This is a genomic window from Pseudoalteromonas sp. N1230-9 (genome assembly GCF_032716425.1).
Classification (GTDB): domain Bacteria; phylum Pseudomonadota; class Gammaproteobacteria; order Enterobacterales; family Alteromonadaceae; genus Pseudoalteromonas.
Window position 1 is genome coordinate 538,701 of record NZ_CP090419.1, and the last position, 43,800, is coordinate 582,500.

Here is a 43,800-nt window from a genome sequence, read left to right on the forward strand (position 1 = left end):
AAAGTTGTTGATGGCATCATGATCCACTCTGCATTCACAGAAAGATGACTTCTCTAGTGCCTCAATGATAAAGGCAGCACTAGGTGGTGAGTGTTCATGAACATCCAATAAGATGTTTCCGTTATGAGCCAGCTTAAACACGTGGAGATCCTTTTATACTACGATAGCTAAAGGTATATATTTCTGATTAAAACTAGAGTTATTAACACAGATTGCTAGAGAATTGCTTTTGAGTCAAGAGTTTCGGCTGAGAGATATGGGGATTTTTATAATAAAGTGCCAGCTATAAAAATAGCTGGCACGACAGATCAAAAGTGGCGATTAGTTTGTAGAAGGTAGCTCCATAATGCCATCAATCTCGACTTGTACACCTTTTGGTAATGCACGAACACCAATTGCTGCACGTGCTGGGTAAGGTTGTTTGAAGTATTGGCTCATCACGTCGTTAACAATCGCGAAATTAGATAGGTCAGTTAAGAAGATATTAACCTTAACCATGTCTTGAATTTGGCCGCCGGCAGCTTGACATACAGCCGTTAAATTTTTAAATACTTGATGAGTTTGCTCAGTAAAGTCTTCTGAAATCACTTCCATTGTTTCTGGTACAAGTGGAATTTGGCCTGATAAATAAACGGCCGTGCCTACTTTAACAGCTTGGCTGTAAGTGCCAATTGCAGCAGGTGCATTATCAGTAGAAATAAAAGATTTGTTCATGATTATCCTTGTTACTTTTTACGATAGACTCGCTGTACATCAGGCATCACACGAATGCGACGCATGATATTGGCAACGTGAACACGATTTTTCACTGTAATGCCTAAGTCTATCATGTATAAATTACTTTCTTTTTCGTCGGTTGCTATCTCGACAATGTTTGCTTGGGTTGAAGCCACAACATTGGTAAGTTTAGCGAGTGCACCCTGATGATTAATTATCTCAATCCGAAGGGCTGCAATGTATTCTTTTTCTGGGTTGTCATCCCATTTCACAACCAAGTATTTAGAGCGTTCTTTCTCCCAACCGCGAATGTTTTTACATTCTTGGCGGTGAACGGTAAGGCCCTTACCTTGACTGATATGAGCAGTGATAGCATCTCCTGGTACAGGGCGACAGCATTTAGAGTAGTTAACTAACATGCCTTCGGTACCGATGATGGTTGCTTTGGCTTTCTTAGCGATATCGTTTAAGTCGTCGGTTTCTTCTTGTACTAGACGTTTTGCGATAAGTACACTCATTAGATTGCCAGAACCAATTTCAACAAGTAACTCTAGAACAGTATTTAGCTCATGCTCTGTTAGGACGCGTTGAATGTTCTCGTCTGGAATATCATCCAGTTTATGTTCGCCAAGGGCTGAATCCAGTAATCGACGGCCAAGTAACATTGCTTCTTCGTGTTGCTGGCTCTTCAGGTAATTACGAATACCAAGGCGCGCTTTTCCAGTGACGACAAAGTTTAGCCATGTCGCATTAGGATGTGCGCCTGAGCTGGTTATCACTTCCACGGTTTGACCCGTATCAAGCGCTTTGCTCAGTGGGTGAGGCTTACGGTTTACGCGAGCTCCAACACAAGTATTACCAACATCAGTATGAACCGCATAGGCAAAGTCAACAGCCGTTGCGCCCATAGGCAGCTCTACAATTCGGCCATCAGGGGTAAATACATAAATTTCTTCAGGGAATAGCTCTGTTTTAACGTTTTCAACAAACTCAAAAGACGAGCCTGCACTTTGCTGAAGCTCCAGTAAGCTTTGCATCCATTGGCGTGCACGTTGCTGTGCGGTATGGCCTGCGCTATCACCGGCTTTTTTATACATCCAATGAGCGGCAACCCCTTTGTCGGCCATATGATCCATGTCGTGGGTACGAATTTGAATCTCAACAGGAATACCATGTGGGCCAACTAATGAAGTATGAAGTGATTGATAACCATTGGTTTTTGGCACCGCAATGTAATCTTTAAAGCGGGTTTCGATTGGCTTGTAAAGGTTATGAGCAACACCTAACACGCGATAACAGGTATCCATGCTATCTACGTTAATGCGAAACGCATAAATATCCATCACTTCATTAAACGACAGCTCTTTATTAAGCATCTTTTTGTAAATGCTGTAGAGGTGTTTTTCGCGACCTGAAATAGTGGCGTCGATACCTGCTTCTTCTAAGCGTGCTTCAATTTCACTTTTAATGTTACTGATGACTTCTTTTCGATTACCGCGAGCTTTTACCACTTCAGATTTTAAAGCACGATGACGCATTGGGTAGAGTGCCTGAAAGCCTAAATCTTCCAGTTCATTTTTAATATCATGAATACCTAAACGGTTAGCGATTGGCGCATAAATTTCGAGTGTTTCGCGGGCAATACGACGGCGTTTGTCGGGACGAAGTGCGCCTAAAGTGCGCATATTATGTGTTCGGTCAGCAAGCTTGATCAAGATAACACGAATATCTTGAGTCATGGCCATAATCATTTTGCGATAATTTTCAGCTTGGAATTCTTTTTTATCTTTAAAGCTGAGCTTATCGAGCTTACTTACCCCTTCTACTAGTTCGGCGACAGTATCACCAAATATTTCGGCTAAATCTTGTTGACTAAAATCGGTATCTTCAATCACATCATGCATCAGGGCTGCCATGAGTGTTTCGTGATCTAAATGCATACCAGCAAGAATTTGTGTCACTTCGACGGGGTGGGTAATGTAGGGCTCGCCGCTTGAGCGAGTTTGCCCTTCGTGGGCTTCACGAGCTACCACGTAGGCTTTTTGTACCAGCTCTATATCAGCAGGCGACAAATATTCGGAAATTTTCTTTTTCAGACCTTCAAAAAGATACAAAGTCACACTCCAATGCGCTAATGAAGTAAATCGGTAACGGTATGAATAGAATATACGATGAAAAGAAGGGCTTGCCAACGGCTAGTGCAGAAATACTAGCCGTATAGCGAAATCAAAGCGGGGAGCTTGATTATTGGTTACCACCAACGATAGCAGCAACAGCAGCCATTTCAGCGGCTTCTTGGTGTTGTTGTTCTTCACGGTCAATTAAGTCCATTGAAGAGCTGTCAACTAACCCTTTTTCAATTTCACGTAAAGCAATGACTGTCGGTTTGTCATTTTCAGCATCAACAAGTGGATCTTTACCACCTACTGCGATTTGGCGGGCACGACGAGCCGCAACTAAAATTAAGTCAAAACGATTACCAATTGCATCTACTGCATCTTCAACAGTTACGCGAGCCATCTTAGCACTCCAAATAAATTTTTAAGCAAAGGCGTAGTTTACTGTACCAAGTTACATTCGCCAATAGCTTGTGGTTAATTTTTATCTTTATTACCTAAAATTGTATTATTTAAGTAAGGCGTTCAATAATTCTTGATGGCGAATAGTTTGGCTTTTGAGTGACAAACGTTTTGCCATTACAATTGTTTCGATTTCAGCAAGCGCAGTATCAAAGTCATCATTCACAACCACATAATCATATTCATTATAGTGGGATGTTTCAGATTGTGCCTTTGCCATTCTGCCAGCGATTACCTCAGCAGAGTCTTGACCACGGTTATTTAAACGTGATTCAAGCTCTTCTTTAGACGGCGGAAGAATGAAGATGGTTTCAACATCATCCACTAATTTGCGGATTTGCTGAGCACCTTGCCAATCGATATCTAAAAATACATCAATGCCAGCGTCGAGCTGAGTTTCAATCGCTTTTTTAGAGGTGCCGTAATAATTATCGAAAACTTGCGCCCATTCAAAGAAATCATTCTTGTCAATCAGTGCTTTAAACTCCTCAACCGACACAAAATGATAATGCACACCGTTTTCTTCGCCAGGGCGAGGTGAACGCGTTGTGTGTGAAACCGATACCTTCATATCGCTGTGTTTGTTTAGTAATGCACTAATTAAGCTTGATTTACCTGCACCTGAAGGGGCCGATAAGATAAATAAATTTCCGCGAGTTTGCGCCATGATCTGTCTCTATTGAAAATAAATAGGCTCGGACTATCGCTAATCCAAGCCTTTAATTTATCTATTGTACTTTATTTCGTTAAAAGTGCTCAAGTTTCAGGAATTACTCGTCTTCATTTTCAGGGACTGCCTGCTCCTCACCTTTGTGCTTTGTGGTATCAGATGTAGCTTGCTCACTCGGGGTGTTGGTTTGTTCCGTTGGTTTAGTCGTGTCTTGCCCACCACAGGCTCCGCAACAACTCATATGTTTCTCCTTTATTTTATTGTACAAGCGGACTGCTGCTGACATTAAAGTCGAAGCCTTCAATATCGGCGTCAGCAATTAATAGTTGGATATATTGCGCTATGGCTTTGCGCTCTACTTTCTTATTCAGGTAGTCCTCAATACGTGACTTCACGGCTTCAAAAGGCAGCTGTAGCCCAGGCTCTTTATGGTCAACATAAACAAGGTGATAACCAAAGCGGGTTTCAATAGGGTGAGCAATTAAGCCAACCTCAGCACTGAATACTTGGCGTTCAAACTCACTGACGGTCTGCCCTTTTGTTATTTGACCAAGTTGGCCACCTAATTGAGCTGAATCACATTTTGAATTTTGCTGTGCAAGCTCACTAAAAGAAGCGCCTTCAGAAAGTGCACTTAGTAGGCTTTCAGCTTGATTAAGCGCATTGCTGCGCGCCTTTTCATCACTACTTGGTGCTGCAAGTAAAATATGTTTTGCTGCAATCAGTGGGGGAGTGGTGAATTTTGTTTTATTTTGTTGATAATAATGTTCGCACTCAGTCGCACTAGCACGGGGTAATTGCACTTCTGCTACGATGAGTTTTTCGAGCAATTTATTTTGGCGTTGCTCGTCGGTGTCTGAAGCGTGCGTATCTAGATTGATATTTAGCGCTTGTGCGCGTTGTTGTAACAATTCGCCAATGATCAAACTCTGTGCTGCTTCTACCATTGCAGCGCGATGATCGTCGGCTGGGTGATACTGCATTTCATTAAGAATTTGTGTTTCGCTAATAGTATGTTGATTAACGTTAATCATATCGACCTCGCGGGGGATGCCCTGTCGAAACAGGGCATGATCTGGTTAAGATTTGCTACGAACCACTTGGTAGTTACGGCTTAAGTATTGTACTGGTACGCTGGCAATATGAACTAAGCGACTAAATGGGAATACCACAAATAATGTCATGCCGAGTGCAACATGCAGTTTATAAATCCAATGAACTTGTGTAATTGCTGCAGTGGCTTCGGTTAAATCAAAGGTCACAATGTTTTGTGCCCAGCTCATTAGTAGCAGCATTTCTGTACCGTCTAAATGGTTTGCTGAGACAAAAATTGATAATAAACCTAAAATTAATTGCACGTATAACAGCAGTAAAATTGCAATATCCATATTGCTGCTTGTGGCTCTAATACGCGGTTCAAATAGACGGCGTTTGATTAAAATGGTTAGGCCGTAAAAACAAATCAAACCAAACACACCGCCGAGTGTCATGGCAATGAGTTGCTTGTGACCTGCTTCAATACCAAACACATGCCAGATTTCTGCAGGTGTCAGTAAGCCAACAAAGTGACCAAGCAATACCATAATGATACCAATATGGAATGCGCGGCTGCCTTGTTTGAGCTTTTTACTTTCAAGTAGTTGGCTTGAGCCTGTTTTCCATGTGTACTGTTCTCGGTCGTAACGTATTACCGAGCCAATAACAAACACGGCTAAGGCGATGTAGGGATAAATCCCAAAGAAAAAGGTGTTTAAATAACTCATGATGAACTCCTTAACTGGCTTCTTGATTAAAGTCAGTCCAGCTAACTGGAACATATTGATCTTTGCGCTGAGATTCGTCAGGGCGATTGACTGAGCTTGGGCAGTTGGTTGCATCTTGTGCACCAAAAGTTATGGCTTCTTCTTCCCACTCTTTATCAATGGCTTGTTTCGTATCATCGCGTTTTTCACCGTTGATTTGCTTGCGTAATGCATCGAGATCTAAATCACTCTGGGCAAGCTCTAACAGGCTTGAAAAGAGTAATGAGTAGTCACTTTCTCGTTTTTCAAGACGGCATAGTAGCAGGCCAAAAATATGGTCTACTTCGACCAGCCAAGACTGAGCATTTGCTTCGCCTTGGGTTGCTAAGAATTCTAAAAACAGGGGGATGTAGTCAGGTAGTTCATTTTGACTTAACTCTAAACCAGCCTGTTTGTATTGCTCTACTAAGTCGACCATGGCTTGACCACGGTCACGGCTTTCGCCGTGAACATGTTCAAAAAGCCACAGACCAAGCGCGCGTCCACGTTCAAATAATCCGTCATACTCGGCTTGCCAGTCGAGTATGTCTTTTTCACATTGTGAAGTGATAAAAGCACAGACAGCACGTTGATTTTGTTCTGTTAGTGAACTTTGTTTAAGGGTACTGATTAGCTCATCTTTCGCTTGTATAAGCTCAGGAGTTGGATAATCAAGTAAATGAGAAAATACACTTAAAACTTGCATAACTTACTCCTTGATCTCAACAGGGATGATCTGTTTCACAGTTGCTTTTTTCGCGCCAAATAAGTTCACCCCATTGTTACCATCGCTACAGCCATTACCAAAGCTAAAACCACAGCCATTTTTCATATCATAGGCATTCTCAGCATATGACTTATGACTGGTTGGTATCACAAAGCGGTCTTCGTAATTGGCAATCGCCATATAACGATACATTTGCTCAACTTGGTCAGCGCTTAGTCCAACTTGCTGAAGTACGCCGAGATCTTCAACACCATCGACTTGTTGTGAGCGTTTGAAAGCGCGCATTGCAATCATACGTTCAAGTGCTCGAACAACCGGTTTCTCATCACCTGCAGTTAGCAAGTTGGCGAGGTAGCGCATCGGGATACGTAATGATTTCAAGTCAGGAATAACGCCATTCATACCAACATGGCCGGCCTCTGTTGCTGATTGAATCGGTGACAATGGTGGGATATACCAAACCATTGGCAAGGTTCTGTATTCAGGGTGCAGAGGCAGCGCTACTTTCCAGTCCATTGCCATTTTATAGACAGGAGATTGACGTGCTGACTCTAACCAATTTTCAGGGATCCCTTCTTTGCGTGCTGCTTCAATGACCTCTGGATCGTTCGGATCTAAGAACATACTGAGCTGTGCAGGGTATAGGTCTTGCTCATTCGCTACACTGGCAACTTCTTCTATGCGGTCTGCATCGTAGAGTAGGACGCCTAAGTAACGAATTCGACCTACACAGGTTTCAGCACACACTGTCGGTTGACCCGCTTCGATTCGAGGAAAACAGAAAATACATTTTTCTGATTTACCCGATTTCCAGTTGTAGTAAATTTTCTTATACGGACAACCTGATACACACATCCGCCAGCCACGGCATTTGTCTTGGTCAATTAACACAATGCCATCTTCTTCGCGTTTATAAATTGCACCAGAAGGGCAGCTAGCAACACAGGCAGGATTGATGCAGTGCTCACACAGTCGTGGCAAATACATCATGAAGGTTTTTTCAAACTGCCCATAAATGTCTTTTTGTACTACGTCATCAAAGTTTTTATCTTTTTTACGCTCTGAGAACTCAGTACCGAGAATTTCTTCCCAGTTAGGTCCCCAATTGATTTTCTCCATACGCTGACCCGTAATTAACGAGCGAGGACGAGCAACCGGTTGGTGCTTGCTATCAGGTGCGTTATGCAGGTGTTGATAATCAAAATCAAACGGTTCGTAGTAATCATCAATTTCGGGCAAATCTGGATTAGCAAAAATATTGGCTAATAAACGACGCTTATTACCCTGTTTGGGCTCTAATACGCCTTTGCTATTGCGTTTCCAGCCACCATTCCATTTGCTTTGATTTTCCCACTCTTTTGGATAACCAATACCTGGTTTAGTCTCTACGTTATTAAACCAAGCGTATTCAACTCCTTCTCGGCTAGTCCATACATTCTTACAAGTGATTGAACAGGTATGGCAACCGATGCATTTATCTAAATTTAGGACCATGCCAATTTGTGCACGTACTTTCATAATTTTATCCTCGGTTACTCATTATCTAGCCAATCAACCTTGTCCATTTTTCGGACAATTACAAACTCATCACGATTACAGCCCACAGTACCGTAGTAGTTAAAGCCGTATGACTGCTGTGCATAACCCCCAATCATATGGGTTGGTTTCATGATGGCGCGGGTAACTGAGTTATGAATACCGCCTCGGGTTCCTGATACCTCAGAGCCTGGTGTGTTTACAATGCGCTCCTGTGCGTGGTACATCATGCTCATACCTTGTGGTACACGCTGTGATACGACGGCACGTGCGGCAATGGCACCATTAACATTGAAGATTTCGATCCAATCGTTATCTTTGATATCAGCCTCTTTTGCATCCGTTTCACTGATCCAAACAATTGGACCACCACGACTTAATGTCAGCATAAGTAGGTTGTCTGAATAGGTTGAGTGAATGCCCCATTTTTGGTGTGGCGTAATCCAGTTTAAAACTAACTCTTTATTACCATTCGGTTTTTTATCCAATAATGGTTGAGTCGTTTTTAAGTTTACAGGCGGTTTGTACGACACCATAGTTTCACCGAAGTCACGCATCCACTGGTGATCTTGGTAAAATTGTTGACGGCCGGTAACGGTACGCCAAGGGATCAGTTCATGCACATTGGTATAGCCTGCGTTATATGACACATGCTCATCTTCAAGACCTGACCATGTTGGCGAACTAATGATCTTACGTGGCTGTGCTTGAATATCTCTAAAGCGAATTTTTTCCTCTTCTTTAGGGGTTGCTAAATGCGTGTGATCGCGACCCGTGAACTCTCCCAGTGCTTGCCATGCTTTAACAGCAACATGCCCATTGGTTTCAGGGGCAAGGCTCAAAATGACTTCAGCGGCATCAATTGCGGTGTCTATTTTTGGACGACCTTTGTGTGGGCCTTCGCCGGTGTGTGTGTAATTCAACTCACCTAAAAACTTTACTTCTTGGTCAGTGTTCCAATTAATGCCTTTACCACCATTACCGAGTTTTTCGAGCAACGGTCCAAGTGAGGTAAAGCGGTTGTAGGTATTTGGATAGTCACGCTCAACTTCAATCATATTGGGTGCGGTGACACCTGGGATCAGGTCGCATTCATTCTTCCACCACATGTTTATGCCATCGGGTTGAGCTAATTCGTTTGGCGTGTCGTGCATGAGTGGCAATGTCACTAAGTCTTTTTCAACACCCAAGTGACCTTCGCATAACGCTGAGAATTTTTTCGCAATACCTTTAAAAATATCCCAATCCGAACGTGATTCCCACACTGGATCAACCGCTTTTGAAAGTGGATGAATGAATGGGTGCATGTCGGATGTGTTCATATCATCTTTTTCATACCAAGTTGCGGTTGGTAACACGATATCGGAATACAAACAGGTCGTTGACATACGAAAATCCAAGGTGACCCATAAATCAACTTTGCCCTCTGGTGCATCATCATGCCAGACAACGTCTTCAGGTTTTTTATCTCCGCTTTCGCCAAGATCTTTACCTTGCAAGCCATGTTTGGTACCAAGGAAATGGCGTAGCATATATTCATGGCCTTTACCTGATGAACCCAGTAAATTAGAGCGCCAAATAAACATGTTACGTGGGAAGTTTTTAGGGTTATCAGGGTCTTCACAGGCAAAGTCTAAATCGCCAGATTTAAGTTGTTGCACCGCATAATCTTTCGCTGACAATCCTGCTTTTTCTGCATCTTTACACAGTTGCAGTGGGTTCATGCCAAGTTGAGGGGCAGAAGGTAACCAGCCCATGCGTTCTGCACGTGTATTGTAATCAATGATTGAGCCAGTCCAATTCTCTTTATTTGCTAAAGGAGACAGTACTTCGGTCATTTCAAGTTTTTCGTAGCGCCATTGATCAGAATGGTTATAAAAGAAAGACGTACCGTTCATTTGGCGGGGTGGGCGTTGCCAATCTAAACCAAATGCAAGCGGTAACCAACCACATTGTGGACGTAACTTTTCTTGTCCAACATAGTGAGCCCAGCCACCACCAGATTGACCTACACAGCCACACATCATCAACATGTTGATTAAACCACGGTAGTTCATATCCATGTTGTACCAGTGGTTAAGCCCTGCACCGACAATGACCATACTACGGCCACGGGTTTTGTCTGCGTTATCAGCAAACTCACGAGCCACTTGAATGACATGATCAGCTTTTACACCTGTGATTTGTTCTTGCCATGCTGGGGTATAAGGCACATTGTCATAAAGCGATGTTGCAACTGCAGGGTCGTTCAAGCCATTATCTACACCGTAATGCGCAACCATTAAATCAAATACGGTGGCAACCAGTGCTTCGCTACCATCTTTGAGGGTAATTGTTTTAACAGGGACTTTACGAACTTGAATATCGTCATGTTCAGTATGTTGGAAGTATCCCAGTTCATGGGCTTGGCTACCGAAGTAAGGGAATAAGACTGATTCAACTTTATCTGAGTGATCTTTTAAGCTGAGCGCTAACTTAATATCGCAGCCATTTTTACCATCACGCTGTTCAATATTCCATTTGCCTTTTTCACCCCAGCGATAACCAATTGCACCGGTCGGTGAAACAAGTTCATTGCTGGTTTCATCAAGACCAATGGTCTTCCATTTCGGGTTGTTGTCTTGGCCTAAGTTATCAGCCAAGTCAGCAGCACGTAAGAATGCCCCTTGTGTGTAGCCTTTGTCGGTTTTATCCAACACGACAAGCATAGGCATATCGGTGTAGCGGCGAACGTAGTCGGTAAAATAACTACTTGGTTTATCAATATGGAATTCTTTTAGAATGACATGTCCAAACGCCATTGCCAGAGCCGCATCGGTCCCTTGTTTTGGCGACAACCATATATCTGATAATTTAGAGCACTCAGAGTAGTCAGAAGTAATAACAACCGTTTTGGTGCCTTTGTAGCGTACTTCTGTGAAAAAGTGAGCGTCAGGAGTACGTGTTTGTGGAACATTGGAGCCCCAAGCAATAATATAATTTGAGTTATACCAATCAGCTGATTCTGGAACGTCTGTTTGTTCACCCCAGATTTGTGGCGATGCTGGTGGTAAATCACAATACCAGTCATAGAAGCTTAAGCAGTTACCACCAATCAATGATAAATAACGCGAACCTGCCGCGTAACTAACCATACTCATTGCCGGAATAGGTGAGAATCCCATGATACGGTCTGGACCGTAGGTTTTTGCGGTGTAAACATTAGACGCTGCGATGATCTCGTTTACTTCATCCCATTTAGCGCGGATCAAGCCCCCTAACCCGCGTTTTGATTTATAGCTCTTTGTTTTAGCAGGGTCGGTGACGATTGATTCCCATGCTTTAACAGGATCACTATGGACTTGCTTAGCTTCGCGCCATAGTTTCAATAACGCCTGACGAACCTTAGGGTATTTTAATCGATTAGCACTGTATATATACCAGGAATAGCTGGCACCGCGAGGACAGCCACGAGGTTCATGATTTGGTAAATCAGGACGAGTTCGAGGGTAGTCTGTTTGTTGAGTTTCCCAGGTAACGAGTCCGTCTTTTACATAAATTTTCCAACTGCATGAACCTGTACAGTTTACACCATGTGTAGAGCGTACAATTTTGTCATGCTGCCAGCGACGACGATAGCCGTCTTCCCAATCGCGATTTTCATCAGTTGTTACACCGTGACCACCCGCAAAGCTTTGCTTGTTAGTCTTGAAAAAGCGCATTTTATTCAACAAATGGCTCATTTACTTATTCTCCTATCCTGCTCAACTTTAGCGCTCAATCACTAGGCACCTTGAAGCGGCAGAAAGCTACATTGCAAATCAAATATAGTGTTTCAGCGTTACAGTAACTTGATGAGGATCAATATCTCAATGGTGTTTAAGTTGATGAAAAAGAAGGGAATACCCACAAGTAGGTAGTGTAATTTGACGTCTGTTTAGGTGAAAATACTGGTGTTGATAACATACAAGCGTTATGGTTTTGTAATTGATAAAAGGCAGGTAATCATTGTGGGTATTCGGCTAAATGAACTAAAAAATCGCTTTAATGGCTCTGTGATGGTGTACATCAAAGGGTCATTGGTTGGGATTATTAGTCTTGCTATTACGACCTTATTTGCATCGTATTGGATTACAGAATTAGCCGACTTAGATGCAAAAGCAATTAATTTAAGTGGCTCTTTACGAATGGAATCGTATCAGTTGGGTATGTTTGGTCTTGAGGGGAATAAGCAGGAAGTTGATAAACGTATTGCGATATTTGAAGAAAAACTCAGAGATCCCATTTTTCAAAAGCTGCAAAATGATGAACAGTTAAATAAATTGTGGTTGCAAACCATTGAACAGTGGCAAACATTTCTAAAACCCGCCTTAGTTAATTTACCTATCGAAAACAAAACACAGTTTAATTTATACGTTAAAGCTTTGGCTGAGAGCGCAGATGATTTTGTCTATGCAGTACAAATAGATGCTGAAAGCAAAATTAGATTACTGCGCACTATTCAAGTCGGCGCCTTGTTTATCACGTTACTGGTGGGTATGTTTACGTTGCATTTAATCAGTTTGAGGGTTGAAAAGCCTTTGGCTGAGCTGACGCATGCAGCTTATGCTATCGGCAAAGGTAACTTCACTCATCATGTCGATTTACAAGGGGATGATGAACTTGCCTTAATGGGAGCGACCTTAAACCATACGTGTGAGGCAATAGCATCGATGTATGGACAACTTGAATTACGCGTAAAGCAGCAAACTGAAAAGTTAGAACTTAATAATCAAACACTCGCCTTTTTATTTAAGACAGCACGCGTTCTTTTGGAGACAAGAGAAAAAAAGCATGATTTACAACAAACCTTTGATGAGCTTGCACAGCTAATAGGTGTACCAGACATTGAACTTTGTTTGATGACCGCAAGCGGTGATAGACCTTATATGCAAATAAAACCCAGCCAAGATCAAATCGGTTTATGTGCTGCGAAAAATTGTGAAAGGTGTGAAGGGAGTGCGGCTTTTGTGTCGGTGGATGAACCAAGGGTTACACGCTTTCCATTAGTTTATGGAAGTGAGCATTATGGTGTTGTTGTCGTTCGAGGCGGGAGTGATTTTAACGAACAGTCTTGGCAGCTTCAGCTTGTCCAATCCGTAACCGATCAGGTGGCATTATCGCTTAACTTAGATGACCAGCAAAATAAAGACCGCCGAATAACGTTATTGCATGAGCGTACTGTGATTGCTAGAGAGTTACATGATTCATTAGCACAAGCACTTTCTTATTTAAAAATACAAGTTACCAGATTATCTAAAGCTCAAGAGAAGCAGCAATATGAACTACAGCAGCCGATTATTGACGAACTTAAAATGGGGTTAGAGTCAGCCTATCGACAACTGCGAGAGCTACTGACCACGTTTCGTTTAAAAATGGTAGAAGATGGGCTTGAAGCGTCTCTTAAAAAAACCATAGAGCAGCTAGCAGAGCAGAGTACTATTTCGTTTCATTTAGAGTTTGCAGTAAAACAAGTGCCTTTATCACCCATGGAGGAGATTCACCTATTACAGATCACACGTGAAGCAAGCCAAAACACCGTTCATCATTCGCATGCGCAAAACGTGTGGATTAGTCTGCAGCAATTAACCGACGGTCAAATTGAGTTATCAGTGTCTGATGATGGAGTAGGGATTAACCAAAGTTCTGAAAAGCTTAATCACTATGGGATGGCGATTATGCAAGAGCGTGCTAAGCAGTTAAGTGGTGAGTTAACCGTACAACCAAGAGAAAAGGGTGGCACACACGTTAAACTTACTTTTCACCCTGAAGGAGGCGAAGACACATATCAATAATTAGAAAGGCCCAAGAATAAGGTTAATTAATCGCTTCTTTACAGTTGATATTTACTTATTTGTGGGTAGCTTGCCTGCCTACTCTTTTGTATGGTGATACATATGCAAACTCTCTAAGCTGTATCCAAGATGCTGAAGTACATCGACCTAAACTAGTTTTTAGCATGGTTAATGTACCGTGGGTGACCACCGGGTAAATAAAGAAATTTGTTTGCCTCCCGACTTGGAAAGGCTGTGATGTTGCAAGATAATTTTGATAGAAAATATAATTACTTACGCTTGTCAGTAACGGAAGTCTGTAATTTTAAATGTAATTACTGCTTACCGGATGGCTACGTGTGTGATGCTCGTCCGAAATCCCTCGGTGTTGATAAAATTAGCACCTTGGTAAACGCCTTTGCGATGGCGGGTACTAAAAAAATACGCCTAACTGGCGGCGAGCCTACTTTGCGCAAAGATCTTGCTGATATCGTAGCAGCATGCAGTGAAACTCAAGGTATTGATACCGTTGCAATGACCACTAATGGCTATCGCTTACTTGAAAAACTCCCTCGTTTAGTGGCCAGTGGTTTAACAAACCTAAATCTGAGCGCCGATAGCTTGAATCCTTATACATTTTCGCAAATCACCGGCAGTGACTCATTACATGAAGTGCTAGCGTGTGTTGATAAAGCCTTAGAGCTGGGTGTTAAAAAAGTTAAATTAAACGCGGTCTTACTCAAGCAATACAATGCCAACCAATTACAGCAATTTCTTGATTATATTAAAGATAAGCCTGTCACATTTCGTTTCATTGAACTGATGCAAACCGGTGATAATCAGGCTTATTTCAATGCCCAACATGTAAAAGGTCTGCAACTTAAACAACAGCTTTTACAGTCGGGTTGGCGAGCAGCCCCCAAAGCGGTGGATGCGGGCCCAGCTGAAGAGTTTTTTCACCCTCACTATGCGGGTCAAATTGGCTTGATCATGCCTTACAGCAAGGCGTTTTGTGTAAGCTGCAACCGCCTACGTGTTTCTGCAGAAGGCAAATTGCATTTGTGCTTATTTGGTGAAGCAAATGATGATTTAACGCCTTGGTTAGATAATCAGGATGTTCAAGGCTTAGCAACTCACCTTTTATGTAGTGTTCAATATAAATGGCAAGGCCATCAATTACAAATGGGACGAACAGGGCTGACCAAACAACTGGCTATGTTAGGGGGTTAGTATGTTAGTGGGTATTGTTCTGGCTGGGGGCCTTTCTTGTCGCATGGGGCAAGATAAGGCGCTGCTTGAAATTAATGGTCAAACGCAATTAATACGTGCGACTAATTGCCTTAAAGACGCGGGCTGCGATGAGATCATTGTAAGTCGAAATAGCACCGGTTTTATCGTTGATAAATTTATACAGCAAGGACCTGTTGCCGGTATTCATGCCTGTTTGAATCATGCCGATTATGATGATGCGCTTGTTATTCCTATCGATATGCCGCTGCTATCTGAAACAAGTTTACGCGCCCTTATCAATCAAGGGCGCAGACGAGATTGTGCCTGTTACTTTGCACACAGTGTATTGCCTTGTTACCTCAATCGGCTTGAACGCGTGAGTTTAATTGCCCAGCAACGTTTAGAGCATGGGCAGCGTTCTGTCAGGGGGTTACTTGAAGAGCTTGGAGCGGCCGTTATTGAATTGTTTGAGTCACATGGCGAGAGTCGTGAACTATATAACGTTAATACACCACAACAATGGGCGCATGCTTGTTGTTTGATTGATCAAAAGGATTACGCATGGCGCGAGTAAAAAGCAGCTGCTTTGTAGCATTAAACATAGCGATTTTAACGGTAAGTAATAGTCGAGGCCCAGCGCAAGACACTGCGGGTGATTTGTTGCAGCAAAAAGTCATAGACAGTGGTCACCATGTACTTAATCGGCAATTGCATAAAGCCAATATTTATAAAGTGCGCGCAGAAGTCGCTGCTTGGATAGCCAGTGACAATATTGATGTAGTACTGATTTCTGGGGGCACAGGTCTTACACCTGACGATATTACGCCCTCGGCAATCGATGTGTTATTTGACATGCCCGTGACTGGTTTTGGTGAGCTGTTCAGGCATTTGTCATATTCACAAATAGGCACGTCATCACTGCAATCAAGAGCTTTAGCAGGGCTTGCCAATAGAACTTTAGTTGTAGCTATGCCAGGCAGCCCAAATGCGTGCGCGACTGCTTGGGATGAGATTTTATGCCAGCAACTCGATTCGCGCTGTGGGGCGTGCAATTTTGTAGCCCAGCTTAAATCACATCGTGTTGAACAGTGCCACTCTCGGGAGATGAATTAATGCAGTTAACGCACATAGATAAAAGAGGCCAAGCAAGCATGGTTGATGTTGCAGATAAATCAGCAACGGTACGAGAAGCGCGTGCTTGCGCAACCGTTGTAATGCAACCAGAAACGTTGGCTCTTATTGAGCAAAATCAATTAAACAAAGGGGATGTATTGGCTGTGTCGCGTATTGCAGGTATTCAGGCTGCCAAAAAAACAGCTGATTTGATCCCTCTTTGTCATCCGTTGGCATTAAGTAAGGTGGCGGTCGAATTTTTTATTAACAGCCAAGACAGTGCCGTTGATATCCAAAGTTATTGTAAGTTAGTTGGGCAAACAGGAGTTGAAATGGAAGCGTTGGCTGCAGTATCAATTGCAGCACTTACCATAATTGATATGTGTAAAGCGGTTGATCAAGGCATGACAGTGCAGAACATGCGTGTCACTTATAAAAGTGGTGGCAGACGCGGCACCTATACCGGTTAATTGAGGGGAGCATATATGAATAAGGTACTTTTTTTTGCACAGTTACGTGAACGTTTAGGTTGTGACACGGTACAACTCGATGCACAAGGTATGTCGGTTAGGGAGTTACGCCAAGTATTAGCTAAACGAGATGAACGTTGGCGCACTTGGTTACTCGATAAGGATGTGTTAGTAGCGGTAAATCAAACCTTAGTTGATGAAAATGCAGCGCTCAGCACTGGTGATGAGATTGCTATGTTTCCACCCGTTACTGGAGGTTAGTGATGATCCGTGTACAAGAGCATGATTTCGATATGAATGAAGAGTATCAATCTATGTTGGCTGACGACTCGGTGTCGGGCGCGGTGGTTATGTTTGTGGGCCGTGTTCGTGACATTAATCAAGGCCACCAAGTTGATAGTTTATATCTAGAGCATTACCCAGCGATGACAGAGAAATACCTCACCCAGTTAGAGCAGCAAGCATTGTCATTATGGCCCTTGGAAAAAGTTACCCTAATTCACCGTGTTGGCAAATTAAGCTTAACAGACCAAATTGTGTTGGTGGCAGTGTCGAGTGTCCATCGCGAAGCAGCATTTGAAGCTGCACAGTATTTAATTGATTTACTTAAAGCCCGTGCGCCATTTTGGAAAAAAGAGCACGTTGCAGGAGAGCAGACACGTTGGGTGAGTGCCAATCATAAAGATCAAATAGCCGCAGCCCAGTGGCTATAGGGTTGAAACGATGCAGAGGCTAACAAATAAACTAATCATATACACGATAGCGACTGTGCTGATTTTATTGTGTTGTGTATTGCCAGCAAGCGCCAATGATAAAGACACATCCTCTTCGCTAACGATCGCTTGCTCGGCTAACTTTGTCGCTGTTATGGATAAGTTGCTGCCAGTATTCAAGGCACAGGTTAAAACTGATTTACGGGTTAAAGTTGTGACAGGCTCGTCAGGCACACTCGCGACACAGCTTCGTTATGGAGCGCCTTATGACGTATTCTTTTCAGCAGATGCACGATTACCTACACAACTAAAAACCGATGGTTTTGGCATTGAAAGCACGGTGTATGCGCTTGGCGAATTGGTGTTTTATTCGTCCGAGGGCTATGACAGTTTGGAAGGCGTTATGACACGTTTGCCCCATATCACTTTGGCTATTGCGAACCCTCGTTATGCACCTTATGGACAGGCTGCGGTTGAGGTATTGGCTCATTTAAAAATCAAGCCGAAAAAAATAGTCACAGGAGGATCAATTTTGCATACTTTTCAATATGTTGAAAGTAAAAATGCACAGTTGGGCTTAATTGCAAAAAGTCTAATGCAACAGCTACATAATGGCACAGCCATCGCTATCCCCAGTGAGTGGTATCAGCCAATTGAGCAGCATGCTTTATTGGTGAATGACTCAGTATTTGCGCGTCAGTTTTATCATTTTGTTCAAACTGAAAAGGCACAACAGTTAATAAAATCAATGGGCTATAGGTAATGCTATGAACGAGGGGGACCTGCAAGCCATCTTTATTACGTTAAAACTCGCCGTGCTAACTACGCTGGCGTTGTTAGTTATAACGATTCCCTGCGCATATTGGCTTGCGCGAAGTAAACGAGCCATAAAACCTTTTCTCGAAACCTTAATTACCTTGCCTTTAGTTTTGCCTCCTACGGTACTTGGGTATTACTTTTTGGTGCTATTTTCGCCGCAGCAAGGTATTGGCTTATGGCTGCAACAGACAGTGGGGGTGCAGTTGGTTTTTAGCTTTTCGGGAATTTTAGTGGCGTCGATGATCTATAGTTTACCCTTTACTTTTCGACCTGTACAAAGTGCCTTTGAGCAACTGCCAGATGACTTATACAGCAGTGCAGCTTTGCTAGGTTTTAAGCCTTGGAGGCAGTTTTTATGGCTCGTTTTACCTATGATTAAACCTGCTATTTATACTGCTGCAACGCTAAGTTTTGCCCATACAGTGGGTGAGTTTGGTGTTATTTTAATGATTGGTGGCAATATTCCAGGAGAAACTCAAGTTGTGTCACTGGCGTTATTTGATCATGTTGAGAGTTTTAATCTTCAGGCTGCAAATACGCTTGCAGGGCTGATGTTGGTATTCTCATTTGCCGTTGTGTTTGCATGTCAATGGTGGCAAAGGCAAACGCAGCGTGTAAGTACACCAACTCGCTTGTTTTAAACAAGGTTAGACAGGTGATGGCATTAAATAGCGACTGCATTGGTATTTCAGACCTACAGAGTGTGTCTAAGTCTGTGGTTGCGCATATTGAACTAAATTGTACGAAGCCTGTTTCTCAGCAACTTTATTGTCAGCTTAAGACCTTGCAAATAACGGTGTTGTTAGCCCCAAGTGGCGCAGGCAAAAGCAGTTTGTTTAATGCAATTGCGGGTGTTGCTCCAGCTTCAGGCGGGTTAAAAGTAACAGGGCAACAGCAGTTAGGTATGCCAGCACATAAGCGCCGAATCGCCTACGTAACACAGTCTCCTTTGTTATTTGACCACCTAACCATTGCCGCTTTATTAAAGTTGGTTGCCAAGCAACAAGCACAGCCATTTGATATAAGTTGGGCGATAGACCCCTTAGGGCTGACCGACAAACTATCGTGTCGAGCTCATCAATTAAGTGGCGGGCAGCGACAACGAGTAGCGCTTTTACTCGCGATGATCAAAGGAGCGCCTTTATTATTATTAGATGAAGCCCTTACAGGGCTGGATCAATTTAATAAGCAAGCTTGTATAGGGGTTATAAAAGACTACCTTTGTAAAGTACAAGGTGCTGCTTTGTTAGCATGCCACCAGCTTGATGATGTATTAGCATTGGCTGATAGTTGCTTATTGCAGCATACGAGAAACGATAGTACACATTGGCAAATGCTCCCTGTGGATGAAGGTATTGAGCACTATCAGCAGCAGTTACTAAAGGGTCAATCAAGTGAAAACATTCAGGGGAGTCAATTTACTTCTCTGTTTTACGGACAGGTTCATGCTCACTTTCCTGCACTGGGCTTAACAGAGTATCACGTTGGCGGACAGCGCTGTTTTGCTGCGCATAATTCAGATCATCAAATAGGGCGTGTGCAGCCATTAATACTGAAAGCGAACCGCCTGGGTTTATCAAAAACAGCACTATCAGAGAGTAGTTTTGTGAACCAATTAAAAGTGCAGATCACTGCGTTTAACCCTGTTAATATGGGGCAAGAGCAAGGTATGTTGGTGAAAGTAAGGCTCGTGAATAGCGAACAAGAAGGTATGTATAAACTCGCATCATTGCATGTGTGGATCACGCGCTTATCATTTAATCAACTACAGCCCAAGCCAAATGAAACGTGGTTTTTAATTGGTAAAGCAGACGCATTACACAGTTAATTATCAACTAAGTTATTTCGTACTAAACCGCGTTTTACATTTTTGCAGAGCTTCGCGAATCGAGAAATATCGTCAAAATTAGGAATTGTGCCTATTTGCAGCTGATGTTCCCAGTAGCATAGTTCGGTATCAACTAATTCCATTAGTTTTTTAGGGCAGCCGATACATGAGTTATCGGTGCCACAAAAAAAGGTATCTGGTTCGTATAAGGGAAGCTCAACTTTTACCTGTTCAATTAATTGCTGCATTGCACTAACGCGATCAGGTTTACATGTTTGCATAGTAAGGCTTTGTTTCTAATTTAATACAGAATCAAACGGAATAAAAGGCACTAAATCACCCCTTTGCCACTGCGTTTTTTCAGCATCAAGCAAAAGGTAACCTTGGCTTTTTGCAAAAGTACTGAGTATGCCTGAACCTTGTCCTTTTAAAGGCTCAACATAGGTTCCTGTGTTATTGACAATTAGTGTGGCTCGAATAAATTCATCGCGACCTTGTTTTTTACTGATGCCACACGCTAAAGGCAATTGCATAGGGGGCTGTGTACACACTGTTTCACCAGCCATCTTACGAAGTGCAGGAATAGCGAGTTGGTGCAATGTCACAACACTTGAAACAGGGTTGCCCGGTAATCCCATAAAACGCTTGTTGTGGCCGTCTTGTGTTAAATACTTAAAATGACCATATGCGAAGGGTTTACCTGGCTTTATTGCGACTTTCCAAAACTGCATTTGGCCAAGTTCTGTGAGTACTGTTTTTGTGTGATCAGCATCACCGACCGAAACGCCCCCTGAGGTAATAATGACATCGGTATTTGAAAGTGCCTCCTCGAAAGCCGATTTTAGCGCGTCAGGATCGTCAGCAATAATGCCAAAATCCTGCACCGTAAAGCCTAAATTATTTAAAATAGCCTGAATCGTGTAACGATTAGTATCGTAAATTCCCCCTTGTGGAAGTGGTGTGCCAGGCTCAAAAAGTTCATCTCCCGTAGAAATAACCCCTACTTTAAGCGGTTTATAAACGCTAACAGAGGCAATGCCTAGCGAGGCAAGCATACCGATATCGGTGGCTGTTAAACGTTGTCCTGACGCAAATAATTGGCTGCCGATACTGATATCTTCACCTTGTTTACGTACATTTTGTGTAAAGATAGGCGTTGTATTTAACGTGATAGTTTGATCAGAAGATACTGTGACGTGCTCTTGCATTATCACTGTATCAAAGCCTGCAGGAATGTGCGCACCGGTCATTATGCGTATGCAACAACCGGAGTGCCATTCGCCGTTGAATGGGTGCCCAGCATAGGCAGTGCCAATAATAGTTAAATGTGTGTGTTCATTTAAATCACTAAAACGAAATGCAAAACCATCCATAGCAGAGTTATCTGCAATAGGTACGTTAACGCCGGCGATAATTGGTTTGGCAAGAATGCGACGGTGCGCAGAAGATAGGGGTAATGTTTCAATTCCAACCAATAAAGGACTATCTGATAAGAGTGTATCGCCTGCTTGCTGAAAAGAAAAGACGGCATTCATCATTACGATCCTTTTTGTTGGTTGATCATCCAAACTGCAGCCTCAACACGAGAGCGTAAGCTTAATTTTTTTAGTAAATGTTTAACATGAACTTTCACAGTACCATCAGAGATATCTAACTCACGGGCGATCAGTTTATTTGATAAACCTTTGGCAATTAACTTTAAAATTTCAAATTCACGGCTGGTTAACGAGTTTAGAATATTCGCTTTTTGTGATACATCAGGTTTACGAATAGCTTGTGCTAAAACACCTGTGAGCTTTTCGCTTAATACCATTTTACCTATGGCTGCTTGTTTTATTTTTTCAAGAATATCTTCAGGATCCATATCCTTGAGCAGGTACCCATCAGCGCCATAGCTAATTGCGGTGAGCACGTCTTCGTCGTTGTCAGATACTGTTAGCATAATAATACGAGAAGTGATGTCATTTGCTCTCATCGCTTTGAGGGTTTCAAGACCATCCATACCTTGCATATTGAGATCGAGAATAATTAAATCGGGGTCATGTTCAATCGCTAAGCGAAGTCCTTCTTTACCACTTGCGGCTTCACCTATCACGCTAAGTTCATCTTCTAAATCAATTAGCTGCTTTAAACCTTTGCGTAATAACGGATGATCATCCACTAATAATATTGAGTTGGTTAATGCATTCATACTCTGACTCTTTTACTGAAGCCTATCGGCTGACGGGATAATTTATATTAGCGTGGATCAATTTTTGATTCATCTAAAAGGCAGTGTGTTACTCCCAATAACCTATAAGTTAAGATGATTTGTCTAGTATAAACAATATGTTATTTACCTAGCTACCTATAAGTGGGTAGTTACTTTTTATTTTTAACGAGTTTTGGCTTACCCATCAATGTGAATTGTTGAGTTTAGTTTATGTGCGCATAGTGAATGTAATTCGATTGAGAGGAGCAGCACATGGCTGAACTACACAAATGGGAACCGGAAAATGAAGCTTTTTGGAATTCCCAAGGTAAAAAAATAGCACAACGGAACTTATGGATTTCAATCCCAAGTTTACTTTGTGGCTTCGCTGTTTGGCTCTACTGGGGAATTTTAACCGTGCAGATGATGAATGCAGGGTTTAACTTTAGCGCAGAAGAGCTATTCACATTAACAGCGATAGCGGGCTTGTCGGGAGCTACTTTACGTATCCCTAGTAGTTTCTTTATTCGATTTTGTGGTGGACGAAATACAATATTCTTCACTACTTCGTTGCTGATTATCCCAGCGATTTTTACAGGCCTTGCTTTACAAGACCCAACGACCCCGCTTTGGCAGTATCAGTTACTGGCGCTTCTTTCAGGTTTTGGTGGAGGAAACTTTGCTTCTTCCATGTCGAATATCAGCTTCTTTTTTCCTAAAAAACAACAGGGCTTAGCATTAGGTCTAAATGCAGGGTTAGGGAACTTTGGTGTAACTACCATGCAGATTTTAATTCCTCTTTTTATGACATATGGGGTCTTTGGCGCATTAGGTGGCGATCCTGTCACCTTGGTCAGTACATCGGGTAGCTTGATTGGTAAAATTCCAGCTGGTTCTGAGACATGGCCGCAAAATGGTGGCTTTTTATGGTTATTACTCTTGGTGCCATTATTTTTTGCAACTTGGTTTGGTATGAATAACATCCGCACACCAGAGGTTTCACCTAATGTAGGTAGCCCATTGAGTGCATTTATGATGATTTCAATCATGTTAATGATTGGTCTTGCTACTGCCGCTGCAGGGTTGTGGTTAATGTTGCCTGAGTCAGCAAATGGCTCAGGGTTTGGTGTGCCTAAAGAACTCGTGCTGGTGTTAGTTGTTGCCATCACTGTCTTTTTATTAAAAATGTTGCCAGGTGCAATTGGTGAAAGTCTGACTAAGCAGTATCAAATCTTCAATAATAAACACACTTGGGTGATGAGTACTATTTATACTATGACATTTGGGTCATTCATTGGTTTTGCTGCAGCATTTCCTTTGGCTATTAAGGTTATATTTGGTTTTCAACATATTATGGTTGATGGGGTGATGACGCATAACACGCTTAATCCAAACGGCCCAAGCGCACTTATGTATGCATGGATGGCACCCTTTATCGGCGCCTTAATCCGTCCTTTAGGTGGTTGGATAGCAGATAAATGGGGTGGAGCGCTTGTAACGCAAATATGCTCAGTTGTAATGGTTGGTTCTTCATTAGGGGCAGCATATTATATGAAAGCAGCTTATCAGTCTGCGACACCTGAAGAGTTCTTTATGCCGTTCTTTGTACTGTTTTTATTACTTTTTGCAGCAACAGGTATTGGTAATGGCTCAACCTTTAGAACCATTGCTATGGTTTTTCCAAAGGAACAAGCAGGGCCTGTATTAGGTTGGACATCAGCTGTAGCAGCTTATGGGGCATTTTATATTCCTATGGTTTTTGGTCAGCAAATTAAGGCTACAACACCTGAAGTGGCACTTATCGGCTTTGCTGTTTTTTATGCACTATGTTTGATCATTAACTGGTGGTTTTATTTAAGAAAAGACGGCGAGTTTTACAATCCGTAACGATCTCCACTTGTCTAGAGCCATTAACTTCGGTTTTTGGCTCTTTTTTATTTTTACAGGAAAGAACAGATATGAGTAAGTTTCAAGAATTATTGTCTATGGCTCGTTACCAAGCGGAACCCGTTAAGCTATTACTATTATTTACCAAGGCGAATATTGAAAGTTCGAAGAATGAAGTTAACAAGGGCATTATTGAGCCTGTTATGTGTGTCGATAAATTACCCGCTGAATTAAACGACTATTCAACCTTATGCCTAGAAGCCGATAGTATTAACCATCAATGGGATTTATTATTTGTGACAAGTATCAGTGCGGATGTTGATAAAAGCGTGATTGAAAGCAGTATGAAGTCAATGATAAATGATGTTCAAAGTGGCAAAAACACGGCAATGTATATCGTCCTAGATAGAGAAGATAACCTAGTTGAAATGGTCGGCAGTTAAAAGGTTTCAATGTGTAGGGGCAGCAATTTGCTGCCTTTTTTATGGAAGCGTTTCGATATAGTGTGTTAGTTCGTTAAAAAGCCAAGTTGGTAAACTATTATGTGGCTCTTGAGTATCTAGCCAGTTTTTAACGGTAAGGCACAATTCAGTATCGCCTTGAATGGTTAACTTACGAGAAAAGAACAGTGTATCGGGATCATGCTTACCACTTATTAAGCATAAAAATGTGTCGCTACTACCAGTTAGTTTTCCATCGTACTTTATGCTTTTTACTGGGAGTTGATCCTGCTTTATCGTGTACACTTGCAATTTTTTGCTCGTCGGCTCTAAAGAAATCAATAAGGTTAGTGGGAGGTTACTTACCTCTATGCATAACTGTTTATCCGCTAAAAAGTCCAATTCTCCTTCTGCAATGTGTGCTTCAAACACCTTATTTAAATGCTGAGTTACTAACCAATTTATACTTGTAGCAGGTGCTATATGAGTAACACGTGTTAGCCATTTAGGGGTAAAAAACAGCTGCGCTTTATGCTTCAAAATATCATGTAGACTAATCATATTAGTAGATTACCTTGTAAGGTTGGTTCACTTACCATTATTGATAATTTATTCACTAGTTTAAATAATCAGGAGTGGGTATGGAGCTGCTTTGCCCCGCAGGTAATTTACACTCATTAAAAAAAGCCATTAATAGTGGTGCTGATGCTGTTTATATTGGCTTAAATGATGATACAAATGCACGTCATTTTGCTGGCCTTAATTTTAATGAGCAGCAACTCAGGACTGCCGCTGAATATTGTCATCAACATCACAAAAAATTACATGTCGCAATTAATACCTTTGCCCATCCAAATCAATTTAATCGTTGGCAATATGCTATAGAGCAGGCTGTTGCTGTTGGCGTTGATGCCTTAATTGTTGCTGATATTGCTGCGCTTGATTTCATTGCGAATTACCATCCTAAGCAAGAGGTTCATGTTAGTGTTCAAGCGTCTGTAACAAATGCACTAGCGATTGATTTTTATAAACAGTTTGGTGTTAAGCGTGTTGTTTTACCTCGAGTATTGAGTATTCAGCAAGTGAGACAGCTTGCGACAACCACAGATATTGAGCTTGAGTTATTTGCGTTTGGTAGTTTATGTATTATGGCTGAAGGGCGCTGTTATTTATCATCTTATTTAACAGGAGAGTCACCTAATACGACGGGGGCTTGTTCACCCGCTAAGTTTGTGCGTTGGCAGCAAGAAGGTGAGCGAATGCAGTCTCGCTTAAATGGGGTGCTAATCGATCAATTTTCTGAGCACGAACAAGCAGGCTATCCAACTTTATGCAAAGGGCGCTTTGTTGTGAATAACGAGATGTACCATGCGTTGGAAGAGCCGACTAGTTTAAATACGTTGTCGTTATTACCAGAGCTGTTAGCGATGAATATCGCGTCAGTAAAAATAGAAGGAAGACAGCGTAGCCCTGCCTATGTAGAACAAGTTACTCAAGTATGGCGAGCGGCGATTGATCAAGCAAAAAAAGACAGTCAGCTTTTTTCTATTGAGCCGCAATGGCAGGCAACATTAGGTCATTTATCTGAGGGGCAACAAACAACATTAGGTGCTTACCACCGTAAGTGGAAGTAGAGGTCGCTATGAGTAAATTAAAAGTAGCCGTTGGGCCTGTATTATTTTTATGGCAAAAAACGTATCTAGAGCAGTTTTATAATAAGGTAATGCTCTCGGAAGCAGAGTGTGTGTACTTGGGTGAAACGGTGTGTGGAAAACGTCGCTTGTCTCGCTTAAATGATTATCTGGTATGGGCAGAGAAATTAGCGAAAGCGGGAAAAGAAGTCGTGCTTTCAAGTTTAACCCTGCTGGAGTCAAGTGCACAGTTGCAAGATCTCAAACGATTAAGCAAGCATAAGCAGTACTTATTTGAAGCGAATGACTTGTCTGCAGTGCAGCTGCTTTATCAATTAGGGCTCCCTTTTGTGATTGGCCCTGCTATCAATGTTTATAATGGCTATACACTGGCTAAGTTTGCAAAAATGGGGGCTGTTCGTTGGGTTATGCCTGTCGAGCTATCAAAAGATTGGCTATTAGCACTTCAGCAAGAATATGCGCAACTATGTGATTTACCCATGCAGTATGAAGTGTTTAGTTATGGATATTTGCCATTGGCATATAGTGCACGTTGTTTTACAGCTCGTTATTACAACCTAGCAAAAGATCAGTGTGAACTTATTTGCCAAAAACACCCTTCAGGATTAATAACTCAAAGCCAAGAAGGACAAGCTCTATTTAATTTAAATGGTATTCAAACCATGTCAGGACAAATTTATAATTTATGTGAAGATAAAGCTTCACTGAGTGATATGGCGCATGTTGCTAGGCTAAGTTTTCATAATATGGATGAGCTCAGTTGGATAGAACACTTTGTATCTGATGAGGTCTATCAGCGACCAAGCGAACATATAAATGGTTTTTGGCATCAAATTGCTGGGATTCAATGCCAACTTTAATGTTGGCTAAATAAATACAAAATAAGTGCAAGGGTAATAAACCAAAAGCCACTGACCATTTTCCAAAATAATAGACTACTGGCTTCTTTTGGTTCAGGTGTTGGTTTTAAAAATGCTGGGTTAGGTGTCGTTAAATCTTGTAGCAGTGCCTCAACGGTTTGATAGCGCTCAGTTAAGTCAAAGCTGACTCCTTTTTGAAGTGCCTTATCAAACCAAACAGGGATAATAGGGTTGTATTTACTCGCACTTTGATAACGTAATTTATCGTAGTCGGCCATTGTAGTGCATTGCTCAATTTTATCTGTGTAGGGAAGTTGCTGAGTAAATAGTTCATAGCAAATAGTTGCTAAGCTATATACATCCCCTTGTATGGCTGCATTATGCCCGCGCAAATAGTTAGGATCTGAATAACTTGCTGTGCCCAATGCCCCTTGATGCTCTATTGGCTGATAAAGCTCTGCGACACCTGCAACGAAAACAGAGCCAAAATCGACGAGTTTTATCGTATCATCATTTAAGACCATGACATTACCAGGTTTTAAATCTTGATGAATAGCATCGTTTTGGTGAAATGCCTCTAATGCTTTAGCTATTTGCCTTACAATGGCAATTGCGCGCTTAGGTTTCAATGGATAGTGTTGATTAAGCCAGTCATCTAAGCTGATGCCATCAAGCCACTCCATTAAGTAATAAAGTGCGCTGCGAGGGCGTAAGTGCTGATAAACCTTAACAACATAGGGTGAATCTATTCGACTACCTATCCATTGCTCTTTTATGAAACGATCAATGTAGTGAGTGTCATCATCAAAGTTTGCTGATGGTGTTTTCATGGCATAACGCTGAGCAGTTAATTCATCTTCCACTAAATAGAGTTGGCTTCGAGAAGAGGCAAAGAGCTCTTCAATAATTAAGTAACCATCTAACTTCATACCTGCTTTGAGTGGTGGCGGAAAAGGCAGTTTGGTTAGTTCAGCGTTTAACTCATCTTCATTTTGATGAGCTAAACTTTTTATTTTAACCACAACACAACTTATATTGTCATCACTGCCTTGCTTCAGGGCTTCTTCGCATAGCTGCTCGGCAATGTGTGCTGCTGATTGATTGCTGTGTAAAGCCTGTATCAGAAAGTGTGTAGGTAGAAAGTCATGCACACCATCAGTTGTGAGTAAGTAAACATCGTCCTCTTGCAAATCACTACAGCTATAATCTATGTGTAAATTATTATCCATGCCCACCGCACGGGACAAGAAAGACTTGCCTTGTCCTAAATTGGTCGTGTGATCAGCGGTTAGTTGCTCAAAACAGGCTTTTCTTAAACGAAAAATACGACTATCGCCAATATGGAAAATATGCCCATGATTTCCTTTTAAAATCATACTGCTTAGTGTTGTTAAATAGCCTTTGTTATCGTGAGAAAATTCATGACTTTTACGAAAAAGTCGTAAATTAATGGCTGAGAGAACTTGTTTACCACTGTGGCTAACAGACCACGTGTCGGGTGTTTTAAAGTACTCGCTAAAAAAGCGTGTAATGGCTGTTTCACTTGCCTCTTTTCCTGCTTCGGCTGAACTTACACCGTCAGCTACACAAAACGCACTTCCTTTCACATCCCTTAGGTATTGGTCATCGGGAATTAATACGCCTGCGTAATCTTCGTTAACTTCCTTAATACCCGATAAGCTTTGAAAGCCTGCGTCGACATGCGTGCTATACATAGTGTGTTTTAAATTTGTGAACAGTAACAAAATAGTGCAAGAAAAATAGCGAAGTGTTCAACCTGTTTTCAATTTAAGATGCTAGGAATAGGGCCAATATTCGCAATGCTTGATTTATTAATACCACTTTTTAGGTAGCTGAGTTTTTACATAAGTTTTTGAAAATTAGGATTATATTTTTATTATTTTGAGCAAATAATAAAAAGCTAATTAAATTTATGGCATTGTAGGTAGTTTGGCTTAATTGCAGCTCTGTTTAGGTAGAATGGCAACATATACTAATCTAAATGATTTTCTATTAATAATCATAAATAGAGGAATCGCATGCCAACGCCAGATGCTAACCGTGGGTTATTATGTGCCACTTTTGCTTTTGCCGCTAATTTTTCAGTTTGGACTTTATATGCGGTGATTGTATTACCCTTATCATCGTTGTGGCAGTTAACAGTGACGGAGCTTGGTGCTTTACTGGCAGCTCCAATGTTAACTGGGGCGTTATCACGTATTCCCTTTGGTTCTTTAGTCGATCGCTACGCAGCTAAAAAGCTTTTTGTTATACAAATGCTAAGCTGTGTGCCCGCATTACTTTGCTTGTATATCGCAACAAATTATTACCAATTACTGTTTTTGGGCTTGTGGATTGGTGTAAGTGGGGCTTCCTTTACTATAGGTATTCGCTACGTGTGTGACTTCTTTCCACGTGGCCAACAAGGTACGGCTATGGGAGTATTTGGGGTTGGCAATGCAGGAGCTGCCATAACCTTAGTATTTGCACCTTGGATTATTGATAATTTTGGCTGGCACTGGGTGGGGCCTGTTTACGCGGTTGGGCTCGTTTTTGTTGCTCTCTTATTTTGGTTTTTTGCACCTTCCCAGCCAGTTCATGCCATGCAATTGGATACACAGCAAAGAACTTGGTATCAGTTATTGCATGATTCACAAATTTGGCGCTTGGGGCTTTATTATTATTTTGTTTTTGGTTCGTTCTTAGCGCTGCTTTTATGGCTTCCATACTATTATATTCAGGCTTATCAATTATCAATAACACAAGCGATGGCTTTTACCTTGTTTTTCGTTGCAACCTCATCTGTTGTTCGCGCGTTAGGAGGATGGTTTGCTGACAAATATGGCGGTCGAAGTGTGAATTGGAGTGTATTTTGGGTGTGTTTGGTTTGTTTATTTTTTCTAAGTTATCCACCTACAACAATGACTATTCACGGTATTAAGCAAGATGTTTACGTGTCTTTTTCAATAAATGTGTGGGTGTTCACATTTCTTTTGTTTGTGATTGGTTTAGCGCAGGGGTTTGGTCGGGCGAGCGTTTTTAAAATGCTCCATGAAAATTATCCTAATGAGATGGGGCATGCTGGAGGTTTCGTTGCCGCAATCGGTGCCTTAGGTGGGTTCACGTTACCTTTATTATTTGGTGCTGTTGTGGATGTTTTTGGTTTTTACAGTGCCACGTTTATGTTGCTTTATGCGGTATTAGCTGTGTGTATGATGCTGATGTATTTTGCTATTAAGGCTGAAAAATTTCGCCGCCGATTAAGTGAAGCTGCCCAATATAATTTTCTGGAAGATGAAAGCTTATGAGGAATCACGCTAATAAAGAACAGGTAAAAACAGAGTCCGTATTTTTTCAGCTTGCATTTCGGCCTTTATTTTTCGCTGGTGGCCTATTTAGTTGTATTGCATTAGTTGTATGGGGGCTTGTTTTACATGGGAAGTTGTTATTTTCTCCTTATGGTGGCGTACTGTTTTGGCATAGCCATGAAATGTTATTTGGTTTTGTGTGCGCTGTTATTGTGGGGTTCTTATTAACCGCCGTGCAAAATTGGACTGGAGTTCGTTCTATTCATGGAAAAAAGTTATTACTGTTAACAAGTCTTTGGCTTTTGGCGCGAATTGCAATGGTATTGCCTTTTGTACCGAAGTGGTGTGTATTTGTGATAGATATGTCTTTTTTACCTTTGGCCGGTTATTGGTTAGCCCAACCAATTATACTCAAAGGGCAAATGCGTAACCTCTTTTTTGTGCCTATTCTTTTAATGCTTAGTGCAACCAATTTGTTGATGCACTTAGGTGTCGTTTTAGGTGTATTTGAACTGTATCAACATGGTTATATGTCTGCAATTTTATTAATAACATTACTAATGAGTGTACTCGGCGGACGGGTTATTCCGTTTTTCACTGCAAATGCAACACAGACTAAAAAGGTGGTGGGAAAGGCTTGGTTAGAAATTGCTGCGCTAGGTAGTACATGGGGAATGTTCTTTTTATATTTTTGTGGACTCATTTATTACATTGCAGATGAAGTCGTGGGCGTACTGTTTGTTATTTGTGCTCTATTGCATTGTTTACGAGCTGCACGTTGGCATTTCTTTAAAACATTATCTATTCCTTTACTTTGGAGTTTGCATTTAGCGTATTGGTTTATCCCGTTAGGTATTCTGTTAATGGGGACTGCTTATTTATTTGAGTTGTTATCAATTTCAACCGCTTTTCATGCTCTTACAGTTGGGGCTATGGGAAATATGATCTTAAGTATGATGTCGCGGGTGAGTTTAGGTCATACGGGTAGAAAATTAATTGTTAAACATGCCATTATTTTTGCATTTGGCGCCGTATTAGTTGCTGCATTACTGCGTGTTTTTGGAGTGCTAATTGATGCTGAGTTAACTTTATACTTCATTTCACTTTCAGTGATCACTTGGTGTATTGCTTATGGTCTATTTAGTTTGGTCTATTTTCCTGTCTTAACTCAACCAAGAGTTGATGAGCAGAGTAAGTAATGACTTTTACACAGTTGATTTAACGCTTTATAGGTAGCGTTCTATACCTCTTTTATGATGATGTGTTTTTTGCCCACATTGATGTGGATCAAGTTTACTTTGTGACGTTATTACTAAGCTGCTCTTTCCCGTTTCAATTGAGTAAGGAAAACGATGAAGCAGCAATTACCTGTTTTATTAACGTGTGCTGGTATGTGCCACGAAGCTGAGTTAGCAGAAGATATTGCACAGAGTTTATATCAGCAAGGAAAGGTCGATAAAGTGTCCGTTGTAGCAATTACTGCAGGCTCGTTTATACATCAGCAAAAAGTAAAAGAAGCATCCAGTATTGTGGTGTTTGATGGTTGCGCTCTTAATTGCGCGAAGTTAAGTTTAGACAAGTTAGCGATTAGTGATGTGTATCATTTCGATATCTCAAAGCTCTTGCAAAAAGTATCATGTGTTGGAGAAAAGCCATCACTGCTTGAATCCTTACAAGTTACACAAATGATTAACCACACGCTTTTCTCTGTGTTACCTAAACAATATTCATTAGGTAAAGGCAAAGGTGCATCTGAAGATATTATTGCTATTTTCCCATGTGCAGACCGTTAAAGTTAATTCGTTTACTTTAACGGTCTGCACATACGTTGCACTGCGGATTTTTCTTAATTTTAAACGTTTGAAAAGCGAGTTGATGGGCATCATAAAGAAGCAGTGAAAGCGAGCTGGGCTCTATATTTAGTAAGCTTTTAATTGCTTCAGTTGCTTGCAATGAACCTATTGTTCCGACAACGGGTGAAAGTACGCCAGCTTCCATGCAGCTTAGTGAAGGCTCTTTAAAGAAGCTCGCCACACAGGCATAGCAAGGGTCATCGTCGCGCATAGGAAAATGAATAACCTGTCCTTCCATTCTAATCGCTGAGCCTGAAATTAGCGGTATTTTCTTTGACCAGCATAATGTGTTTAGTAAAAGTCGGGTTTGAAGGTTATCGCTACAATCAATGACAACATTAACTGAATTTAAAGTGGGCTCATCTGAGTGATCAAACTGCTTATTGAAGGTATTGATCTCTACTTGGCTATTTAATTTGGCTAATTGCTGTTTTGCGGTTTCTACTTTTGAATGACCCACGCTTAATTCGGGGTAGAGTATTTGTCTCTGAAGATTGGTTATATCAACGGTATCATGATCAAAAATAGTGATCTTACCTATTCCTGCGGCGACTAAATACTGCAAAACAGCACATCCTAAACCACCCGCTCCAACAATTAGGGCATGGCTATTCATTAAGGTTTCCTGACCTTCTTCCTGAACTTCTGGCAGTAAAATATGGCGGCAGTAACGCATCGTATTCGAGCTATCAAGTTGCATGTTTTCATCCTTCTTCTCAACGGTAGTACAAGCCTACATTAAACAGAGGAGGAGCTGTTATACCTCTTTGTGGGTGGTCATGGTTATGGTGGGTAAGGTTATGAAATTATTGATTTAAATCAAAATTTGCTAGAGGGGCAGATGTAAGCTAAGCGCAACTTAAATGCATAGCAAGGTAATGACATGAAAACACAATTATCAATTTTAGCATCGTTAGTAACAGTCGGTTTAAGTACGCACGTAAACGCCGTTGAGAGTGATGGTATTCAGAGCATGTTAAAGAATGGCCAAGTGCAGGGGATGTTGCGTTATAGATACGAAAATGTTGAGCAAGATGGATTAGCTGAACGAGCTCATGCTTCAACATTATTAACGCGCTTTAATTATAAAACAGCCACCTTAAAAGGGGTTTCAGCTCTGTTAGAGTTTGATAATGTCACGCAGCTAGGTAACGACAACTACAATAGCACTGTGAACGGAAAATTAGATCACCCTGTTGTGGCTGATCCAAAAGGAACCGAAGTAAATCAAGCAAGCTTACAATTTAAAAATGAACAGTGGCAAATTACTGCTGGCAGACAACGTATTAACTTAGATGACCAGCGATTTGTAGGGGGAGTTGCTTGGCGTCAAAACGAGCAAACATTTGATGGGTATCGAGTCATTTATAAGCCGACATCTTCAATAAAGTTTGATTATAGCTATATATATAATGTTAATCGTATTTTTGGTGAAGACAGTCCAAACAGTGATTTACATGGAAAGCTACATTTTGGTAATGCGTTATTTCAAGTCAGGCCAGAATTTAATATGAGTGTTTTTGCATATCTTTATGATTTTGATAATGCACTCACTATTTCAACACAAACAATTGGCTTACGCGCTACGGGACAGTTTTCAGAGTCACTTTCTTACACTTTGAGTTATGCCATGCAGCAAGACTATGCTGACAACCCTCAGTCATTTGATGCAGACTACTTTTTAGCTGAGTTTAAAGGCAAGGTTAATCAGGTAGGTTGGAAGTTGGGTTATGAATTGCTGGGCTCTGATAATGGCATCAGTTTTACCACACCTTTGGCAACAGGGCATAAGTTTCAGGGTTTTGCAGATAAGTTCCTGAATACGCCTAATGTCGGTATTGCAGATCTTTATTTTGGGATTAATGGTGAATTAGCCAAAGTGAAACTATCAGCGACGTATCACCGTTTTGAAAGTGACGAACAAAATACTGACTTTGGTGATGAGCTTGATGTAACAGCACTGTACCCAGTATCGAAGGACTGCAATCTATTGTTTAAGTATGCGCACTACAATGCGGATGAGTTTGCAACAGATACTGATAAGTTATGGGTTATGTTAACTCATAAGTTCTAGCCTTTATTTTTAACTGACTACTGTACCCTGCAATTCAAAAGCCTCTTCGGAGGCTTTTTTTGATGATTAATAAAACCTATCTACTTTTATTCAGTTTTTTGCGCTGTAGGTATAAAGCTCCTCCTAAATGGGTAGTGAGTATAGGTGGGTAAAGAGATCGTGCTTCAAGGCAGAAAAAATAAGGGAGTAGGTCTGTTTTTGTTCACCTTAAAGTAACTGTTATTCATTGATTTGCATCAATTCTTTTTAATCTTGCCAACCGAAAATGATGTCAGTAACCCTATCTTTGGAGAAGACAATGGCAAGTGAAAAATTTAATATTTTTTCTTTTCGCGGAAAAATGAAAGTATTACATCTAAGCTGGCTCGCATTTTTTATTACCTTTTTTGTTTGGTTTAATTTTGCCCCCTTATTGCAAGCGGTAAAAACAACATTAGGTCTAACAACCGAACAAGTTAAAACCTTACTTATTTTGAATGTGGCGTTAACGATCCCTGCTCGGGTGATCATTGGCATGCTAACAGATAAATATGGTCCACGATTAGTTTATTCATGCTTGTTGGTTATCAGCTCGATACCTTGTTTTATGTTTGCTTTTGCAGATAGCTTTTTACAAGCTGCTATTGCACGCTTTCTACTTGGTTTTATTGGTGCTGGTTTTGTTATTGGCATTCGTATGGTATCTGAATGGTTCCCACATCATGAGTTAGGTACCGCAGAAGGCATTTATGGGGGATGGGGGAATTTTGGGTCAGCGGCTGCGGCTTTTTCACTTCCTACCCTTGCATTAATTTTTGGTGGTGATGATGGCTGGCGTTATGCAATAGGTGTGACGGGGCTTCTTAGCCTTATATTTGGATTTATTTATTATGCTAACGTGACTAATACACCTAAAGGCTCAACCTACTTTAGGCCAAAAAACTTGGGGGCAATGGAAGTCACATCAAAAGGTGATTTTTTTCTACTTTTAATCATGAAAATTCCAATGTATGCAGCGCTGGCTTTGTTAACTTGGAAGCTCTCACCGAGCGGTGTCGGTATGCTAGATGCAAACATTGTTAACTTTATTTATGGTGCATTGGTTGTACTCTATTTATTTGAAGTTAAAAAAGTATGGGCAGTGAATAAAAACGTATTCGAGCAAGAAGTGCCAGAGCTACATCGTTATAGTTTTAAGCAGGTGGCCGTGTTAGATATTCTTTACTTTACTAATTTTGGTTCAGAATTAGCGGTTGTTTCAATGTTGCCACTCTTCTTTGCTGATACTTTTTCGCTGGACCCTGTTATGGCAGGGATGGTTGCTGGTGCTTACGCATTTATGAACTTAATGTCTCGCCCTGCGGGTGGTTTTATTTCTGATAAATTTGGTCGAAGAACAACATTGTTGATCTTAACAGCGGGCCTTGCTGCTGGTTATTTTCTAATGGGGATGGTTAATGCACAGTGGCCGTTATGGCTTGCCGTTGTTACAGCTATGGCATGCTCGTTCTTTGTTCAGTCGGGTGAAGGAGCTGTCTTTGCTGTTGTTCCCTTAATAAAACGTCGCTTAACGGGACAAATAGCAGGTATGACAGGAGCGTATGGTAATGTAGGAGCCGTAACGTTTTTAACCGTTTTATCATTAGTCGATTACGCAACCTTTTTCTATGTCATTGCAGGGACAGCTATGATTGGTTTTGTCACTTTGTTCTTTATGGATGAACCAAGAGGGCAAATAGCTGAAGTAAGAGAAGATGGCACCGTTGAATTAATTGATGTCTCACATAAATAAACATTAATGTATTTAAAAGCCAGCATAACATTATGCTGGCTTTTCTCATTTATATAGTGTGGTTTTAGCCCTTAGGTCTAAAAACCTGAATGACAGAGTCATCACATTCCAAATAAGGCCCCTCAAGTAAATCAATACAATAGGGAATAGCTGGGAAAACGGCATCAAGGCATTGACGAATTGCTTTTGGCTTACCCGGTAAATTGATAATCAACGAACTGTCTCTGATCCCCGCTGTTTGTCGAGAGAGTATCGCTGTTGGCACGTATTTTAAGCTTTCTAGACGCATTAACTCACCAAAACCTGGCATCATTTTGTCACATACAGCTTCTGTCGCTTCTGGGGTCACATCACGTTTTGCCGGACCTGTTCCACCTGTTGTAATGATCAGAGCGCATTTTTCGTTATCTGCAAGGTTACATAATGCATTTTCTATTAAAGGTTGCTCATCTTCTACAAGTTGATAGCAAGCTTGCCACGGCGAGCTTAGATAGCTATCTAATGCTTCAACAATACTTGGCCCTGATAAATCATCATATTGCCCGCGGCTAGCGCGATCACTCACGGTTAAAATACCAATTTTTGTTGTCATACCTGTCTCACTGTTCATTTATTTATGGGCACTTTAACAAAGCCATAGCTAAAGATAACTCCTCCTTAGTAGGTAGTTCTTGCTCGAGTTAAACCAAGGCTTAGTAATGAATTATAACTACCTATTTTGTGCGTAAATTGACCGTGTGATTTATTGATTTAGATCAATAAACGAATTGGCATTAAATACCTCAAATACTATATATTGATTCAAGTTTAATTTTTAACACAATATATGGTGTTTTATGTTTAAGGTGCTAAAGCCACAGATTTGTTTTCAAGAAGTGCCTAATGAGGTGGCTCTTGGTTTTATCTGTACGGGCTGTCCTCTTAAATGCCGTGGTTGCCACAGTGTTGATACATGGGATCCAAAACAAGGAGAAGACTTAACTAAGGCACGTTTTGAGGCTTGGATCGCACGCTATAGACAATTAATAACATGCATTGTTTTCTTCGGTGGTGAGTGGCAAGAGCGTTGTTTAATTAGTTACTTAAAAATAGCTAAACAACAGAGGCTAGCAACCTGCTTGTATACGGGGCTAGACGACGTATCTCATAGCTTGAAAGCCGAGCTTACTTACTTAAAAACAGGCCCTTATATTCCCGAGTATGGTGGGCTTGCAAGTCGTACTACTAACCAAAAGTATATTGAAGTTGCTAGCGGAAGATTACTTAACTCATTATTTTTAAAAGGATAACAAGATGTCTTTACTTACCTTAGAACAGTTAAAAGAAAAAATGCATTTCATACAAAACTATACGCAGGCAACAAATGCTGCTGATGGCTCTACAGTGGATGCAAACGCCAATGTGACATTAAAGAATGTAGCAACACTGGAGTCTGAAATTATGAAAGACTACTTTATTCAAGTTAATCGTTCACAAGTTGCTGGCAAAATAAAAGAGCTTTATGGCGAACAGTTGAGCCAAGAGTACATTAGGCAAATAGAAAACCATGAAATCTATGTTCACGATGAAACCAGCTTAAAGCCATATTGCACATCAATTACTATGTATCCTTTTTTGCTGGATGGCTTAACTAAACTAGGTGGAGAGTCAAAAGCTCCTAAGCATTTAGAATCATTCTGCGGTAGCTTTGTTAATTTGGTTTTTGCTATTAGCGCACAATTTGCAGGGGCAGTTGCCACGGTCGAGTTCTTAATGTATTTCGATTATTTTGCCCGAAAGGATTATGGCGATAATTATTTAACGACTCACCCACACGCTATTAAAAATCATCTTCAACATGTGGTTTATGCACTAAACCAACCTGCTGCAGCAAGAGGTTATCAAAGTGTGTTTTGGAACATCTCTTTGTACGATGTTGAGTACTTTAATGCAATGTTTGGTCATTTTGTCTTTCCAGATGCAACGCCTGCTAACTGGCCGACCGTAAAAGGCTTACAACAGTTCTTCTTGGACTGGTTTAATGATGAGCGCAGTAAAGCTATTTTAACATTTCCCGTTGTTACAGCTGCAATGCTTGTAGAAAATGAAGCACCTAAAGATAAAGAGTTTGCGTTAATGTGTGCAAAAAATCTGAGTGAAGGTGGGTCGTTCTTTATATATCAATCTGAAAACCCTGACTCTTTAGCATCTTGCTGCAGACTCAGAAATGAAATTAATGATCACAGTTTTTCATATAGCCTTGGAGCGGGTGGGGTTGCTACAGGCTCAATCAATGTCATCACTTTAAATATGAATCGTTTAGTTCAGGATAATCGTGACTTAAAAGCAGAAGTCGAGAAAATTCATAAGTATCAAATAGCTTATAGAGCTTTAATGGAAGAGTATTTTCAAGCAGGGATGTTGCCAGTTTATGATGCAGGATTTATCTCGTTCAAAAAACAGTTTTTAACAGTGGGCATTAATGGTTTAGTTGAAGCAGCCCAATATTTAGGATTACAAATAAATACAGGCGATGCATATAAAAGCTGGGTTAAGGAGCAACTTAAAATTATTTATCAAGCTAATCGAGCTGCAACAAAGGAAACCGGATACTTATTTAATACAGAGTTTGTTCCTGCTGAGAACTTAGGTGTTAAAAATGCGAAGTGGGATTTAAAAGAGGGTTATGAAGTTCCACGTGATTGTTATAACAGCTATTTTTATATTGTAGAAGATGAAACGATTAATCATCTCGATAAGTTTATTCTACATGGTAGTGAAATGGTGGAGTATCTGGACGGTGGCTCAGCACTGCATTTAAACTTAGATGAGCACTTAGATGTGCATCAATACTTAAAGTTATTGAATATTGCCGCTAAAACGGGGGGTAATTATTTCTGCATTAACGTACGCATCACAATTTGTAATGACTGTGAACACATAGATAAGCGCTCGAATCAACGTTGTTCAAACTGTGGATCAATCGATATTGATTATGGGACACGAGTGATTGGTTATTTAAAAAGAGTATCGGCCTTTAGCCAAGGACGCCGTAAGGAGCATACTTTAAGGCATTATCATCGAACTAAAAATAGCGTCGCAAACAGAAAGTTGGCATAAATTAAAAGCGCTTCAATTGAAGCGCTTATTGCTGAGGAGCTTTATTGTTCGATAAATAAAATATTGTTTTCTAAGTGTATATGCTCTTTTAAGTCATAATAAAGTTGCTCTACACCAACATACAACGCTTGCCACGAGCTACATACCCCATCAGGCGGTGTGAACTGATGTGTAATATCAGCGAGTTTCTCTAATGCTTTAGCATGCTCTAAATGTTCAGCCTCCATAACTGAAATAGGCCCCGCAGGATAAAAGCCGTTCATAAGCAGTGGGAATAGAATTTCTTCTTCTTTCATCATATGTTCTTGAAGCTCAAACTCCATCGAAACAAGGTGTGATTCCAGTTCTTTTGGAAGTTCTGGGTGATCAGAATGATTGAGCGTAATCTTCTTTATGAGCTGAATTAACTCTGGAAACTGTTGCCTATGTTTTTCGTGAAAATTGTCAATAATGTGCGTAATAAGTGAAGCTGTAGGTTGAGCACCCCACATTAAATGATTAGCCAACTCTTTTTGCAGATCTAATGCATCAAGCTGTGATAAAAATGAGTCATGGTCAAAGTTGATACTCTTTAAAGTCTGCCTTAGAGTTTGTTGCCCGTTAAAGCAATAATCTAGCTTATTTTCATCAAATAAACGCGTGGCACCAGGAATAGTCGCTGCAAGTTCACCAATTGGTTTGTCTAAAAGTGACATAGTTAAAAGCCTTGAACCGTAAAATGGGTGCTTCTAATCTAAATAAGCAAACTTTGAAATGAAATTACCCTAAATGGATAGAAGTAGATAAGAAAGTGAGTATTTGGTAATCGTTTTTGAGGTGACTATCAAATACTCGCGACTGTAAGCTTTATAAATTTAAAAGAAAGTTGCCAGTGAGCTAACCCCAGAAGCAGCCATATTGGTCACTCATTACAACCTGTATAGCTGACTCTATATTTTTAGCTACTGGGGTAGGGCCGTAGCCGTGCCATTTTAAGTCGCGCTTCATCCAAAAAATTTTCCACTGCTTTTGAGTCTTTACCCACGTCAACTTGGCATTCTCAGTGTCGATATATTGAGTTTTATCACGCCAGTTTTGGTGACGTTCATAGATATACACCGACTGATTGTCGATGCGAAAACCAATGTCAAATTCATTACGAACATTCACAGGTGGGCGGTGTTTCTCGAATGCTTCGCCTACTACCTTCTCAATGTGTTTAATTTCAAATTCACTGATTGCCATTGTTATTTACCTGTTTTATTACCGCCACCCTAAATATAAGGTAGTTGGTTTTTTAGTTCTGTGTCTAAGACAAAAACTAAGTATCACCATAGTAAGTGCCTACTTTTACGACTTTACTATTTAACTTTTTTAGTTCGTGTTTTTTCTTTGTTTTTATTTCTCGCTCAGTATTGAACTTTGCTAATGTACGATGTTGTTATTAGGCATGATGCTCTCAAAATTAGTAATAGAGGCCTAACCGTGTGCGATTAGTAAGGTGCACAAGGGCTCGTTAATGTAGTAATTAGCACGGCCTACTTTTTGTTTGGTCAAAAAGCCATGATCTACCAACTGTTCTAAATACTTGGTGGCGGTAATACGAGTTACACCGAGTTCTTCAACAATAAAGTCTATTTTGGTGTAGGGGTGGTTAAATAGGTTGTTGAGTAAATCTTGGCTGTAAATTTTAGGAAGCTGCTCTCTAATACCGTGTTTTACTTCTGCCATAAGGGTTTTCATGGCGGTGATAAGTGAAATAGTGTTTTGTGCAGTATCAATGACACCATCAAGCATAAACTCTAACCAAGGCTCCCAATTGCCAGTGTCGCGCACGGCCTGTAAGTTAGCGTAGTAATCAGCCTTGTTCTGAATTACAAATCGGCTTAAGTAAAGCACGGGTAAATTCAGTAAATCTTTGGTGACTAAATATAAAATATTTAAAATACGCCCCGTACGGCCGTTGCCATCGTAAAACGGGTGAATGCTCTCAAACTGGTGATGAATAATGGCCATTTTCACCAATGGGTCAGCATCGCATAGTTCATCGTTATTGATAAACTGCACAAGGTTATCCATCAGCTTTGTAATTTCATCGGCGTGTTGTGGGGGGGTGTAAACCACTTCACCAGTACGTGCATTTTTTAGGTCAGTACCAGGTAGCTTTCGTAGACCCGCATTGTTATGTTCTAGGTTTTTTTGTATTGCGAGTATATCATCAAGACGAATAAGTTTGCTTTTACGCGCGGTTTCGAACCCTTGCTTTAAAGCGACGGCATAATCTTGTACTTCTTTTGTAGCGGGGTTAGTCACCGCTTCTTCAAAAAGGTTTGCTTTATAGAGTTCATCGTGTGTAGTTACGATGTTTTCTACTTCAGAGCTGTCTTTTGCTTCTTGTAAAGAGAGCGTATTAATCAATATAGCTTCGTTAGGTATGCTAGCTGCGATGCCTTTCAATTCAGCTAGATGTCGATGGGCGGTGGCGGCTTTTTTTAAAACAGCACGGGTTTCCCATTGCTCAATATTTACAAGCGGTAAAAGCTTAATATTAGTAGACATAGATAATTTTTATCCTTTTTTATACATGCCAGTGTTGTTATGTATAAATTATTCAGAAAATTATACATAACCTACATAACATGTATAGTAATTCCATTTATTTATATACGTTATCTTATGTATAGCTTCCCAAATATCTCTAGCTCTCGTTGAATAAAACAATGCCATTTTACATTTGTTTTTACTGGCTTTAGCTTTCAGTACATCTGATAATGCGATGAATCGACGACGATTACTTAGTATAAAGCGAAGTTTTCAAGAACTTTCTTTTCCTTAACGGTTCATATACCCATATTTTAAAGCTTAATAAGATGGTTTTGGTGAGCACTCAGATCTACACTTGAATCGATGTAAACGGGTAATTGTTATGAAGGTTAAAAGCAAAAACCTAGCAAAAACTAGGTTTTTAAACTATTAAAACGGGTTGCACCAAGCGGAAACTCTACTCAATATTCTGAATTTGCTCGCGCATTTGCTCGATTAACACTTTTAGCTCTACCGCAGCGTTAGTGATGTCACTGTTGATAGACTTTGATGCTAAGGTGTTTGCTTCACGGTTAAACTCTTGCATCATGAAATCTAGGCGTCGACCACATGCGCCGCCTTTAGTTAGGATTTTTTTGGTTTCTTTAACATGCGACTTTAAGCGGTCGAGTTCTTCGGCTACATCTTGTTTTTGTGCTAGGTAAATTAGCTCTTGTTCAAGGCGAGATTCGTCGATGTCGGTTTTTAACTCTTCTAGCTTTTGGTTTAATTTTTCGCGCTGCCATTTAGCGATTTCTGGTAAGTGGCTTTCCACAATGGCTACTTGTTCTAAAATTGCATCAAGGCGAGTAGCTATCATTTCTTGCAAGTTTGTGCCTTCATCGCCGCGAGCTTGTTTGAAATCTTCAATTACATCATCGAACCCCGCAATTAAATCTTTATTTACGCTATCCATGTCGAGCTCTTCAGCTTCCATTACACCTGGCCAACGTAAAATATCAACAGGGTTGATGTCACCATTGCTTTGTTGCTGCACCCATTGTGCGCTTTTTATTAGCTGCTCAGCGAGTGATTCATTAATACTAAGCTCACCAACATGGGCAGGGTTTGCTGCAAATTTTAAGAAAACTTCAACTTTACCGCGTTGTAAGTTTTTGCGTAAACGCTCACGAATAACAGGCTCCATGCCACGGAATTGCTCAGGTGCGCGGATAAAAGTTTCAAGGTAACGTTGGTTTACTGAACGAATTTCCCAAGTGCCAGTGCCCCATTCGCCTTTAATTTCGCGGCGCGCATAAGCTGTCATGCTGTGGATCATGGATGATTTCCTAGTGTTATTTGTTTACAAAGTTGACTGATTATACCGCATCAGTTTTTAACCTCTAGCGTAAATTTTCTGAAATGTTCTTTTCTGTTGCAGTTAATCGTGTAAATCAACATGGCATCTGTTCGTATATATACTTATAATGTGGCAAATTCTGAATTAAGGGGATCGTTAATGCGTCCAAGCGAAAGAACACCTAACCAAATTAGACCAGTTACATTTACACGCAATTACACTATGCATGCTGAAGGCTCAGTGTTAGTAGAGTTTGGAAATACTAAAGTTTTGTGTACAGCGACTGTTGAAGCTGGTGTACCGCGCTTTATGAAAGGCCAAGGTAAAGGTTGGGTTACGGCTGAGTACGGTATGTTACCTCGTTCAACACATACTCGTAATGGTCGTGAAGCATCGCGCGGTAAGCAGGGCGGTCGTACTATGGAAATTCAACGTTTAATCGCACGTGCACTCCGTGCCGCGGTTGACTTAAAAGCGTTAGGCGAAAACACCATTACTATCGATTGTGATGTTATTCAAGCTGATGGCGGTACGCGTACAGCATCAATCAGTGGTGCATGTGTTGCTTTAGTTGATGCGCTTACTTATATGCGTAGTAAAGGTATGATCAATTCAAACCCGCTTAAGCATATGATTGCGGCAATCTCAGTAGGTGTATATAAAGGTCAACCAATTAGTGACCTTGAGTACCTCGAAGATTCTGAAGCAGAAACAGACATGAACGTGATCTTGACTGAAACAGGCAAAATTATCGAAATTCAAGGTACAGCTGAAGGCGAGCCTTTCTCATTTGACGAACTTGATGAGCTACTTACATTAGCTAAGCAC

General features: G+C 40.9%; 44 protein-coding genes and 1 riboswitch (2 of these 45 running past the window's edge). Of the genes, 22 read left to right on the forward strand and 22 right to left on the reverse strand.

Annotated elements, in window-relative coordinates; genetic code table 11:
- From LY624_RS02585 to LY624_RS02635, 11 genes are all read right to left on the reverse strand, one after another.
- Nucleotides 1–141 carry the 5' portion of a DUF342 domain-containing protein gene (locus LY624_RS02585; RefSeq protein WP_341803807.1) on the reverse strand. Its footprint begins 1,464 nt before the window's first position, so 141 of the gene's 1,605 nt are visible here — the first part of the coding sequence; the start codon lies at nt 139–141; the stop codon falls past the left edge of the window.
- A gap of 180 nt (nt 142–321) precedes the next feature.
- Nucleotides 322–714, reverse strand: coding sequence for a RidA family protein (locus LY624_RS02590; protein WP_130151741.1), 393 nt, complete (start codon nt 712–714; stop codon nt 322–324).
- A gap of 11 nt (nt 715–725) precedes the next feature.
- Nucleotides 726–2,831, reverse strand: coding sequence for a bifunctional GTP diphosphokinase/guanosine-3',5'-bis pyrophosphate 3'-pyrophosphohydrolase (gene spoT / locus LY624_RS02595; protein ID WP_062567389.1), 2,106 nt, complete (start codon nt 2,829–2,831; stop codon nt 726–728).
- A 130-nt stretch (nt 2,832–2,961) separates the two neighbouring features.
- Nucleotides 2,962–3,237 carry a DNA-directed RNA polymerase subunit omega gene (gene rpoZ, locus LY624_RS02600; protein ID WP_054554225.1) on the reverse strand — a complete coding sequence of 92 codons (276 nt, stop codon included), beginning with the start codon at nt 3,235–3,237 and terminating at the stop codon, nt 2,962–2,964.
- A gap of 105 nt (nt 3,238–3,342) precedes the next feature.
- Nucleotides 3,343–3,963 carry a guanylate kinase gene (gmk, locus tag LY624_RS02605; RefSeq protein ID WP_130151742.1) on the reverse strand — a complete coding sequence of 207 codons (621 nt, stop codon included), beginning with the start codon at nt 3,961–3,963 and terminating at the stop codon, nt 3,343–3,345.
- 103 nt (nt 3,964–4,066) lie between these two features.
- Nucleotides 4,067–4,207 (reverse strand): hypothetical protein, encoded by a 141-nt coding sequence (locus tag LY624_RS02610; protein WP_237119725.1) that lies wholly within the window; start codon nt 4,205–4,207, stop codon nt 4,067–4,069.
- 16 nt (nt 4,208–4,223) lie between these two features.
- A complete protein-coding gene (locus LY624_RS02615; protein ID WP_341803808.1) occupies nt 4,224–5,000 on the reverse strand; it encodes a peptidylprolyl isomerase in 777 nt (258 codons plus the stop codon).
- 45 nt (nt 5,001–5,045) lie between these two features.
- On the reverse strand, nt 5,046–5,729 hold the full coding sequence (gene narI, locus LY624_RS02620) for a respiratory nitrate reductase subunit gamma (protein ID WP_341803809.1): 684 nt from the start codon (nt 5,727–5,729) through the stop codon (nt 5,046–5,048).
- Nucleotides 5,730–5,739: 10 nt separating this feature from the next.
- Nucleotides 5,740–6,453, reverse strand: a complete 714-nt coding sequence (narJ, locus tag LY624_RS02625; protein ID WP_237119722.1) for a nitrate reductase molybdenum cofactor assembly chaperone — start codon at nt 6,451–6,453, stop codon at nt 5,740–5,742.
- A gap of 3 nt (nt 6,454–6,456) precedes the next feature.
- The gene (gene narH / locus LY624_RS02630) at nt 6,457–7,992 is read right to left on the reverse strand and encodes a nitrate reductase subunit beta (protein WP_341803810.1); all 1,536 of its coding nucleotides are present in this window, start codon (nt 7,990–7,992) and stop codon (nt 6,457–6,459) included.
- 14 nt (nt 7,993–8,006) lie between these two features.
- Nucleotides 8,007–11,732 carry a nitrate reductase subunit alpha gene (locus LY624_RS02635; protein ID WP_341803811.1) on the reverse strand — a complete coding sequence of 1,242 codons (3,726 nt, stop codon included), beginning with the start codon at nt 11,730–11,732 and terminating at the stop codon, nt 8,007–8,009.
- A gap of 210 nt (nt 11,733–11,942) precedes the next feature.
- On the opposite strand from LY624_RS02635, the gene LY624_RS02640 reads away from it, so the two are divergent.
- The 10 genes from LY624_RS02640 to LY624_RS02685 all read left to right on the forward strand — a co-directional run bounded on the left by LY624_RS02640 (nt 11,943) and on the right by LY624_RS02685 (nt 19,975).
- Nucleotides 11,943–13,823: an ATP-binding protein gene (locus LY624_RS02640; RefSeq protein WP_341803812.1), complete on the forward strand. Its 1,881-nt coding sequence runs from the start codon at nt 11,943–11,945 to the stop codon at nt 13,821–13,823.
- 118 nt (nt 13,824–13,941) lie between these two features.
- Nucleotides 13,942–14,073: riboswitch (molybdenum cofactor riboswitch) on the forward strand.
- Complete coding sequence (gene moaA, locus LY624_RS02645) at nt 14,061–15,032, forward strand: GTP 3',8-cyclase MoaA (protein ID WP_341803813.1); 972 nt, start codon at nt 14,061–14,063, stop codon at nt 15,030–15,032. (Overlaps the previous riboswitch by 13 nt.)
- Before the next feature lies 1 nt (nt 15,033).
- The gene (gene mobA, locus LY624_RS02650; protein WP_341803814.1) at nt 15,034–15,606 is read left to right on the forward strand and encodes a molybdenum cofactor guanylyltransferase; all 573 of its coding nucleotides are present in this window, start codon (nt 15,034–15,036) and stop codon (nt 15,604–15,606) included.
- Complete coding sequence (locus tag LY624_RS02655; RefSeq protein ID WP_341803815.1) at nt 15,594–16,145, forward strand: molybdenum cofactor synthesis domain-containing protein; 552 nt, start codon at nt 15,594–15,596, stop codon at nt 16,143–16,145. The genes mobA and LY624_RS02655 overlap by 13 nt, the downstream gene beginning before the upstream one ends.
- Nucleotides 16,145–16,615, forward strand: a complete 471-nt coding sequence (moaC, locus tag LY624_RS02660) for a cyclic pyranopterin monophosphate synthase MoaC (RefSeq protein WP_341803816.1) — start codon at nt 16,145–16,147, stop codon at nt 16,613–16,615. The genes LY624_RS02655 and moaC overlap by 1 nt, the downstream gene beginning before the upstream one ends.
- A 15-nt stretch (nt 16,616–16,630) precedes the next feature.
- Nucleotides 16,631–16,876 (forward strand): molybdopterin synthase sulfur carrier subunit, encoded by a 246-nt coding sequence (moaD, locus tag LY624_RS02665; protein ID WP_341803817.1) that lies wholly within the window; start codon nt 16,631–16,633, stop codon nt 16,874–16,876.
- A 2-nt stretch (nt 16,877–16,878) separates the two neighbouring features.
- Complete coding sequence (locus LY624_RS02670; RefSeq protein WP_341803818.1) at nt 16,879–17,328, forward strand: molybdenum cofactor biosynthesis protein MoaE; 450 nt, start codon at nt 16,879–16,881, stop codon at nt 17,326–17,328.
- 10 nt (nt 17,329–17,338) lie between these two features.
- Complete coding sequence (gene modA, locus LY624_RS02675) at nt 17,339–18,091, forward strand: molybdate ABC transporter substrate-binding protein (protein WP_341803819.1); 753 nt, start codon at nt 17,339–17,341, stop codon at nt 18,089–18,091.
- Nucleotides 18,092–18,095: 4 nt separating this feature from the next.
- Nucleotides 18,096–18,788, forward strand: a complete 693-nt coding sequence (gene modB, locus LY624_RS02680) for a molybdate ABC transporter permease subunit (RefSeq protein WP_341803820.1) — start codon at nt 18,096–18,098, stop codon at nt 18,786–18,788.
- Nucleotides 18,789–18,805: 17 nt separating this feature from the next.
- Nucleotides 18,806–19,975 (forward strand): ATP-binding cassette domain-containing protein, encoded by a 1,170-nt coding sequence (locus LY624_RS02685; RefSeq protein ID WP_341803821.1) that lies wholly within the window; start codon nt 18,806–18,808, stop codon nt 19,973–19,975.
- On the opposite strand, the gene LY624_RS02690 is transcribed toward LY624_RS02685, so the two are convergent.
- From LY624_RS02690 to narL, 3 genes are read right to left on the reverse strand one after another with little or no spacing between them, the layout of a single operon-like run.
- Nucleotides 19,972–20,256, reverse strand: a complete 285-nt coding sequence (locus tag LY624_RS02690; protein WP_341803822.1) for a hypothetical protein — start codon at nt 20,254–20,256, stop codon at nt 19,972–19,974. The genes LY624_RS02685 and LY624_RS02690 overlap by 4 nt on opposite strands.
- A 15-nt stretch (nt 20,257–20,271) precedes the next feature.
- Entirely contained in the window at nt 20,272–21,513 is a 1,242-nt protein-coding gene (moeA, locus tag LY624_RS02695; protein ID WP_341803824.1) for a molybdopterin molybdotransferase MoeA, read from the reverse strand.
- Complete coding sequence (gene narL / locus LY624_RS02700) at nt 21,513–22,166, reverse strand: two-component system response regulator NarL (protein ID WP_237119707.1); 654 nt, start codon at nt 22,164–22,166, stop codon at nt 21,513–21,515. Before narL ends, moeA begins: the two co-directional genes overlap by 1 nt.
- Before the next feature lie 273 nt (nt 22,167–22,439).
- Between narL and LY624_RS02705 the strand changes: the two genes are divergently transcribed.
- On the forward strand, nt 22,440–24,053 hold the full coding sequence (locus LY624_RS02705) for an MFS transporter (RefSeq protein WP_237119706.1): 1,614 nt from the start codon (nt 22,440–22,442) through the stop codon (nt 24,051–24,053).
- Nucleotides 24,054–24,124: 71 nt separating this feature from the next.
- A complete protein-coding gene (locus LY624_RS02710) occupies nt 24,125–24,496 on the forward strand; it encodes a hypothetical protein (protein ID WP_062567411.1) in 372 nt (123 codons plus the stop codon).
- A gap of 39 nt (nt 24,497–24,535) precedes the next feature.
- Here LY624_RS02710 and ubiT read toward each other — a convergent pair whose 3' ends face one another.
- Nucleotides 24,536–25,054, reverse strand: a complete 519-nt coding sequence (ubiT, locus tag LY624_RS02715; RefSeq protein WP_341803825.1) for a ubiquinone anaerobic biosynthesis accessory factor UbiT — start codon at nt 25,052–25,054, stop codon at nt 24,536–24,538.
- An 80-nt stretch (nt 25,055–25,134) separates the two neighbouring features.
- Here ubiT and ubiU point away from each other — a divergent pair, with 80 nt between their 5' ends.
- Complete coding sequence (gene ubiU, locus LY624_RS02720) at nt 25,135–26,127, forward strand: ubiquinone anaerobic biosynthesis protein UbiU (RefSeq protein WP_341803826.1); 993 nt, start codon at nt 25,135–25,137, stop codon at nt 26,125–26,127.
- A gap of 8 nt (nt 26,128–26,135) precedes the next feature.
- The gene (locus tag LY624_RS02725) at nt 26,136–27,005 is read left to right on the forward strand and encodes a U32 family peptidase (protein WP_341803827.1); all 870 of its coding nucleotides are present in this window, start codon (nt 26,136–26,138) and stop codon (nt 27,003–27,005) included.
- Here LY624_RS02725 and LY624_RS02730 read toward each other — a convergent pair.
- The gene (locus LY624_RS02730) at nt 27,002–28,720 is read right to left on the reverse strand and encodes a bifunctional protein-serine/threonine kinase/phosphatase (RefSeq protein ID WP_341803828.1); all 1,719 of its coding nucleotides are present in this window, start codon (nt 28,718–28,720) and stop codon (nt 27,002–27,004) included. The genes LY624_RS02725 and LY624_RS02730 overlap by 4 nt on opposite strands.
- Nucleotides 28,721–29,044: 324 nt before the next feature.
- Between LY624_RS02730 and LY624_RS02735 the strand changes: the two genes are divergently transcribed.
- From LY624_RS02735 to LY624_RS02745, 3 genes are all read left to right on the forward strand, one after another.
- Nucleotides 29,045–30,313 carry an MFS transporter gene (locus LY624_RS02735; RefSeq protein WP_237119700.1) on the forward strand — a complete coding sequence of 423 codons (1,269 nt, stop codon included), beginning with the start codon at nt 29,045–29,047 and terminating at the stop codon, nt 30,311–30,313.
- A complete protein-coding gene (locus LY624_RS02740; RefSeq protein ID WP_341803829.1) occupies nt 30,310–31,512 on the forward strand; it encodes an NnrS family protein in 1,203 nt (400 codons plus the stop codon). The genes LY624_RS02735 and LY624_RS02740 overlap by 4 nt, the downstream gene beginning before the upstream one ends.
- Before the next feature lie 153 nt (nt 31,513–31,665).
- Complete coding sequence (locus LY624_RS02745) at nt 31,666–32,106, forward strand: putative zinc-binding protein (RefSeq protein WP_341803830.1); 441 nt, start codon at nt 31,666–31,668, stop codon at nt 32,104–32,106.
- Nucleotides 32,107–32,122: 16 nt separating this feature from the next.
- On the opposite strand, the gene LY624_RS02750 is transcribed toward LY624_RS02745, so the two are convergent.
- Entirely contained in the window at nt 32,123–32,866 is a 744-nt protein-coding gene (locus tag LY624_RS02750; RefSeq protein WP_341803831.1) for a HesA/MoeB/ThiF family protein, read from the reverse strand.
- 183 nt (nt 32,867–33,049) lie between these two features.
- Here LY624_RS02750 and LY624_RS02755 point away from each other — a divergent pair, with 183 nt between their 5' ends.
- Together LY624_RS02755 and LY624_RS02760 are read left to right on the forward strand one after the other, a co-directional pair.
- Nucleotides 33,050–34,240: an alginate export family protein gene (locus tag LY624_RS02755; protein WP_341803832.1), complete on the forward strand. Its 1,191-nt coding sequence runs from the start codon at nt 33,050–33,052 to the stop codon at nt 34,238–34,240.
- Between the two features lie 298 nt (nt 34,241–34,538).
- A complete protein-coding gene (locus LY624_RS02760) occupies nt 34,539–36,011 on the forward strand; it encodes a NarK family nitrate/nitrite MFS transporter (protein ID WP_237119695.1) in 1,473 nt (490 codons plus the stop codon).
- Between the two features lie 64 nt (nt 36,012–36,075).
- Here LY624_RS02760 and mog read toward each other — a convergent pair whose 3' ends face one another.
- Nucleotides 36,076–36,621: a molybdopterin adenylyltransferase gene (gene mog / locus LY624_RS02765; RefSeq protein ID WP_445936719.1), complete on the reverse strand. Its 546-nt coding sequence runs from the start codon at nt 36,619–36,621 to the stop codon at nt 36,076–36,078.
- 226 nt (nt 36,622–36,847) lie between these two features.
- On the opposite strand from mog, the gene nrdG reads away from it, so the two are divergent.
- Nucleotides 36,848–37,300, forward strand: a complete 453-nt coding sequence (gene nrdG / locus LY624_RS02770) for an anaerobic ribonucleoside-triphosphate reductase activating protein (RefSeq protein WP_341803833.1) — start codon at nt 36,848–36,850, stop codon at nt 37,298–37,300.
- 4 nt (nt 37,301–37,304) lie between these two features.
- A complete protein-coding gene (nrdD, locus tag LY624_RS02775) occupies nt 37,305–39,110 on the forward strand; it encodes an anaerobic ribonucleoside-triphosphate reductase (RefSeq protein WP_341803834.1) in 1,806 nt (601 codons plus the stop codon).
- A gap of 41 nt (nt 39,111–39,151) precedes the next feature.
- Here the strand turns inward: nrdD and LY624_RS02780 are convergent, their stop codons facing one another.
- The 4 genes from LY624_RS02780 to LY624_RS02795 all read right to left on the reverse strand — a co-directional run bounded on the left by LY624_RS02780 (nt 39,152) and on the right by LY624_RS02795 (nt 42,951).
- The gene (locus LY624_RS02780) at nt 39,152–39,805 is read right to left on the reverse strand and encodes a DUF542 domain-containing protein (RefSeq protein WP_341803835.1); all 654 of its coding nucleotides are present in this window, start codon (nt 39,803–39,805) and stop codon (nt 39,152–39,154) included.
- 181 nt (nt 39,806–39,986) lie between these two features.
- On the reverse strand, nt 39,987–40,334 hold the full coding sequence (locus LY624_RS02785) for a DUF3024 domain-containing protein (RefSeq protein WP_341803836.1): 348 nt from the start codon (nt 40,332–40,334) through the stop codon (nt 39,987–39,989).
- Nucleotides 40,335–40,568: 234 nt separating this feature from the next.
- The gene (locus LY624_RS02790; RefSeq protein WP_237119689.1) at nt 40,569–41,648 is read right to left on the reverse strand and encodes a Fic family protein; all 1,080 of its coding nucleotides are present in this window, start codon (nt 41,646–41,648) and stop codon (nt 40,569–40,571) included.
- A 442-nt stretch (nt 41,649–42,090) separates the two neighbouring features.
- Nucleotides 42,091–42,951, reverse strand: coding sequence for a YicC/YloC family endoribonuclease (locus LY624_RS02795; RefSeq protein ID WP_341803837.1), 861 nt, complete (start codon nt 42,949–42,951; stop codon nt 42,091–42,093).
- Between the two features lie 180 nt (nt 42,952–43,131).
- Here LY624_RS02795 and rph point away from each other — a divergent pair, with 180 nt between their 5' ends.
- On the forward strand, nt 43,132–43,800 hold the 5' portion of the coding sequence (rph, locus tag LY624_RS02800) for a ribonuclease PH (RefSeq protein ID WP_062567429.1). It continues 45 nt past the right edge of the window; the window shows 669 of its 714 coding nt (coding positions 1–669); its start codon is at nt 43,132–43,134; its stop codon lies beyond the right edge, outside the window.

Bases quoted from the DNA above. Each gene is read 5' to 3' on its own strand.
- LY624_RS02590 (WP_130151741.1), bottom strand. From the start codon at position 714: ATGAACAAATCTTTTATTTCTACTGATAATGCACCTGCTGCAATTGGC.
- LY624_RS02710 (WP_062567411.1), top strand. From the start codon at position 24,125: ATGAGTAAGTTTCAAGAATTATTGTCTATGGCTCGTTACCAAGCGGAA.
- nrdD (WP_341803834.1), top strand. From the start codon at position 37,305: ATGTCTTTACTTACCTTAGAACAGTTAAAAGAAAAAATGCATTTCATA.
- LY624_RS02615 (WP_341803808.1), bottom strand. From the start codon at position 5,000: ATGATTAACGTTAATCAACATACTATTAGCGAAACACAAATTCTTAAT.
- LY624_RS02735 (WP_237119700.1), top strand. From the start codon at position 29,045: ATGCCAACGCCAGATGCTAACCGTGGGTTATTATGTGCCACTTTTGCT.
- LY624_RS02725 (WP_341803827.1), top strand. From the start codon at position 26,136: ATGAGTAAATTAAAAGTAGCCGTTGGGCCTGTATTATTTTTATGGCAA.
- moeA (WP_341803824.1), bottom strand. From the start codon at position 21,513: ATGATGAATGCCGTCTTTTCTTTTCAGCAAGCAGGCGATACACTCTTA.
- LY624_RS02760 (WP_237119695.1), top strand. From the start codon at position 34,539: ATGGCAAGTGAAAAATTTAATATTTTTTCTTTTCGCGGAAAAATGAAA.
- moaD (WP_341803817.1), top strand. From the start codon at position 16,631: ATGAATAAGGTACTTTTTTTTGCACAGTTACGTGAACGTTTAGGTTGT.
- narI (WP_341803809.1), bottom strand. From the start codon at position 5,729: ATGAGTTATTTAAACACCTTTTTCTTTGGGATTTATCCCTACATCGCC.
- LY624_RS02685 (WP_341803821.1), top strand. From the start codon at position 18,806: ATGGCATTAAATAGCGACTGCATTGGTATTTCAGACCTACAGAGTGTG.
- LY624_RS02785 (WP_341803836.1), bottom strand. From the start codon at position 40,334: ATGGCAATCAGTGAATTTGAAATTAAACACATTGAGAAGGTAGTAGGC.
- LY624_RS02690 (WP_341803822.1), bottom strand. From the start codon at position 20,256: ATGCAAACATGTAAACCTGATCGCGTTAGTGCAATGCAGCAATTAATT.
- LY624_RS02705 (WP_237119706.1), top strand. From the start codon at position 22,440: ATGGCTGAACTACACAAATGGGAACCGGAAAATGAAGCTTTTTGGAAT.
- LY624_RS02790 (WP_237119689.1), bottom strand. From the start codon at position 41,648: ATGTCTACTAATATTAAGCTTTTACCGCTTGTAAATATTGAGCAATGG.
- LY624_RS02755 (WP_341803832.1), top strand. From the start codon at position 33,050: ATGAAAACACAATTATCAATTTTAGCATCGTTAGTAACAGTCGGTTTA.
- modA (WP_341803819.1), top strand. From the start codon at position 17,339: ATGCAGAGGCTAACAAATAAACTAATCATATACACGATAGCGACTGTG.
- LY624_RS02610 (WP_237119725.1), bottom strand. From the start codon at position 4,207: ATGAGTTGTTGCGGAGCCTGTGGTGGGCAAGACACGACTAAACCAACG.
- LY624_RS02730 (WP_341803828.1), bottom strand. From the start codon at position 28,720: ATGTATAGCACGCATGTCGACGCAGGCTTTCAAAGCTTATCGGGTATT.
- mog (WP_445936719.1), bottom strand. From the start codon at position 36,621: ATGAACAGTGAGACAGGTATGACAACAAAAATTGGTATTTTAACCGTG.
- moaA (WP_341803813.1), top strand. From the start codon at position 14,061: ATGTTGCAAGATAATTTTGATAGAAAATATAATTACTTACGCTTGTCA.
- modB (WP_341803820.1), top strand. From the start codon at position 18,096: ATGAACGAGGGGGACCTGCAAGCCATCTTTATTACGTTAAAACTCGCC.
- nrdG (WP_341803833.1), top strand. From the start codon at position 36,848: ATGTTTAAGGTGCTAAAGCCACAGATTTGTTTTCAAGAAGTGCCTAAT.
- LY624_RS02655 (WP_341803815.1), top strand. From the start codon at position 15,594: ATGGCGCGAGTAAAAAGCAGCTGCTTTGTAGCATTAAACATAGCGATT.
- LY624_RS02745 (WP_341803830.1), top strand. From the start codon at position 31,666: ATGAAGCAGCAATTACCTGTTTTATTAACGTGTGCTGGTATGTGCCAC.
- gmk (WP_130151742.1), bottom strand. From the start codon at position 3,963: ATGGCGCAAACTCGCGGAAATTTATTTATCTTATCGGCCCCTTCAGGT.
- narL (WP_237119707.1), bottom strand. From the start codon at position 22,166: ATGAATGCATTAACCAACTCAATATTATTAGTGGATGATCATCCGTTA.
- rpoZ (WP_054554225.1), bottom strand. From the start codon at position 3,237: ATGGCTCGCGTAACTGTTGAAGATGCAGTAGATGCAATTGGTAATCGT.
- ubiT (WP_341803825.1), bottom strand. From the start codon at position 25,054: ATGATTAGTCTACATGATATTTTGAAGCATAAAGCGCAGCTGTTTTTT.
- narJ (WP_237119722.1), bottom strand. From the start codon at position 6,453: ATGCAAGTTTTAAGTGTATTTTCTCATTTACTTGATTATCCAACTCCT.
- LY624_RS02670 (WP_341803818.1), top strand. From the start codon at position 16,879: ATGATCCGTGTACAAGAGCATGATTTCGATATGAATGAAGAGTATCAA.
- LY624_RS02740 (WP_341803829.1), top strand. From the start codon at position 30,310: ATGAGGAATCACGCTAATAAAGAACAGGTAAAAACAGAGTCCGTATTT.
- LY624_RS02635 (WP_341803811.1), bottom strand. From the start codon at position 11,732: ATGAGCCATTTGTTGAATAAAATGCGCTTTTTCAAGACTAACAAGCAA.
- LY624_RS02750 (WP_341803831.1), bottom strand. From the start codon at position 32,866: ATGCAACTTGATAGCTCGAATACGATGCGTTACTGCCGCCATATTTTA.
- ubiU (WP_341803826.1), top strand. From the start codon at position 25,135: ATGGAGCTGCTTTGCCCCGCAGGTAATTTACACTCATTAAAAAAAGCC.
- moaC (WP_341803816.1), top strand. From the start codon at position 16,145: ATGCAGTTAACGCACATAGATAAAAGAGGCCAAGCAAGCATGGTTGAT.
- LY624_RS02780 (WP_341803835.1), bottom strand. From the start codon at position 39,805: ATGTCACTTTTAGACAAACCAATTGGTGAACTTGCAGCGACTATTCCT.
- narH (WP_341803810.1), bottom strand. From the start codon at position 7,992: ATGAAAGTACGTGCACAAATTGGCATGGTCCTAAATTTAGATAAATGC.
- LY624_RS02795 (WP_341803837.1), bottom strand. From the start codon at position 42,951: ATGATCCACAGCATGACAGCTTATGCGCGCCGCGAAATTAAAGGCGAA.
- mobA (WP_341803814.1), top strand. From the start codon at position 15,034: ATGTTAGTGGGTATTGTTCTGGCTGGGGGCCTTTCTTGTCGCATGGGG.